The sequence below is a fragment of the Bacillus sanguinis genome (assembly GCF_018332475.1).
Lineage (GTDB): Bacteria > Bacillota > Bacilli > Bacillales > Bacillaceae_G > Bacillus_A > Bacillus_A sanguinis.
The window spans coordinates 1-46,089 of sequence record NZ_BOQB01000054.1 but is presented as its reverse complement, the minus strand read 5'-3'; the positions used below and the strand labels follow the sequence as shown (position 1 = coordinate 46,089).

The window sequence follows — 46,089 nt, the reverse complement described above, 5'->3', positions numbered from 1 at the left end:
AACGAATCAGCTTTTTTACTTAACAGAAAACATATACTTTTTATACGTTTTTCGTACCGATAATATAAGACCCATCATAATCATATTTGAGAACAAGGAACTTCCCCCATACGATAAGAAAGGTAATGCAATCCCTTTTACAGGCATTAATCCAACGATCATACCGATGTTTTGGAATATTTGAACCGTTAATATCCCAATTGCTCCAGCACATAATAATGTACCGAATAAATTATCAGCAGAATAACCGATAATAATTGTTCGATATAGTAGTAATAGGAACAAGAAGACAACTAACGCTGCTACGATAAATCCACCTTCTTCAGCAATTGTAGCGAAAATAAAGTCAGTATGCTTCTCAGGGATATAGACGTTCCCTTCGCCAAATCCTTTCCCTTCCATACCGCCACTACCTACAGCTAAAATCGATTGCTGCGTTTGATAACCTTGATCTGCATTTTCAAATGGATTTAACCAACCTACAATACGTGATTGTTGGTGAGGTTTTAGTAACGTAACTAAATTATTAAAGAAGAAATCCTCATACCTTACGTAAATAAATATTAACGTAGATAATACAGTCACCGGAATAACTGTACATAACGCTATCAATTTCTTCTGAATACCTGACATAAATAAAATACATGCAATTGCAGCGGCATATAAGAACACCATCCCTGTATCCGGTTGGCTATATACAACAGCCGTAGGAGGAATAGCTACTAACATTACCTTCCCTATTAGTATTAGGTCTGTTTTAAATGTTCGAACTATATACTGCGTATTATGTTTTACTGCTAAATTTGCTACTAGCATAACCAGTGCAATTTTGAAAAACTCCGATGGCTGAATAGCTCCAATTGCTGGAAACCTAAACCATCTTTTTGCCCCAAGTATTTCAGGTGTAAAGTTCGAAACTGGTAATATCTTCAATAAAATAATCGAAGCAAATGTAGCAATATACAATGGCCAAGATAGTTTTTGTAGCTGATCCGAATCAACACTTGCAACAAGAAGCAACATTACAATTCCAATTATGTAGTTAAGACCTTGTTTCAAAGCAAAATTCTCAGCCCCATATTGGCCAGTTTGTTGACTGCTATATATAGCAGCTATACTCGTAACACATAATGCAAACAAAATTAATATTAATTTTACATCTAAACTTTTTAGAAACTCGGTACTTCTTTTCATGACATCCTCCTGAAACATTGTTACAGCAAAATAAAAAACCAGGAGTCAACATTCTTCATGTTTTGACGACTGATTACACATTATCTATAAAACACTTATATAGAATAACTCTCTTTTTCATACAATACAATATATTATACTACAGTTTCGTCAGTAAGATTTGCCAAAAAATTATTCTTTTCTTATTTTATATCTATATACCCTATATCAGCAATGTATTTTCGTAAATTTCTAATACATACTCGTTCATTGTAAGATTGCCAGGAAAAGTGTTGTACATATAGTAGGGATGCAAATGAAGAAATAAGACGATAAAAAGCTCGCATAAGCGAGCTTTTTATTAATAGACAGATGTATTATTTTCTGACGTGTTTTCTAGAATTTCTTTTACACGTCCTAAGAACTTACCACAAATTAGGCCATCTAGTACACGGTGATCAAGTGATAAACATAAGTTAACCATGTCGCGAGCACCGAACATGCCATTTTCCATAATTACTGGGCGTTTTACAATTGATTCAACTTGTAAAATAGCCGCTTGTGGGTAATTAATAATACCCATAGATTGAACGGAACCGAATGACCCTGTGTTATTAATTGTAAATGTTCCGCCTTGCATTTCGTCCGCTTTTAACGATTTCGTACGTACTTTTCCTGCAAGTTCTGTAATTTCACGAGCGATACCTTTAATTGTCTTCTCGTCCGCGTGTTTAATTACTGGTACAAATAGTTCATCCTCTGTTGCAACAGCGATAGAAAGGTTAATATCTTTCTTCTGAACGATCTTATCGCCAGCCCACATTGAATTGATTTGAGGATACTCTTTTAACGCTTGTGCTACTGCTTTTACGAAGAAAGCAAAGAATGTTAAGTTAAAGCCTTCGCGTTTTTTGAAATCGCCTTTAATTGAATTACGGTATGACACAAGGTTTGTCACATCTACTTCAATCATCATCCAAGCGTGTGGCGCTTCATGTTTACTACGTAACATGTTCGCTGCAATTGCTTTACGCACACCTGTTACTGGAATTTCGATATCGCCAGGCATTGTTGGTACAGAAACTGGTTTCGCAGCTTCTACTTTTTGTGCTACTGGCGCTGCTTTTGGTGCTTCTGGACGCGCTTCTACTACTGCCGCTACCGCTTCCTCTTTCTTCGCCGCACCTGCTTGCGGAATATTTCCTGATTCCACTAGCTTTAAAATATCTTTACGAGTGATACGGCCGTTTGCTCCCGTACCTTCTACTAGATCTAAATCAACGTTATGTTCGCCCGCAAGTTTTAACACAGCTGGTGAAAAACGAGGTTTTCCATCAGTTGGTTGTTTTGCTTTCGGTGCTTTTTCAGGCGTAGCTACTTCTGCCTTTGGTTCTTCTTTTGTTTTCTCCTCAACAGCTGTCGCTGCTACTTCATCTGCGCCTTCTACTTGAATCACACAAACTACTTCACCTACAGCTAACGTATCACCTTCACCAGCGATTAACTCTTTCACAATACCAGTGAAAGAAGATGGTACTTCAGCATTCACTTTATCAGTCATTACTTCTGCAAGCGGATCATATTTGTTTACGTGATCGCCAACATTAACGAGCCATTTACTAATTGTACCCTCTGTAACGCTCTCCCCGAGCTGAGGCATTGTAATATTTTCTACAGCCATGTATAGTCCCCCCGATTAAAATTCCGCAAGTTCACGCATTGCTTTTTCAACTTTATCTGGATTTACCATAAAGAATTTTTCCATTGTTGGTGCATATGGCATTGCTGGAACATCTGGACCTGCAAGACGTGCGATTGGTGCATCTAAATCAAACAGACAGTTTTCAGCAATAATTGCTGCCACTTCACTCATAATACTTCCTTCTTTATTGTCTTCTGTTACAAGAAGAACTTTACCTGTTTTAGAAGCTGCTTCAATAATTGCTTCTTTATCTAATGGATATACAGTACGTAAATCAAGAACGTGTGCAGAGATGCCATCTTGCGCTAACTTTTCAGCTGCTTGAAGTGCAAAGTGAACACATAATCCGTACGTGATAACAGTAATATCATCACCTTCGCGTTTTACATCTGCTTTTCCGATTGGTAATACGTAATCATCTTCTGGCACTTCACCTTTAATTAAACGATATGCACGTTTATGTTCAAAGAATAATACTGGATCTTCATCACGAATTGCTGCTTTTAATAAGCCTTTTGCATCATATGGTGTAGAAGGGATAACAATTTTTAAACCTGGTTGGTTTGCAAACATCGCTTCCACAGATTGTGAATGATACAATGCACCGTGAACCCCCCCGCCAAATGGCGCACGAATTGTAACTGGACAAGTCCAATCATTATTAGAACGATAACGAATTTTTGCTGCCTCAGAAACAATTTGGTTTACTGCCGGCATGATGAAGTCAGCAAACTGCATTTCAGCGATTGGACGCATACCATACATTGCCGCACCAATTGCTACCCCAGCAATTGCAGATTCTGCAAGCGGTGCATCAAGCGCACGATCTTCACCAAATTGATCATACAAACCGTGTGTCGCTTTAAATACGCCACCTTTTTTACCAACATCTTCACCTAAAACGAATACTTTCTCATCGCGTTCCATTTCTTCGCGCATTGCTAATGTAATAGCATCAATATAAGACATTACAGCCATGAAACGTTCCCCCCTATTCTGCGTATACGTGCTTCAATGCATCTTCAGGTGCTGCATACGGAGCATTTTCTGCATATTCTGTTGCTTCATTTACGATATGCATAATTTCGTCTAACATTTGTTTTTCAGATTCCTCAGTTAACACGCCAGCTTCTTTTAAATAAGCAGCAAATGTTATAATTGAATCTTTTTTCTTTGCTTCTTCTACTTCTTCTTTATCACGATAAACACGATCATCGTCGTCACTAGAATGTGCTGTTAAACGATATGATACTGTTTCAATTAAAGTTGGGCCTTCACCACGACGACCGCGGTCTGCAGCTTCTTTTACAGCTTTATATACTGCAAGCGGATCGTTTCCGTCTATTGTATATCCAGGCATACCGTAACCAATTGCACGATCTGATACATTCTTACATGCTAATTGTTTTTCAACTGGAATTGAGATTGCGTATTTATTATTTTCACACATGAAAATAACAGGTAACTTGTGTACACCAGCAAAGTTTGCACCTTCATGGAAATCACCTTGGTTAGAAGAACCTTCTCCGAATGTAACAAACGTTACTAAATCTTTCTTTTCCATTTTTCCAGCTAATGCAATACCAACCGCGTGTGGTACTTGCGTTGTTACTGGAGATGACCCTGTCACAATACGATTCTTCTTTTGACCGAAGTGACCAGGCATTTGACGACCACCAGAGTTTGGATCTCCAGCTTTTGCGAAAGCAGACAACATAAGTTCTTTAGCTGTCATACCAAACGCTAGTACAACGCCCATATCACGGTAGTACGGTAATGCATAATCTTTCTCTCTATCAAGAGCGAATGCTGCTCCAACTTGTGCCGCCTCTTGTCCTTGACAAGAAATTACGAATGGAATTTTACCAGCGCGGTTTAATAACCACATACGTTCGTCAATTTTACGTGCAAGTAACATCGTACGGAACATTTCTAATACTTGCTCATCACTTAAGCCAAGCTCTTCATGGCGCTTTTCTTTTACTTCTGCCATTTTTCATAACCTCCTAAATCCACATTTTTATGCGTGTAACGCTTTTCCATCTACAGCTAATGCTGCTTCACCAATCGCCTCAGATAATGATGGATGCGGATGAATTGTATGTGCTACTTCCCACGGTGTTGCATCAAGTACTCTTGCAAGACCAGCTTCAGAAATCATATCTGTTACATGTGGTCCAATCATATGAACACCAAGAATGTCATTTGTTTCTTCATCAACTACAAGTTTTACGAAACCATCCGATTCACCGTATACAAGTGCTTTTCCGATTGCACGGAATGAGAACTTACCTACTTTTAACTTATAGCCTTTTTCTTTCGCTTCTTGTTCTGTTAAACCGACAGAAGCAACTTCCGGACTGCTATATACACATTTTGATACCATAGAATAATCAATTGGTGTAACTTCTTTGCCCGCAATATGTTCTACTGCAACAATTCCTTCATGAGAAGCAACGTGAGCAAGTTGTAAGCCACCGATTACATCTCCAATTGCGTAAATATGAGATTCTTTCGTTTGATAAAACTCATTTGTTTGAATGTATCCTTTTTCCACAACGATATCCGTATTCTCTAAACCAATATTTTGCGTATTGGCTTGTCTTCCTACAGATACAAGCATTTTTTCTGCTTTAAATTCTTTATTCTCACCGTTATGTTCAGCTTGAATTGTTACTCCATTATCTTTTACCAATGTTTCTGGTAATACTTTTGCACCAGTTACCACTTTAATACCTTTTTTCTTGAATAGACGTTGCATTTCTTTTGAAACGTCCTGATCTTCTAGTGGTAATATCGTTTTCGCATACTCTAATACTGTAACTTCTACACCGAAGTCAGCAAGCATAGATGCCCACTCAATACCGATTACACCGCCACCAACGATAATAATCGAACTAGGAAGCGTTTCCATTTTTAGGGCATGATCAGAAGACATTACATACTCTCCGTCTAACTCTAAACCTGGTAGTGAATTCGGACGAGAACCTGTTGCAACAAGTACATTTTTTGGAATTAACATTTCATTCTCTTCTCCACTTGCAAGTTCCACTGAAATTGTCCCTGGCATTGGAGAGAAAATAGATGGGCCAAGAATACGGCCAATACCTTCAAACACATCAATTTTACCTTGTTTCATTAAGTGTTGAACGCCTTTATGAAGTTGCGTTACAATCTTCTCTTTACGCTCTTGTACTTTCGCAAAATTTAGTTCTACATTACTCGCAATAACCCCGAATTCTTCGCTTTTTTTAGCAGTTGCGTATACTTCCGCACTACGTAAAAGAGCTTTACTAGGAATACATCCTTTGTGCAAACAAGTACCACCAAGATTTTCTTTTTCAACAAGTGCAGTTTTTAAACCTAGTTGTGATGCTCGAATAGCAGCAACATATCCACCAGTACCGCCGCCAACGATAACTAAATCATATTCTCTTGCCATTATCTCAACCCCTAGCTACTGTTTGTTTTTCTCGTACAACATATTCTTTCGGCGCTTCTTCTTCACGTAATACACGAAGTGCTCCTTCTGCTAATGCTTGTAATTCGTCTTCCCCTGGATGTACGATAACATCAGCAATCCAGTCAACACGTTCTTTTATTTCATCGACAAGAATTTTACTGTACGCAAGTCCACCAGTTAAAACGATTGCATCAATTTTTCCGTGAAGTACAGCGCTAGCTCCACCAATCTCTTTTGCAACTTGATATGCCATTGCTTTATAAATAAGAGTTGCTTCAGGATCACCTTTTTCAACCATTTGTTCTACTTTGATCGCATCATTTGTACCGATTAGACTTACAAGTCCACCTTGTCCAACAAGCTTTTTAACCATTTCGTCACGGTAATACTCACCAGAGAAACACATTTCAACTAGTTGCCCTACCGGTACTGTACCAGCACGCTCTGGACTAAATGGTCCTTCTCCGTTTAAGCCGTTATTCACATCAATAACTTTTCCTTTTTTATGAGCACCAACTGTAATACCGCCGCCCATATGTGTAACTAATAAATTTAAATCCTCGTATTTGTGATTTAATTCTTCAGCCACTTTACGAGCAACCGCTTTTTGGTTTAATGCATGGAAAATGCTTTTACGTTCCATACCAGCAATACCGCTTATACGAGCAATCGGCTCCATTTCATCTACAACGACAGGATCTACTATGAATGCCGGAATATTTAATCCAGAAGCGATTTCATATGCTAAAATGCCTCCAAGATTTGAAGCATGATGGCCGCTAAACCCATTTTTTAAATCTTCTAACATCGAATCGTTTACTGTGTATGTTCCGCCTTCGATTGGACGAAGTAATCCCCCGCGTCCACAAACTGCGTTTAACTTTGAAATGTTAATACCGTGAGAATGTAGAACTTCTAAGATCGTTTCTTTACGAAACTCATATTGGTCGATAATTCGCTTATATTTTCCAATCTGTTCTTCGTCATGACGAATAGTTTCTTCTAAAACGGGTCTTTCATTATCAAAAACACCAATTTTTGTGGATGTACTACCCGGATTAATAACAAGAATTCGATTTAAGGACACTGTTGCTACCTCCACTAATAAATTCAAAAGGAGGTGGAAACCTCATAAGAGGTAACCACACCTTTTGTAAAAGTAATATATGAATGATTAGCGACGGCTAATGATGTCGTGACCGTTGCGTAAGTATGTGCTACGAGAGTTTTTCAAGCTTGCAATGCGCTCTTCAGCTAGACGATCTGCTGCTACATAAGTTGCTATGCCATCGCGTTTTGAAATTTCGATTACTTTTGCAATTGTTTCATAAATTGACTCAACACGTTTTAGTGCACGTTCTCTATTGTATCCATATAACTCATCTGCTACGTTAATTACGCCACCTGCATTAATTACATAGTCTGGTGCGTATACAATACCCATTTCATGAATGATGTCGCCGTGACGATCTTCTTTTAATTGGTTATTTGCAGAACCTGCGATTACTTTTGCTTTAAGTTGTGGAATAGTTTCGTCATTAACTGTTGCGCCTAATGCACATGGTGCGTAAATATCACATTCAACACCGTAAATTTCATTTGGCTCAACTGCTGATGCACCGAATTCTTCTACCGCGCGTTGTACAGCTTCTTTATTAATATCTGTTACGATTAATTTTGCTCCTTCAGCATGTAGATGTTTGCATAGGTGATATGCTACGTTACCAACGCCTTGAACAGCAATTACTTTTCCTTCTAAATTATCAGTACCGAAAGCCTCTTTCGCAGCTGCTTTCATACCACGGTAAACACCGTATGCCGTTACTGGAGATGGGTTACCAGAAGAACCGAATGATGGTGAAATACCTGTTACAAAGTCAGTTTCTTCGTGGATAATATCCATATCATCTACTGTTGTACCAACATCTTCAGCTGTAATGTAACGTCCGTTTAGTCCTTGAATGTAACGTCCTAATGCACGGAACATCGCTTCGCTCTTATCTTTACGTGGATCGCCGATGATTACTGTTTTCGCACCACCTAAGTTTAAGCCAGCTGCTGCGTTTTTGTATGTCATCCCTTTTGCAAGACGCAATGCATCTTCAATCGCCGCTTCTTCAGAATCATATGTCCACATTCTTGTTCCACCAAGAGCTGGTCCAAGTGTTGTATCATGAATTGCAATGATTGCTTTTAAACCAGATTCTTTATCTTGACAAAATACCACTTGCTCATAATCATATTTTTCTAAGTATTCGAAGATTTCTAATGTCATTGTCGTTTCCCCCTAATGTTTTACCCTATTTGGTTTATTTTGAAGCAGTCGCAACTGCCAATGCTAATGAATATACTTTTGTTTCTGCTGAATCAGCACGAGACGTTAAAACAATCGGTGCTTTTGCGCCAGCAATCATTGCTCCTACTTTTGCATTCGCAAAGTATACGAGTGATTTGTATAGCACATTTCCAGCTTCAATCGTTGGGACGAGTAAAATGTCTGCCTTACCTGCTACATCACTTACTATGCCTTTATGTTCTGCTGCAATTTGTGATACTGCATTATCTAAAGCAAGTGGTCCATCAACAACACAATTTTTAATTTGTCCGCGGCGATTCATTTGAGTTAACATCGCTGCATCAATTGTCGCTTGCATCGCAGGATTCACAACCTCTACTGCTGCAATTGGTGCCACCTTTGGCAAATCCATTCCTATTGCCTGGGCAACTTCTACAGTATTCTGTATAATAGCAGCTTTTTGTGTTACATCAGGTGCAATGTTCATCGCTGCATCTGTAACAAAAATAAGACGATCGTAATTTGGAACTTCAAATGCTGCTACGTGTGAAAGTACGCTACCTTTACGAAGTCCCCACTCTTTATTTAATACAGCTTTCAAAATATTTGCTGTTGGGATGTTCCCCTTCATAAGCACATCTGCTTCGCCATTTCTTACAGCTTTAACAGAAAGTTCTGCAGCCTCAGCACTTGACTGTGCTGCAATCACTTCAATATGTTCTGAAGTTTGTAAACCATGTTCTTGTAGCATCCCCATTATTTTTTCTTGATTTCCATATAGACGAAATTGAGCTAGCTGTAATGGAATTGCTTTCGCTACAGCTTCAATTACTTCATGATCCTCAGCTACTGCTACAGCCACAGTTTTTTTCGGCTGTCCTGCTGCTTGATCAATTAAGTGTTCTAACTTCATATTTTGTAATCAACCCTTTCCGTCGTCCCTCGTCTATTTATAAAGCAAATACCGTGCCAACTTTTTAAAGTGGTCTTACCAATAATGAAAACGCATTCAAAATGCAGTAAAATCAATGCTTTGGAAAATAACAAAAGATTCTGTCTTTTTTTGTCGCATTTTGTATACCGTGCAATAATTTGCACGGTACGCAATTTATTGCACGCTATTTTTTGCACACTCATACTTTTCTAGCTTGTAATATAAATTTCGAACTGAAATTCCTAACGCTCTTGCAGTTTGTGTCTTATTTCCACCAAACCTCTCTAAATATTCATGAATGATATTCCCTTCAAACTCCGTCACTAAATGCTCAAGTGGCTTTTCTTCCAACTCAGGTAATAAATGAGTTTGCTTCGATTCCACCTGCTCTTCGTTATGCAATGGCGGTAAATGGTGCACATCAATATAGGTCTCGTTATAATTCATAAAGATAATAGCTCTCCCTAAAATATTTTCAAGTTCCCTCACATTTCCTGGCCATTCATATGATTGTAAATATAAAATAGCCGGATCAGTGAGTCCCTCAATATTTCGACCATAATCTTGATTAATTTTTTGAATTAATCTTTCTGCAATCGATGGTATGTCCTCTTTACGCTGACGAAGAGATGGAATTTGAATTGGAATTTTATTTAATCGATAATATAAATCCTCCCTAAACTCTCCTGCTAGAATAGCTTTTTCTAAATTCACATGTGTCGCTGCAATTACTCGGACATTGATAGGAATCGCTTTCGTCCCACCAACTTTTACAATCTCTTTTTCTTGCAACACACGAAGAAGTTTCGCTTGTGTATTTGCAGACAATTCTCCTATTTCATCTAAAAAGATACTACCGTTATTCGCTTCCTCAAAGAATCCACGTTTTCCGCCTCTTTTCGCTCCAGAAAATGCACCTTCCTCATAACCGAATAACTCACTTTCTAACAACGTCTCCGAAATAGCAGCACAGTTTACACGAACAAATTTATTATATTTTCGGTTACTTCCATTATGGATGGCATGTGCAAATAATTCTTTACCCGTTCCAGATTCCCCGCGTAGTAATACTGTTGCTGGTGTATTCGCGCCAAGTTTCGCCTGTTCAATAGCGGCCGTTGTTTCATCTGAATTTCCGACAATGTCATCAAATGAATATTTCGCTTCTAACGTTCGAATAATTTGCCTTGCTCTATTTAATTCATTTGTTAACTTTTGAATTTCTGATACGTCACGAATTACACCGACGCTTCCTTTCAATATCCCGTCCACAATGACTGGCGCTACATTTACAATTACATCTCGCTTTTTTTGCCCAATCTTCATATGTATCCCTCGTACCGCCCTACGTGTTCGAAGTACCTTCATATGCATACTTTCACCTTCTACAATATCGGTTGTAGCTGGCTTCCCAATAATATCCTCTTCTGTTAAACCTGTTAATTTCGTATACGCAGGGTTAATTACTAATCCTCTTCCTTTTTCATCCACGACCGAAATGGCTTCCTCAGACGAGTTGATAATCGCCTCAAGTAACGTTTGAATCTCTTTTAAATCTGTAACTTCTTCCGCAAGATCTACCACTTCTGTTATATCTTTAAAAATCGCAAATGCCCCTTGTACTTCTCCTCCCTCTTTTAATATCGGAATACGGGTTGTAATAATTTTCTTTTCATTCTCTAATGTCAGTTCATAATTCACTTCTATTTGTTTCGTACGTATAATACGAAGCAACTTACTCGTCGGAATGACTTCTAAAATATATTTCCCTACGGCATCTTCTTTTTTGTACCCGATAATACGCTCTGCACTTTTATTAAATAGACGAACTTGTCCATCTCGATCGATTACAATCATACCGTCATGCGTAGAATTTAAAATTAAATCACCTTGTTGCGTTTGTTCTTCTAACTTTCCAATTAAATCTTCCTTCTCATGTGCTAATCTCGTAACAATTTTCGCAATATCACCTGGTATAAGAAGAGTATCTTTATGCTTTTTCTTTAATAAAACTTTATGTAAATCATCATCACCTGTCATATCAAACATTACATCAATATGCATAGAAAGAAACGGCGTTACACTCTCTCCAATCATAACCCCGTATTCCTTAGCCATTTGTAATCCTTTTGCTATCGGATTTATATCAATAATCCCTATAATTTGAAATAAATTCGAACTTTGCAACAGATTCAGCAGTGTACTGCCACCTTCACCTGCACCAACAATTAAAACTTTTTGTTTCATATATCACACTTCCTCTCGAAGTATCTCTGCAAAATTTTTCACACCCTTATCTTACTCGTTCAGTCTCCTCTTGACAAACCCCCTTTTCATATAACATCATTAGAATAAACGAAATAATCTGAAAAGGGGCATTTATATGCAGCGTTACCTTGCTCTATTATTAGCACTCATCCCTATTTCATTAGCTGTATTTGGCATTAAGTTAATGAGAGATACTGTATTCGGGATTCTATTTCCTCCTCTCTCTATACTATGGTTACAATTTTTGATCGGCGCTCTCTGCTTCGGGCTCGGATTTTATATTTTTGGTGGTTTCGTCTTACACCGAGACCGTAAACGAAATAAAGTACAAGCTCGCTTTAGAAGGTAGAAAAACCCCACTATTTATAAATAAAAAAATGAGACCGTTACAAGCGGTCTCATTTTTTTATTGGCAATAACATTCTTGCCGTTTCAGGGTAATCAGTAATAATCGCCGAAATATTCATATCAAAATATTTACGCATAAGTGTTTCTTCATTAATTGTATAGGGCCGAACCTCTACATCACTTTCCATCGTTAGTTCGGCAATGGCATCTTGCAGATAACGATAATTAGGGTGTACTGCTGTAGCGCCCATTTTTTTTGCATATGCCCACGGACTATGCAAACCTTCGCGATATAAAATCGCTGTTTGAATATCAGGAGCCATCATATGACACCTTTTCATACTATAGTGATTAAATGAAGAAAATATAACACGATCTTCTAGATTAAATTTTCGTACAAGCGTTATAACTTCTTCCTCTAAACCTCTGTATGGAATTTTATTATTTTTAAGTTCAACATTAAGTAGCAACTCTGTTTTTTCAATCCATTGCAATACTTCTTCTAAAAGTGGTATTTTACAAAAACCTACTTTATCACCAAATTTATAGCTCGCATCTAATTTACATAAATCCTCATATACATAATTTCGAACCGCACCTTTTCCATTCGTTGTCCGGTCCACTGTTTCATCATGAATGACGACAACTTTTCCGTCTTTCGTTAATTGAACATCAAGTTCAATTCCATCCGCTTTAAAAGATTCCGCTGCTTCAAATGAAATCATCGTATTTTCTGGATATGTTCCTGCTGCACCACGATGTGCAAATATAAGAGTCATCCTCACTCCCCCAATCTTATGCTATACTATACGAAAAAGGAGGTACTTCTATGAGACCATTACAAATTTCTCCAGACACTGCAGTCCGCCTATCAAAAGCATTAGGTGTTCCGCTCGAACAGCTTATGCATATGCCGCAGCACATTTTAATTCAAAAGTTAGTTGAATTAGAAAAACAAAATAAAGATGAAGAATAATACAGTCCTGTTTTACAGGGCTTTTTATTATTTTCTATTATATCACGGATAACTTCCCTGCTAAAATCCCTTAACGGATATACTATAATTCCATTTAATCTTTTTTTCAAATATTTAATTGACTATAAATGAAACCCCCTCTTTTAATAAAAGAGGGGGTTCTTACTACTCGTTTCAATTACTCAAATTATGCATTTTTCTTTTCTTTGTTAAAAATCATAAACAATTTATATAATCCTAAAGAAGCTGGAATATTCATAAATGCAAATGCCTCATAAGTATAATGAGGAGCTGTTTCCCATAGTAATAAGAAAGTAAACACTCCTAGCGTACTAATCATCGCAATACGTATAACTTCCGATTCATTTTCATCTTTCTTTTTATAAAGTATAACAGCCGCCAGAACAGCTACATAAACAAATAATTTGATAACATACGAATATACAGTAACGATTTTATAATTCGTTGTACTATAGTTCGATACGTAATTAGTTATTGTGTCGTTCTTCTGCTCAAACCATTCTCCAATACGATACATAGAGAACTGGCTCGATACCCATTCTCTAGTTATTTTTTCATTTAAATGCCGTACATAACCCATTACGCCAAGTTCATTAAAACGCTGAACTATAACTTTTTTATTATGTTCATCCAAATCCTTTGTATTTTTTATGTTTTCATCATTAATATAATCTGTATCCGCCTGATTCCAAACACCATACGTATCTTTATTCAAACCCATTTGCACCCAATGGGTATATGGAATTTTTTCAATTTCATTATCGGTGCTGAGATTTAACTTTGTCGTTATACCTTTAAAACTTACAATAAGGATTAAACAAAATAAAACACTACTTAATACTTTTACAGAATACTCCTTACGAAACTTTAAAATATTTTCAATTAAAATCGCTAAAGCTACCGCCAATGCTGTCGGTCTTATAATATAAGTACAAGCTGCAAATACTCCCAATAAAATCCATAAAATAATCTTCATTCTTTTTGTTTTCGCCGTTTTCAAACATAAATATGTATACATCGTTGCTGAAATAAACAATATTACTAACGTATGCGTATAAAAAACTGGTGCCTGCCAATATATAAAAATATTTAACACAGATAACACAATCGATATGTGAGCAACTTTAAAGTTTGTAATTTTCTTTACAATCAATACATTTAAAATGATACTACCTGTTATACATACTATTGGTAATATTTTTATCGCTACATCTACGCTTCCTACCAATTTAGCAAAATATCCTCCTAATAATACAATATGTGTATTATATGGATAAAATAGAAGTTGTCCCATTTCTAAAAAATGATTATCTCCCTTAAATACAGAGACAATCCCTTCTTTAAGGATGGCATAATCTCCTACAATAGGGTTAAATGCTATGGAAGTAATCATTATTTCCATCGTCAAAATGATTACGATACCTAAAGCAATCATAATATTTGTGTACGTTCTTCTCATTTTATTAATAACCCATTTATAATACATAAAGAAGAGCGCAAATAAAAGCAACGTCGCCGCTATAACAGCACCGACCTTTTTGGGAGTATACTCCTCAGTCGGATAAGGAAATTCACCACTCATCAAAATTGTTTTCGGGATAAAAAATTTACTTACTATCATTGAAAATATAGATAAAAACACCGTCATAACAATGATTGGGTAAGCTCGATTCACTATTTTTTTAAAAGTCATTCATCCATTCTCCTATATCTCTTAACTTTTCCCAATCAATGATACGTTATAGAGATTATGATGTCAAACCCACGTATTTTCTGTACATATCCTTATTTTCACTGCATTTTTCAATAAAAATATGTTATTCCTTCAAAATCCTTAAATTAAAGGAAATAAAAAGACCAATGGATTCTAACTCAATTATCTTTTAATTTATAACCAATCAACGTCTTAAATTATTACTAGCGTCTACATCAGGATTACTTCGAATATACGGTTCAACATATGTTCCATCACTTTAAATACTTTGCATCACAATGAAGCAAAAAGTTTTCAACATTCATCTGAAAGTTATTCATACGACAAAAAACCTCCTAGCTATTGGAATTATAATTTCAATCCAATAAAATAGAAGGTTTTTAAATTAACCGCCAATTACCTATGTACTTTATTGTCTACATACGTAATTCGCTGGTTTTTAAATTTTGTTATAAAATACACTTAACATCTTGATACGCCTATTCTCAACTAGCCTTATGTTCAAGTCTCAGCTTATCCGCAACCATTGCGATAAACTCAGAATTCGTAGGTTTTGCTTTTGACATGGATACTGTATAACCGAATAAGGACGAAATAGAATCGATATTCCCACGACTCCACGCTACTTCAATTGCGTGACGGATTGCACGCTCAACGCGGCTTGCTGTTGTATTATATTTCTTTGCAATATCTGGATACAATACTTTCGTAATAGATCCAAGTAATTCAATATCATTATACACCATAGAGATTGCTTCCCTTAAGTACATATATCCTTTAATATGAGCAGGTACACCAATTTCATGAATGATACTCGTAATGCTCGCATCTAAGTTTTTCGGCTTTCCATCTATTGTCGTTGCTGAACGGAAAGATGGAAGTGGACGTTTAATAGTAGCGTTCGCTTTACCGCTTACTTGACGAATATGGCTCGTTAAATTCTCCATATCAAATGGTTTTAATATGAAATATGAAGCACCTAAGTCAACTGCTTTTTTCGTCACATCTTCTTGTCCAAATGCTGTCAACATAATTACGCTAGGCTGTCTTAACCTTTCAATATGTCGCATTTTCTCTAGTACAGCTAAACCATCTAAATGTGGCATAATAATATCTAATACGAGTACATCAGGCTGCTTATCTTTTAATAAATTTAAACACTCTTGACCATTATAAGCAGTACCGATTATTTCCATATCATCTTGAGCAGCTACATAACTCTCTAGCATTGATACTAATTCTTTATTATCATCCACAAGACATACTTTAATTTTCTCCACAGCTTTTCCTCCCTTACCGAATCGATTCTCCGACATGTGTATCCTTCTAGGCTACATGAATTGTTCGACAATTGTGTGAAAATTCCCTTTTAAAGTTTGTTACTTTCCGATAAAATCACAAAAAAATATGTTTATCGTTCATTTATTCCCTTTCGCAACACATTCCATCATAGAAATACAACGAAACGTTCAACCCTTTTCTTTTATTTTACAACAAAAAACATCTCTTGCGGAGCTTTTACACAATTTCAACGAATTTTTCAAAAGAAAAGCGAGCTAATTATTAATTAGCTCGCCTTTCTTTCTTGTTCATAAATGTTAATTCCAGCCTCATGTAACATCCATTCAATATGAACACCATATCCTGAAGTTGGATCATTTACAAATACATGTGTAACAGCACCAATTACTTTCCCATTTTGTACAATTGGACTTCCGCTCATACCTTGTACGATACCACCCGTTTTCGCTAATAAACGTTTGTCTGTTACTTTTATTACCATACCTTTTGTAGCCGGGAATTTTTGCGGTACTGTACTAACAACTTCAATATCAAACGATTCCACTTTATCTTTATCAATAACTGTTAATATTTTTGCCGGCCCCTCTTTAACTTGATGAGATAGTGCAATAGGCATTGCTTTATCCATTACGCCATTTGGTATATTCGTATTCAATTTCCCGAATATACCAAATGGACTATTTATTGTAATATTACCAATCACTTCACGATCTGGTGAGAACCTCGCTAATTTCTCTCCTGGATTCCCATGACTACCTCTTTCAATTGATGTAACTGTCGAACGCATAATTTGTCCATCTTCGACTTGAATGGGCTTTTTCGTATCGTTATCAGAAATAACATGACCAAGTGCCCCATATTTCATAGAATTAGGATGAACAAATGTCATTGTTCCGATTCCAGCTGCCGAATCACGAATATATAAACCAATGCGATAAGACGATTCTCCACTGTCTTTTTGTGGTGTTAACTTCGTGCGGATATGCTTTCCATCTCTTAACAAAACAAGATTAAGCGGTTCACCTGTTTCACCACTATTATGAATAAATGGTGCTACATCACTCATTCTTTCAATTGTTTTACCATTAATTTCAGTAATCATATCTCCAATTTGCACACCCGCTGTTTCACCAGGAGATACTTTCCCTTTTTCAGTTTGAATTAAATGATGGCCTACAACAAGTACCCCTTTTGTGTTTAACTTTACACCAATTGATTGTCCACCTGGAATAACTTTAAAATCTTTCAATACTTTCACATTTACTTTTTTCACTGGAAAACCAGCAAGTTGAAACACCATATCTGCTTCACCATTTTGATGAGAATTTACCATAAGTCCTTGTTTTTGTTCATTTGAACTTACTGTAAACACATGACGATCTGTAGATGAAGCTTTAAAAACTGGTAATGAAGCTATTTCTGATTGTTGCCCTTCAAAGACAACAAGTTGCTTCGGGGATGAAATAAACGTCCGAAGCGGTTTAAAACACCCTATAAAAACTAAAGAAACAAGGAGACAAATACCTATTATTTTGCGAAATCTTTCTAATTTCAATTTGTTCACTCTCCTCGCTCCTACCCCACATTCAGCCTCTTGGCTTCACTTTTTAATCTCTCCTTGCAGTGCTTTATTTATAACCGGAAGAATTAAGAAATCCTCATTTGAGAAAAAAAGCTATCCATTACTGGATAGCCTCTGCTGTCTGTTTAAAATGATGCGCTTGTGTAAGTAATTCTTTCGCATGTTCTGTCGTTAAATCTGTAATTTCTACACCAGAAATCATTCGAGCTATTTCTGTTACTTTATCCTCCATAGTTAAAACGGTAACTGATGTAATCGTTCGATCATTCGCGACTTGTTTTCGAATAAATAAATGCGAATCTGCCATTGAAGCGACTTGAGGTAAGTGCGTAATACAAAGTACTTGTGAGTTTACTGATACTCGATAAATTTTTTCCGCAATAGCCTGTGCAACTCGACCACTTACACCAGTATCCACCTCATCAAAAATAACTGATGCAACACCTTGATGCTTAGAAAAAATGCTTTTTAAAGCTAAAATAATACGAGATAACTCTCCGCCAGAAGCGACCTTTGAAAGTGGTTTTAGCGGCTCACCTGGATTTGTTGAAATATAAAATTCCACATGATCGTATCCATCCGCCGTCAGCCTTACCGGTGCTCCCTCCACAAGAGGCTCTTCAGCATTTCCTTCTCGCTTCATGATTCTCACTTCAAATTTTGTTTTTTCCATATATAATTCTTTTAATTCCTGATGAATGGCATTTGTAAGATGCTCTGCAAGCTCATGACGCATATTACTTAACAACGTTGCTTCTTTCAGAATAACACTTTCTAATTCCTTTAACTGCTTCTTCGTCGTTTCAATATGAACGTCTTTATTTTCAATCGTAAAAATTTCTTGTTCAATTTTATCAGCATACGCTAAAATCTCTTCTACAGTATTTCCATATTTTCTCTTTAGCATACGAATTTCATTTAAACGCGTTTCAATTTCATCTAAACGATTCGGATCATATTCCATCATATCAAGCTTTTCTCTTAGCTGATACGCGACTTCTTCTAATAAGTAATAGCTATTTGCAATTGAATCATGATTTTCTTGATACATTTCATCTAAATGTGTGATACTCTCCATTTGTCCCATTGCGCTTCGTATATTATCTAATCCTTGTCCATCAGCGCTTAACGAGCGATATGCATCGCCTAGTGCTTTGTAAATTTTTTCGAAATTAGAAATTTGCAATCGTTCTTCAGTTAATTCATTTTCTTCATCCATCTTTAAATCCGCCTTACGGATTTCTTCATGCTGGAATTGAATTAAATCTAAGCGATGCGCCATTTGTTGTTCATTTTCACTTAACGATTTTAACTGTTTCTTTAACTTCTCATAGTCAGCGTATACGTTTTGGTATATACCCAATTGTTTAACAATACGCTCTCCATCAAAATGATCAAGCATAAATAAATGACGCTCTTCATTCATTAGATCTTGTGTTTCGTGCTGCCCATGAATATCAACAAGCGTTTTTCCAATTTCCTTTAATATACTAAGGGTAACCAGTTTCCCATTTACACGACATACACTTTTTCCGTTTGCAGCGATATCACGCTTCAAAATAATCATGCCGTCTTCTATTTCTATATCCAACTCTTCTGCCTTTTCAATACATGGATGCTTATCATCTTCTACATAAAATAGCCCTTCTATCTCAGCTTTTTCTGTTCCATATCGAACAAATTCCGCTGAACCACGGCCACCTACAAGTAGACTAATCGCATCAATAATAATCGATTTTCCGGCTCCTGTTTCACCACTTAAAACCGTTAACCCTTTTTGAAAAGAAATATTTAATGCCTCAATAATAGCAAAGTTTCTAATCGATAATTCCGATAACAATGCCCCATTCACCTCGTTATAAACTAATCCCCTATTAAGGGCTTTTCTCAGTTCTTTATTCAAATAGTCATACTATATGTTTGTATGTAAAAATTACTTTTCTAACCGCTCCATTGTACCAAACATTTGTTTTACGGGTCAATCCACCTATTTTCTAATTTTATTCAAAAAAAATATTATATTACAATTAAAAATTCACGTTTTTAACCAATAAAAATATCCTGTTCACTTTCCACTTTACAGAGGAAAGCAAACAAGATTTTTTTGTTACAGCATATTTAAGAAACGATCAGAGACAACACCTGTATCTTCAGGTGTACGGCAAATAATTAAGCAAGTATCATCACCACAAATGGTTCCGATGATCTCATCCCACTCTAAATGATCAATAAGTGCCCCAAGTGAATGAGCGTTACCAGGCAATGTTTTTAGCACAAGCATATGTCCTGCCGTGTCTAATTTTACAAATGAATCCACTAGATTTCGTTTTAATTTTTGTAACGGGTTAAATCGTTGATCTGCTGGCAAGCTATATTTATAGCGCCCATCATGTAATGGCACTTTCACTAAGTGTAGTTCTTTAATATCGCGCGATACTGTTGCTTGCGTTACATTAAATCCCTCATTACGTAAAATATCAACTAATTCATCTTGTGTTTCAATTTCTTTGTTCGCAATAATTTCCCTGATTTTAATATGGCGCTGACCTTTATTCATACATTTGCACCTCACACTATCTCTTACCATAGTTTAAACATTGGTATACTTCACTTATTTATGTTAACTTATAATTCGTTACTTGTACACAATTGTTTTTACAATCATTATACAATTACAACAAAAAGAGGAACAACATATGTTATTCCCCTTTCCCTTTTTGTTTTAGGACATCATGCGCCTCTGTAACTACTTGCTCAACAGAAACTGGAGAATGATTTTCGCCACTCTCACGTTCACCATGCCATTTCAGATGAATTAAAAATTCAATATTACCATCCCCGCCCGTAATTGGTGAGAATGTTAAACCTTCTACGTCGTATCCTTCTTTTACAGCAAAGTCGACAATCATTTCCACGACAGCCTCATGTACTTTTCGATCACGAACGATACCTTTTTTCCCAACTTGTTCTCTTCCAGCTTCAAACTGTGGTTTAATTAACGCTGCTACATCCCCATTAGGCATAAGCATTGTTTTTAAAACCGGCAGTATAAGCTTTAATGATATAAATGAAACATCGATACTAGCAAATTGCGGTAAACCACGTTCTAAGTCTGCTGGTGTTACATAACGGAAGTTTGTTCGTTCCATTACGACAACACGCTCATCTTGACGCAATTTCCACGCAAGTTGATTGTATCCTACATCTAATGCATATGATAATTTCGCACCATTTTGAAGCGCACAATCTGTAAAGCCACCAGTTGATGAACCAATATCTATCATAACTTTATCTTGTAAATCAAGATGAAATGTCTCTAATGCCTTTTCAAGTTTATAACCACCACGGCTTACATACGGCATCACTTGTCCCTTCACCGTAATCTCTGTATCTTGTGGGATTTTCTCTCCTGGCTTATCAAGTCTCATCTCATTCGCATATACAAGTCCGGCCATAATGGCGCGTTTTGCTTTCTCGCGTGTTTCTATAAGTCCTCGTTCTACTAATAGTACATCTACTCTTTCTTTTTTTGCACTCATTTGTTACGCCCTTTTTTGTTTTGATGGAATCATTGTATGAATACGGTCTACAACAGCATCTGTCGTCAAACCAATTTCTTCTAATAATTTTGTTACACTACCGTGCTCTATGAAACGGTCTGGAATACCCATTCGTTCAATTAACGCACTATGGTACCCGTTCTCAGACGCAAATTCAACTACTCCCGTTCCAAAACCACCGATTAAGCAAGCTTCTTCAATCGTTAAAATCGGTATATTTTTCCCTAAGAGATCATGTAAATATGCTTCATCCATCGGTTTAATAAAGCGAGCGTTCACTACTTTCACTGAAACTCCAGCCTTTTCAAGACGCTCAGCCGCTTCCATTGCCATTGGTATTGTCGTACCAAATGTTAAAATAGCCGCTTGTGTACCTTCTTTTAACGTTTCCCAAGTACCGATTGGAATCGCCTTTAATTCTTCATCCATATGAACACCAAGTCCATTACCACGCGCATAACGTAATGCGATTGGTCCATCTTCATATTGCATCGCCGTATATACTAAATGTTGCCCTTCATTTTCATCTTTTGGCATCATAAGTACCATATTCGGCAAATGACGTAAGAATGAGATGTCAAATACACCTTGATGCGTTTCACCATCTGCTCCTACTAAACCAGAGCGATCGATTCCGATGAAGACATTTAAATTTTGGCGGCATATATCATGAACAACTTGGTCATATGCTCTTTGTAAAAATGTTGAATAAATCGCTAAGAATGGCTTCATCCCTTGCGTTGCCATACCCGCTGCCATTGTTGTAGCATGCTGCTCTGCAATACCTACATCAATCATACGATCCGGGAATTCTTTTTGGAATTTCTCAAGTTTCGATCCAACAGGCATTGCAGGTGTAATTGCAACGATACGCTCATCCGTTCTCGCTAGCTTACGTACTGTATCACTAACAACAGCACTCCATGCTGGTGCAACTTCTTTCGGTTTAACGAAGTCACCTGATTCAATTTTATAAGGTCCTGTTCCATGCCAAGTTCCAATAACGTCACTCTCAGCTGGTTTATAACCTTTTCCTTTTTTCGTAATAACATGAACAAGCACTGGGCCTTTTGTTTTCTTTGCATATTGCAACGTTTCGAATAACTTTTCATAATCATGCCCATCAACTGGACCTAAATATGTAAAGCCTAACTCTTCGAAAAAGACACCAGATACTAATAAATATTTAAGACTATCTTTTATTTTCTCTGCTGTCGCAGCAACTTTCCCACCGACTGCTGGGATTTTCTTCAATATATACTCTAGTTCATCTTTTACCCAATGATATTTTCCTGCGGTACGTAGACGCCCAAGCACATTATGAAGTGCACCAACGTTTGGTGCAATTGACATTTCATTATCATTCAAAATAACAATCATGTCTGTTTTTTCATGTCCAATATGGTTCAATGCTTCTAAAGCCATTCCGCCTGTTAAAGCGCCATCTCCAATGATTGGTATAACATATTCTTTCGTTTTCTTTAAATCACGTGCTAGAGCCATTCCCATTGCAGCAGATAATGATGTCGAGCTATGGCCCGTTTCCCATACGTCGTGCTCACTCTCGCAACGTTTCGGGAAACCACATAGACCTTGATATTGCCTTAATGTGCCGAATTCTTTTGCACGTCCTGTTAAAATTTTATGTACATAGGATTGATGTCCTACGTCCCATAAAAATTTATCTTTCGGACTATCAAATAATTTATGCAGAGCAATTGTGAGTTCTACTACACCTAAATTAGGTGCAATATGTCCACCTGTTTGAGAGAGCTCTTCAATTAAAAACTTACGAATATCCTCACTCAATCCCTCTAGTTCACTGATAGACATATCTTTCAAAAAACTAGGGTTTTGAATTTGCGTTAGATCCACATGGATCACTCACTTTCATTTCATAATCTGTCAACATGTCAAATATTATAAAAAACATTTACACAAAACAAGAAATTCTCTTTTTTATTTTTCACCTTGTCCTGCTATTAACCAGTCTATTGTGCCCTAATCTTATTATAAACCATATTTCTTTAGGCGATGAAAAAAATAGCCGCTAACACGAAGTGATAACGGCAATGTAATCTACATATATTTTTGCCAATAACAAGAAAAGAAAAACCTTTTCCTACATTTATATCATAAAATGATGAATGACTCAACAAATGGAAACGCTGTTATATTAGTTATTACGTTTTGCAATCAAATCGCAAATAGATAGTAAATATTCATCTTGTAATTGCAAGGAACCAATAGCATCTTTTGCTTTTGCAATTGTTTCTTCTAAAATATCCTTTGCTCTATCTACAGTAAATAACGTCGTATATGTGCTCTTTTCGTTGGAAACATCACTACCAATCGGTTTTCCAATCTCTTCTTCGGTTCCTTCCACATCTAGAATGTCATCTCGAATTTGGAACGCTAGACCGATATATTTTGCAAAGGCAAGTAACTTTTCTTCTTGTTCTTCTGTCGCATCAGAAAGTATCGATCCTGCAAGTACAGCGAATTCAAGTAATTTCCCAGTCTTATGCTTATGAATATACTCTAGCTCATCAATTGTAAGCTGTTTCCCTTCAGCTTCCATATCTGCCACTTGTCCGCCAACCATTCCTTCTGGTCCTGCCGCTTTTGCAAGCTCAAGTACTAGTCTTACTTTTTTTTCAGCAGAGATTTCCTGTTGTTCATATGCCATAATAACTTGAAAAGCATACGTCAACAAACCATCGCCTGCTAAAACTGCCATCGCTTCACCAAATACTTTATGATTTGTGGGCTTTCCTCTTCTTAAATCATCATCATCCATACAAGGTAAATCATCATGAACTAAAGAGTATGTATGTATCATTTCAAGAGCACAAGCTGCACCTACTCCAAGATTTCTTTCTCTACCAAACGCTTGTAATGTCGCAAATAAAAGTAACGGGCGGAGACGCTTTCCACCCGCTTCCAAAGAATATGCCATCGCTTCACGAAGTACATTTGGACATTGTAATTCATTTGCATAGCTTACAAGCTTCTCTTCTACGAAAGTTTTACTTTCTTTCAAAAAAGTATCAAAAGCAACAGTCACTATGCTTCATCTCCTAAAGCAGTAAACGGTTCAAGCTCTCCATCTTCCCCAAGAATAACTGCCATTTGTTCTTGTACGTTCTTCAACTTCTCATCACAAAGCTTAGATAATTCCATACCCTCTTTAAAATAAGAGATCGCTTCTTCTAAAGGTACGTCACCTTGCTCTAGCTTAGAAACGAGATGCTCAAGTTGCGAAATTGCCTCTTCAAAGCTTAATTTATTTTCCATTATTCAATTCACGCTCCTCTATGCCTGATACGCTACAATCTAGTATTCCATCTTGTAATTGAACTGAAACAGCATCTCCAAGGCTGACATCTTTCACACTTTTTAACACTTGCTTCTCTTCATCATATACAAGCCCGTACCCTCTCATCATTACTTTAAGCGGACTTAACGCTTCAAGTTTTTGAGCAGCTCTTACAAAGGCAAATTCTTTCGTTTGAAGTAATGTTTGCATTTCACGTTGCAATTGCTTTTGCAATGTTTCAACCGCTACCTTCGTTTGAATAATCTTCTGAGATGGGTGGTGCTTCTCTAAATAAAATGAAAGCTGTTTTAACTGATTTACCTTTTTATCAATATAGCGCTCTTTCGCTAAAACAAGCTGCTCTAACGCTCTATCTAATTGCTCTTCTTTTTGCTCATATACTTGTCTTGGATAACGAAACGCATAAGATTTTTGCAATACTTGTAGTTTTTCTTCTTTTTTATGTACTAACTCTCTCATTGCTCTTTGCAATCTCAGAGTTCTTTGTAATACCTTTTCTTGTAACTCTATAATGTTAGGCGCTGCCAGCTCAGCTGCTGCAGTCGGTGTTGGTGCACGTAAATCGGCAACAAAATCCGCAATCGTAAAGTCCGTTTCATGACCTACTGCCGAAATAATAGGGATCTCACTCTTAAAGATTGCCCTTGCAACCATTTCTTCATTGAACGCCCATAATTCCTCAATAGAGCCTCCCCCTCGCCCAACGATTAGGACATCTATCTCTCCCATTTCATTCGCTGTACGAATCGCTTGTACAATTGAGGGAGCTGCTGACTCCCCCTGTACAAGTACCGGAAACACAATAATATTTCCAATTGGATAACGACGTTTAATCGTTGTTATAATATCACGAATCGCTGCCCCTGTTGGCGACGTAATCACACCTATTGTTTTAGCATAAGGAGGAATTATTTTTTTATAAACTTGAGAAAACATACCTTCTTCCTCTAAACGAACCTTTAATTGTTCGTAAGCTAAATGCAGGTTTCCGATTCCGTCCGGCTGCATGTCTTGAATATAAATTTGATAAGAACCGCTCGCCTCGTAAACGGAAATTTTCCCTTTCACAAGTACCTTCATCCCATTTTCAGGTCTGAATTTAATATTACGATTATGACCCGCAAACATAACCGCTGCGATTCTTGCATTTTCATCTTTCAATGTAAAATACATATGACCACGACTATGATTTTTAAAATTGGAAATTTCACCTTTTAACCAAACAGACTGCAAATGCGGATCATATTCTATTTTTGTTTTTATATAGCGTGTTAACGCTGTAACGGTTAAATATTGTTTCTCCATTTCTCTCTCCTCATAGCCGACTCAAATTATTTACAAACGACACCTGCACGTTTAGCAGATTCAACAGTATTATGAAGAAGCATTGTGATCGTCATTGGACCAACACCCTTTGGCACAGGTGTAATGTAACCCGCAACATCTAACACGTTGTCAAAATCAACATCACCACAAAGTTTTCCTGTTTCTAAACGGTTTACACCAACGTCGATTACAACGGCTCCTTCTTTCATATAATCAGCTGTTACCATCTTAGGTCGTCCAACTGCTACGATTAAAATATCAGCTAACTTCGTTAACTCTTTCATATTTTGCGTCTTAGAATGACAGTATGTGACAGTTGCATTTTCATTTAAGAACAATTGTCCCACGGGCTTGCCCACAATATTACTTCTTCCAATTACTACAACATGTTTTCCTGAGATATCAAGATTTGTTTCTTTTACTAATTCTACAATACCGTGCGGTGTACATGGAAGGAATGTATCTTGTCCCGTCATCATACGTCCCACGCTGATTGGGTGAAATCCATCTACATCTTTTTCTGGTGAAATTCTTTCAATGATAGCTTTTTCTTCAATATGTTTTGGTAAAGGTAATTGCACTAATATGCCATTAATACGGTCATCGCCATTTAAGCGATCGATTTCAGCAAGCAAACGCTCCTCAGTAATTGTTTCAGGAAGTTCAATTAGCTCTGAATAGATTCCCACTTGTTCACAGCCCTTTTCTTTTCCTTTTACATAAGAACGAGATGCTGGATCTTCTCCAACTAGAATAACTGCTAATCCTGGTACAATCCCTTGCTCTTTCAACTTCACAACTTCTTCTGTTAATTGTGCTCGTTTTTTCTCCGCAACTTCATTTCCTTTGATGATTACTGCTACCATTTTAAGATTCCCCCTTAAAGAAATTACAGTGTATCTTTTATATTAGATAAAACGCCGTTAATGAAACGACGAGATTCCTCATCCCCAAATGTTTTAGCAATTTCAATTGCCTCGTTAATTGTTACGTTGTGCGGAATTTCTTCCATATATTTCATTTCATACACAGCTACACGTAAAATACTGCGATCAACAATACTAATACGCTCTAGCTTCCATTTTTTTAAGTTTTGACGAATCGCTTCATCAATCACTTCTTTATTCTCTACAAAACCTACTACAAGTGATTCTAGAAACTCATTTGTTTCTTCACCTTCATCTAGCGTGTTTTCCACCGCTAATTTCGGTTCTAATTCACCTGTAATATCCATTTGGTATAATGCTTGCATAGCTCTTTCTCTAGCCGTCCTACGTTTCATTGTAACTCTCCTTTATGCTTCAAGTCTTTCCTTATGCTTTGTTATATTATTATAATTTATAAGCCGTCAATTCACTTACTCTTACAGTTTTCATTGATTTTCCAACCTTATAATACAATGATAATAACACAATTTATCGTTTCACACACGGGTTACAAGGCTGAAAAATAATAAAAAGATTAACTTCAAGTTCCATATCTTATCACAATGTACGTTTTTTGGAAAAACGAAACATTTTCTTTTTAATTTCTTTTTTTTTGAAATAGTATAATAATTAGAGGGTTTTAATTTGTGAAGAAATGAAACGATAAAAAAGATGCCTATGTTACTAGGCACCTTCTTCATTCTTACACTGGTTCGATTTCTGTTTTTTGTGTTTCGAATGTTACGCCAACGATGTGAACATTCACTTCTTTTGGCTCAAGCCCTGTCATTGTAAAGAGTGCCTGGCGAATGTTGTCTTGAATCTTTTGTGCAACAACTGGAATTGCTACGCCAAAATACATCACAACATAAAGGTCAACGATAATATCTTCGTTTGCTAATTCAACCTTTACACCTTTACCATGATTTTTCTTACCTAACTTCTCAACAACATCTGTAGCAAAATTACCACGCATTGCCGCTACACCTTCTACCTCAGCAGCTGCAATACCTGCGATTACTTCAATTACTTCTGGTGCAATTTCTACTTTACCAAGAGTTGTATCTTGACCCATATCTAACATATGTTCAGCCATGAAAAAAACCTCCTTTAATGTATCACTGCGTCACAAGTTCATGCTCTTCCAAAAATTTCGTATTAAACTCACCTTTTACAAAATCAGGATGATCTAGCAATTGCAAATGGAACGGGATTGTTGTATGTACGCCTTCAATGACAAACTCACTGAGTGCACGCTTCATTTTTGCAATTGCCTCTTCACGTGTTTTTCCGTGAACAATTAATTTAGCAACCATCGAATCATAGAAAGGTGGGATTGAATATCCCGGATATACAGCTGAATCGACGCGAATGCCAAATCCGCCTGGTGGCAAGTACATTTCTACTTTACCTGGCGATGGCATAAATTTTTTGGCAGGGTTTTCCGCATTAATTCGGCATTCAATTGCCCAACCATTAAATTGTACTTCTTCTTGCTGTAACGATAACTTTTCTCCAGAAGCAACACGAATTTGTTCTTTAATTAAATCCATCCCTGTTACCATTTCAGTAACTGGATGCTCAACTTGAATTCTCGTATTCATCTCCATGAAATAAAAGCTTTTCGTTCTATATTCATAAATAAACTCAACCGTACCAGCACCTGTATAATCAACCGCTACCGCCGCTTTAACTGCCGCCTCACCCATCTGCTTGCGAACATTTTCATCAAGTGCAGGTGATGGACTTTCTTCTAGTAGTTTTTGCAAGCGGCGCTGAATCGTACAATCACGCTCTCCTAAATGAATGGCATTTCCGTGTGTATCTGCCATTATTTGAATCTCAACATGGCGGAAATCTTCAACGTACTTTTCTAAGTATACACCAGGGTTCCCAAAAGCGGTACTAGCTTCTTGCTGTGTAATTTGAATTCCTTTTACAAGCTCTTCTTCATGGCGTGCAACACGAATACCTTTTCCGCCGCCACCTGCAGTCGCTTTAATAATAACGGGATATCCAATTTGATTAGCAAGCTCGATCGCTTCTTCGGTATTTTTAATAATCCCTTGTGAACCTGGTACAATCGGAACCCCTGCTTCTTTCATTGTATCACGAGCAACGTCTTTTGTGCCCATCTTTGAAATAGCTTCTGGACTTGGACCGATAAAAATCAAGTTACATTCACGACATAACTCTGCAAAATCTGCATTCTCTGCTAAAAATCCGTATCCCGGGTGAATAGCGTCACAGCCTGTTAACTTCGCAACACTAATAATGTTCGTCAAATTTAAATAGCTTTCTTTCGAAATCGTTGGTCCTACACAATACGCCTCATCAGCAATTTGTACGTGAAGTGACTCTTTATCTGCTTCTGAATAAATTGCGACTGTTTCAATATCCATTTCTTTACAAGCACGAATAATTCGTACAGCAATTTCCCCACGATTGGCTATTAATACTTTTTTTATCATCACAAAGACTCCCTTATTACGCTTTTACAAGAAATAGCGGTTGTCCATACTCAACAAGCTGTCCATTATTAACAAGAACCTCAACAATTTCGCCATCTACATCAGCATCGATTTCGTTAAATAATTTCATAGCCTCGACAATACATACGATAGAATCTTTCGATACTCTATCCCCTACACTTACATATGCAGGTGTATCAGGCGAAGAAGAAGAATAGAATGTACCTACCATCGGTGATGTAATTTTATGTAGGTTTTCATTTTGAACAGCTTTTTTCTCTTCTTGTTTTGGTACTTCCACTTGTGCTGCCGCTACTGTTGTTTCAACTTCGACAGGTGCTACTGGTTGCACGGCTTGTTTTGCTACAGGTGCTTGCACCGCAACAACTTCATTACCACGCTTTTTCATTTTGATTGTCGTACCATCTTTTTTGTATTCAAATTCATCAATATTAGAGCTATCAATTAATTTAATTAATTCACGAACTTCTTGAATTTTAAACATGTAAAATCCACTCCCATACTCTTGTTTGTCCCGTTTTTACAGATTCTCATTCCTAAAACTAGATTGACTGTAAAAATACGATGTACTCTATTAGAAAATGTATTTCATTTACTAATAGAAATAGTTACTATTTCCATCTTACGATAAATTTTTTAAACATTCCAATTTATATTTCTTTATAATAAATCGAAATCCCTGTAAAAATATTATTCCAATAAAAATTTATTACCTAGTAATAATACCAAGTTTCACACAAAATTGGCAAGACCACTTCCTAAAAAACATTCTTTACTTTCTCAAAATGCTACACAGTAAACGTGTCATTACCGCTCCACTCTTCACCTCATCTATAGTCAATAACATATTTTTACCAAATATTATTTTTTTGTTTACACGTCGTTCATCATTCCTTCATATAAGAATAGTATGTTCAAAGTGTAGAAAATATATTGTATCGAGGTGTGGACATATGATATGGCTCATTCTCTTCGTACCTGCCGTAATGGTTTGGGCATTCGTTCTCTTCATCCACGTCAAATCAGGAAAAAGTAATCATCGTTACCATGAACCGCTAATCTTTTACTCACAACGTATTTCCCCATTCCGAGTTGAACATAGTAAAAACAACTACAAAGACGAAACAGAAAAAAGCTATCGAAAATGATAGCTTTTTCTATTATTATTTTTATCTAACTAATTTCAAACAATCCGATTCGTAAAAACTAATAATCCGCGGGGGATTTCCCCGTGGATTATTAGTTTTTATTTTGTTGGTGGATCAAATTTCACACCTACATCTTTTGATCCGCCTTCACTTCTTACAAGCTGTATAATTTTATTTGCTTCTTTTTGTGAATGCTTTGCTGCTTTCACAGTTACTCTAATGTCAGTTCCGTCAGCTCTTACAAGGGCATCTTTATATCCTCCTTGAGACTTAATCACTGTCTCAAGTAATTCTTGCTTCGTTTCCATTGTAGTGATTGCATCAAAATTATCTTTCGCTTTACTCTTTTCTGTTGCTGAAGACTTTGCTGAATTCATTACTTCTTGTAATCTTGCTTTTTGTTCACTTCGCTGATCTTCCATTTGCATACGTAACGCTGTGAAATTTTCATCACTTGATTGAACTGTTACGTTAGCATCTTTTTTACTTGTTTCTTTGTTTGCACTCTCTTTTTTCTCTGTTTCTTTGTTTGTTTCTTTATTTGTTGTTTCCTTACTTGTACTTTCTTTTTTAGGCGTTTCTTTAGACGCTTCATTTGTTACTGCTTTATCAGTACCTTGTTTTTCTTGTCCAATCTTTTCACCTGTTGCCGGCGATGCTGTATTCATTTTGTCAGGAGTTGTTACGTAATAAACAGATAGTACAACAACTAAACTTAACATCGTTAATAACCAAACCGTTTGTTTTTTTAACACTGTATTTCCTCCCTATCAATTTTTCGGTGATACTGAAACGCGATGAGCTGGTACATCTAACAGCCGTATGACAGCTTCTTTTACCATCGCTTTAACTTGTATATTATCCACTCCTTTTGCTACAACAAGAACACCTCGTACTTTTGGTTTCTCTGTTCGTAAAACAACGGGAGTTTCTTTATCCCCTTCACGTATAATGACTGTCTTTTCATCAAGAGACTCATCTTCTACTTCCCTTTTACCGCCTGTTTTATCTGTTTCACCTGTTGTTTGTGAGCGTTTCACTGTATTTTTTTCTAATATTTTTTCCTCTGATGAATCTAAGTTCACTTTAATCGTTACATCTTTTACTCCCGCTATTTCTTCTAAGGCTGCTTTTAATTCTTGTTCATACGCTTTTTCATACTTTTCTACATTTGACATACTATCGTTCTTTTTTTGTCCGAAAGTTGGTACATCTTTTTCTTGATTTTGCGTTTTTTGTTCTTTAAATACAGGTATTTCTTCTTTTTTACTTGAAAATAAACTACTAGAAAACATAAGCAAAATTCCAAGTATGAGTAGGACAAGTAAAAACTTAGGTGTCACCTTTTTTCCCTTCTCATTGCTTTCTTTTTCATCCCCATTCAATAAGTTTCGAAAAAATGAGAACTTCGAATTTTTATCTTTATTGTCCATTTACTCTACCTGTCCTCCCTTCCATTTGAACTTGGATTTGTTTATTCTCTAGTTGCCACCTGCTTGAAAAGAAGTCTTTCATTTCTACATTCGTTTCCTCTACCTTTTTCGGCGGTTCCTTCGTGTTAATTTCAACTGGCTTTACTGTTTCAATTGCATCATTTTTACTACGTTCTTTTTCTTTCAACGTCACAACAACAGATTGAATATCTTTCGCTGACTTTACTTCCGCTGTACTTTCCGCTGCGACTATTTGTATTTCAGAGACTGTCATACCATATTTTTTTTCGAACTCTTTTCCTACTTCTTTTTTCATTTTGGTAGCCATCTCTTCTAAACTATATGCACGTGTTAGAGCTTGTATTTCTTTTTTCTTCGAATCTATTGAATTTTTTACAGATCCTTCTGCTACGTACTTCTCTTCATTAAAATTTGCGATTACTTCATTTACATCTGTTTGTAATAACTTAAAAAGAGGCGTTAAAATTAAAACAACTAATAATAGACTTACAACGAATTTAACGTACTTTTGCAAATTAGAATTTGGAAGAATAAGATGAAGCATTGTCGCTAAGAGTAAAAAAACGATAATATTTCTAATCCACTCTGTAACAAATTGCATACCCTTCACCTCCTACCGCATCATAAGTGTAATGTTCCCCGCAGCAATAATAATTGTGATACTTAAAAAGAACATAAACGATACGATAGCTAAGCAAGCAAATACGTAAATGATGCTCCGCCCGATAATATCTAAACATTGAATAATTGCTCCACCGCCAACTGGCTGTAATACTGCTGCTGCGAATTTATAAATAAACGCGATACAAAAAATTTGAATCGCTGGAAAAGCGACAATTAAGCATAGAATGACGAGCCCGATAATTCCGACTGTGTTTTTTAATAATCCCGACGCACTAATAACAGTATCCGCCGCCTCTGTAAACATTCTTCCTACTACAGGAATAAAGTTCCCTGTTACAAATTTAGCAGTTTTCACAGCGATTCCATCAGCAACAGCTGTCGCTGTTCCTTGTACAGATAATACGCCTAAAAAAATCGTTAAAAAGATACCGATAATCCCAACGCTAACGTTTTGCAGAAGCTTGGACAGTTTCGTAACTTTATATTGATCGCTCATCGTACTTACAATACTTAATATCGTTGCAAGTAATAAAAGTGGTAGAACGATATAATTCATCAAAAGCCCACTCGTATTCATTAAGAAGATGATAATCGGATGAAAAAATGATACAGATACAACACCGCCTCCAGTTGCTATGAGCGCAAGCAAGATTGGCAATAGTGCTAATATGAAATCTACCATTGTTTGTATCGTTTCTCTTGCGTATGTCATGACGACATAAAAGCTGTTTAAAGCGAAAATAATAAGTACCATATATACAACTGCGTCGGCAATTTTACTTACGCTACTTTTTGAAAAGGAAGATTGCAACGATTGCAACAATGCACTAAAAATTGTGAGCATAATGAGCGTTCCAAGCAGCTTCCCATTTGCAACAAGCTCGTGAAATAAATACTTTAATAAACCTAGCATCCACTCTTTTATAGAAATTTCTTTTTCTCCCTTTACAAACTCCATAAAGCTACCTTTTTGACTCTCTGGTAAATAACCTCCATATTTTGTAACAAGCCCGTCCCAAAATTGCTTCACATCTTCAATTCCGAGCTTATCCAATTGTTGATCAACGACGTTTGTTTCTACAGGAGAAGCTTGTACAACAACCGGTAAAGAAAAGAAAAGGAAGCAAGCAAATAGCAGCTTAGCTCCAAACCCCCTCAACATTCACTCCCCCTTATCCCGTCGGTAAAAATCCGAGAATAGTTTCAATTACAACCGTCAAAATAGGAATAGCCATTACTAGAATCAATATTTTTCCAGCTAATTCAATTTTTGAAGCAATTGCACCCTGCCCTGCATCTTTTGTAATTTGTGCTCCAAACTCAGCAATATAAGCAATCCCAATAATTTTTAGCAACGTTTCTACATACACGTTGCTAACTTTCGCTTCACTCGCTACTCTCTCAATCATTTGTAAAATAGAGTGAATTTGATCGATTAAAAGAAGGAACATCACACTACCTACAAACACAATAAATAACGACGTAATGCTAGATTTATGTTGGTTCAATACAGCTGCTAAAAACGTAGCAACGAGGCCTAATCCGACAATTTGTATAATTTCGATTCGAACCGCCTCCTTTACTGGAAGAGAAAGACACTTTTAATCTTGTCGAATAGCGTATTAATTAAAAATGCAACATGAAATAAAATAACGACAAAACCGACAAGGATAACCCAATTTGCAATATCCTCACGCTTTAATTCTTTTAGTACGGTATGAATGAAAGCTAAAACAATGCCGATTCCGGCGATTTGAAATATTAATCCAACATCAATGGACATCGCCTTTCTCCCTCCTATAGCAGTAAAATTACGATAAGTAGCCCCGCTAGTACCCCTAAGCTCTTGATCATTTTTTCGTATTGCAGTTGTAAAGCTTTCGCTTCTTCTTCTTCTCTTTCTAAATGTGTAATACATAAGCGAATATGTTTTTGTTGTGATTCACGATCATGTTGTCCGAGTGTTTCACCAAATTGCTGCAAAATCTCGTACTCAGTCTGTTGAAATGCTGTTAGCTTCCAATTTTCTTTCAAACTATCTATCCAAGCTTCTCTTACTGTTTGGTCTCCGCTTTCTAGCCTTCTAGCGAAACTTTGAAATATCCAATTTAACGGCTTCGGCATTTGTTTCACTAATCGTTCAGCGGCTTCAGACAATGGTGTATGTCCATACATAATTTCTGCCTCTAATGATTGAAGTGCCGCTTTTAATAATCTAAGTTGCCTTGGTCTCTCACTGTATCTTTTAGCGTATGAAAACCCGAAAAAGGTGCTGACCGCAACGATTAACACTGCACCAAATATTTTCACCATACACCCTCAGCCTTTCTATGAGGTAATACCGGTTTTCCATATTTATCTTTCACTTGCATAACTGTTCCTGGCCCTCTTGCTTTTGATAGCTCCACAAACCTATCAAATATACCGAGCTCCAGCACTGCCTTTAGTGATGGACGTTTCACAACATCATCATAAGAAAATCCATGTGCACTTATAAAAAGCTGCACCCCTGCATGCACCGCTTCCATAATTGCTTCACTATCTTCTTTACGTCCGATTTCATCTACAATCAAAATATCTGGACTCATAGAACGGATCATCATCATCATTCCTTCAGCTTTTGGACATGCATCTAACACATCTACTCGTGCGCCAAAGTCATATTGCGGGATTCCTTTCACACAGCCAGCAATTTCTGACCGTTCATCAACAATTCCCACTTTACAAGAAGGAATTTCCGAAGCACTTACACCTTGACTCATGCAACGCGCTACATCTCTTAAAAGTGTTGTTTTCCCCGTTTGCGGAGGACCAATTACCATCGTGTTTAACCATCGTGTTTCATACAAATACGGCAAAAGTGGTTCAGCAATTCCTATTTTTTGACGAGCAATACGAATATTAAAGGAAGAGACATCTCGAATCATTTTCACTGCGCTTTTTTCTGTAATGACTTTTCCTGCTAAGCCAATTCTATGCCCACCTCGAAGTGTTACATACCCACGCTTTAACTCTTCTTCCATCGTATAAATTGAGAATTGACTTAACTTATTCAATAAGTAAATAGCATCCTCCGCTGTAACGACATAGTCATAAAAAAACACTTCACCATGAGCAATACACTCTAGCGGTCTGCCAATTCGAACACGGATTTCCTCTAGAGCATCGTACTGCTTACAACTCTCCACTAACTGCTTCATCGTTTTCGGTAAAACTTCTAATACTTCTTTCATCAGCTTCTCCCCACTATACCTGGCTTACTTATTTCAACAACGCGATAAAAATGCAGCCAATTCCAAGCGCTAGAAAAAAGAGTTTCAAGAAAGAAATCTCACTTGCCACACTCGCTATGCCTATTGTCATTGTTAAAATTAATACGGTCGGTCCAACAAACGCCAACATACCATTTATAAATAATGCCTTCTTCGCATCATTCACATAGAGCATAAGCAAAGCGGCGAATATTTCCGCGCTACCTGAAAACAACCGAAGCAACCCCATTACAAGCACAGATGTTTCCATTGCCGCTAGCCACTGTTTCATTCTCCCACCTTCTCCCATAACGGTTACTAGTGCTGCACTCCAAAAAGAATATATTTGTACAACCATATGCAGAGGTTGTCTATTTCAGAATTAAAAACATAATTTTTATCTAACGCTTTTATTAAATCTGAATATTCCTATTATTTATGGTATATTTAATTTAAAAGGGGTATAGACGATGCAACACGTTACTTTAGTACCACTCGACTTACGCTATGCAAATGTGATTTTTAAGCTATCCAGTGATTCACATGTAAAAAACGCTTTAGGAATAAAGGTAGAAAAAATTGAAGATACGAAAGCATTCCTTCTTTTCGCAATAGAAGAAGAGCGCCAAAAGAGGTCTTTATCGAGAATGATTGTAAATGAAGAAAGCGAAATAATCGGTCTCACCACACTTAAACATATTAATTATGAGAAGAAACAATCTCACATTGGTAGTTGGCTCGGCTATCCGTACTGGGGAAAAGGATACAATGAGGCTGCCAAAAAAGAAATTTTTAAAATTGCTTTTTTAGACTTACAACTTACATACGTATTTGCTGGTGCTAAAACGAATAATATCCGCTCGTTAAAAGCACAAGAGAAACTACCTTATATTTCGTTGCATGTGGAAGATAAATTTCCAAGCGAACATGCTGCATTAGAGAAAGAAGTAAAATCAACTTGCGTACTGCATGTCGTATCACGCGAGAAATTTCTAAATTGGCTAGACTTACAAAATGAGGGGGGAAAATATGAAGGTATTAAAAATTAGTTTAACGATTATAGTAGAATTAGCTCTTATTTATCTTTTTTCAGCAATAGTCGGCTGGTCATTTATGGAGGCCTTTTTCCTTGGTAGTTTAGCGATATTTGCAATTACGTGGCTCATTATTATGAGTAATCATAGAAACAATATTACAGATCATGCAATCAGTAAAACACTGACTGGCGTTGAGACTGGCGAGATAAAACCATTTCAAATTGTTTTGACTCCATATATTATGGGTACCCTTTCACTTGTCTTAGTTAGCTTTGTTATAACGGCGATTTATTATCTGCCCTATTTCCTATAAATAAAAAAGCACTCGTGATAATCACGAGTGCTTTTCTACTATGCACGAGAAACGTATTTACCTTCACCAGTGTTGATGATAAGCATTTCGCCTTCGTTAATGAAGATTGGTACTTGTACAACAAGACCAGTTTCTAATGTAGCTGGTTTTGTTACGTTAGAAGCAGTATCACCTTTAATACCTGGCTCTGTTTCTGTAACTTGTAATTCAACTGTGTTTGGAAGTTCAACACCAAGTACTTCGCCTTGGTAAGTCATAATAGATACTTCCATGTTTTCTTTTAGGAATTTAAGCTCGCGCTCGATTTGGTTTTCACCAAGTTCGATTTGCTCATAAGTTCCGTTATCCATAAATACGTGAGCCTCACCGCTTGCGTATAAGTATTGCATACGACGGTTTTCGATGTGTGCTTTTTCTACTTTCTCACCTGCACGGAATGTTTTCTCTTGAACAGAACCTGTGCGAAGGTTACGTAGTTTAGAACGAACGAATGCAGCACCTTTACCTGGCTTTACGTGTTGGAAATCAAGTACTTGCCAAAGGCTATTATCCACTGAAATTGTTAAACCTGTACGAAAATCGTTTACTGAAATCATGTAAAAAAATCCTCCTGTGTATTACAAAATAATAAGTTCTTTTGGTGATTTCGTAATTACTTCATTACCTTCACTTGTTACAATGATATCATCTTCAATACGTACGCCGCCAATACCTGGAATATAAATACCTGGTTCTACTGTTACAGCCATACCTGGTTCAAGTACTGTATCAGAACGGAACGCTAAACCTGGTGCTTCATGGATTTCAAGACCGATTCCATGACCAGTAGAGTGTCCGAAGTATTCACCGTATCCTTTTTCCGTTATGTAATCGCGCGTTAACGCATCCGCTTCACGGCCTGTTAAACCAGCTTTAATACCGTTCACACCACGTAATTGTGCTTCTAAAACGATATTATAAATTTCTTTCAATTTATCAGATGGTTCACCAACTGCGATCGTACGAGTAATATCAGAGCAATACCCTTTGTAATAAGCGCCGAAGTCTAATGTAACGAAATCTCCTGTTTCTATCACTTTTTCAGATGCCACGCCGTGCGGTAATGCCGAACGAAGACCTGAAGCGACGATAATATCAAACGAAGAAGATGTTGCTCCTTGTTTTCTCATGAAAAATTCAAGTTCATTTGACACTTCAATTTCAGATACTCCCGGGCGAATGAATGATAGAATATGTTCAAAGGCAGCATCTGCAATCTGTGCAGCTTCCTTTAATATCTTAATCTCTGAATCAGTCTTTATCAAGCGTAACTTTTCTACAAGCCCAGAAGTTGGGATAAATTCAGCATCAATCGCTTCTTTATGTGCTGAATAAGAACTATATGTAAGAGTATCTTGCTCAAAGCCAAGCTTTTGAATTCCTAGTTCCTTCACTTGCTTTGCAACTTCATCAATGATTAATCCTGCATGCTGTACAATCTCGTATCCAACTGCTTGTTTAGTAGCCTGCTCTACATAACGGAAATCTGTAATAAATTGAGCACGATTTTTCGAAATCAGTACAACACCAGCTGTTCCTGTAAAGTTAGCCATATATCTACGACTATGTTCATTTGTTAACAAAATACCGTCAATACCAGCCTCATCAAATGCACTTCTTAATCTTTCGATTTTCTCCATTACTTTATGCCTCCCTCAATTTCTCCATTAATGCAAATAACGCTAACTTATAGCCATAAAAACCAAATCCAACAATTTGTCCCGCACAAACAGCTGCCGTCACAGATTCGTGACGGAACGACTCACGCTGGTGAATGTTAGAAATATGTACTTCAATAACAGGAATCGAAATGCTCGCAATCGCATCTCGAATCGCATAGCTATAATGCGTAAATGCTCCAGGATTTAAAATGATCCCTTCATATATATCTTCCGCCTCATGAATACGATCAATAATCGCACCTTCATGATTCGATTGGAAACATTCTAACTCCACTCCCATTGTTTCTGCTTCTTGTTTCATATCTGCTTCAAGTGTCGCTAGCGTGCCCTTTCCATATACATTTACCTCTCTGACACCGAGGCGATTTAGGTTAGGACCGTTTACGAGGAGTACCTTTTTCATATGCTTAAAACTCCTTAATATTAAATATCTATACAACATTTTAACATAGGAGTTACTTATTTGAATAGTTCGTCTTCTCTGCCCCTTCTCGCTCAGCTTTATTAGTATTTACTGCGTAGGAAACAGAATATGCTATAAACACACCATACAATATAAAAATACATATCGTCGTCACAATTGTTTCTTTCGGTAAATGGAGTGCACTTTTAATGGCAGGCGCTATTAATCCCATTCCGAAAAATAGTAACGCCCACCAAAATAGACCATAAATCATCCCTGGAAGAATTCCTTCAAACTTTGCTAAAAACGTTTTATATAAAAAGGCAATTAAAATCGAAAGTATTCCCATACAAACAATTCCTGACACATTGCCCCATACCCCTTCTTTCCAGTTTCCAAAGGCAAATGGTAAAAGTAAATAGTTCGGTCCTGCTTCCGTAAATGAAAATATATGAAGGAAATACCATATCCCTCCCCAAAAGACTCCACCAAATAAACCAATTTGTACAAAATTCCTTGTTCCTAATTGTTCTTGACTCACATCGACACCTCCGCTCAATAGTATGCCCGAAACTATTTTGAACCATGTTTAAATACTGCGAAATTTGTCTATAAAAAGAATAAGAAATGTCCGACTCCCGTAACATTTTCCCTTGTCATATACTTGTATTTGTCGATAAAATAAAGGAAACTCGGTGATTGTCTTATTTCAAAATGACAGAACCCAGTATGACAATTGCCTCTTTTTCTACATAAGAGAGAAACAAATACAGGTTGGTGTTAACATGGCAGAAGAGTCAAAACAAATATATGGCGGGCAAGCAGTCATAGAAGGAGTTATGTTTGGCGGTAGAGAATATACTGTTACAGCGGTTCGTCGTAAAGATAAATCGATTGAATTTTATCGATTACCACGCGTTCGTAATAAAGCATTATCTATCCTAAAAAAAATTCCATTTTTACGAGGTATTGCCGCTATTGTGGATGCAAGTGCGAACGGAGCAAAACATTTAAACTTTGCTTCAGAACGATTTGATGTCCACCCAGAAGAAGACGAACAAATCGCAAATAACAAAGAAGAACAATCGAAATTAACGATGGTATTAGGAGTTGCAGCAGTTGGTGTTTTATCTTTCATATTTGGTAAAGTCATTTTCACAGCAGTTCCTGCACTACTAGCTGAATTAACGAGACCGATTTTCCCCTCTCATACAGGGCAAATCATTGTCGAAAGTGTCATTAAGCTCATGCTATTATTGAGCTATATATACTTTATTTCTTTAACCCCACTTATTAAGCGGGTATTTCAGTACCATGGTGCGGAGCATAAAGTAATTAATGCCTATGAGAATAATCTTCCAATGACTGTAGAAAATGTGCAAAAACAAACTCGCCTTCATTATCGTTGTGGCAGTAGCTTTATTATATTTACAGTCATTATTGGCATGTTTGTTTATTTCCTTGTCCCTACAGATCCACTTTGGGCCAGAGTCGTAAACCGAATTTTATTAATTCCAGTCGTTCTCGGTATTTCTTTTGAAGTGTTACAATTTACAAATCGATTACGCGATATTCCAGTATTACGCATACTTGGATATCCCGGATTATGGCTGCAACTGTTAACAACGAAAGAACCAACAGATGATCAAGTGGAAGTAGCCATTGCATCGTTTGAAGAATTATTACGTTTAGAAAACAAACAATAATTATTTAAAAATGGTGTTCAACTCCTTTCCTCATCGTTAATATACTATTTTTAATATATGTTTTTAGGAGGTGTTCCTTATGAACGGTCGTTCGTTTACTTTCGCTATATTTGTGCTTATTATCGGATTAGCAATATTCGGCCTTGTTTCATCTGTTATTACAGACCCAATGGGAGTGTTAAGAAATATTGGTATCATGTTGGCTGTCGTTGGTATCTTTTATTTACTCTACAAAATGTTTACAAACTCTAGTGGTTCTGCAAATTCGCAAAGCTCTTATAAGCGTGCTGCAAAACAATCGAACCGCAAACATGGGAAACAAAATGTAGCACCCCTAAGCAATTCTTTCTTTAAATCAAATGCTTCTAATGACAAAGGGAAAAAAGGTACTCCTTCCACTTTGAAGCGTAAAAGAAAACAATCTCATTTAACTGTCATTGAAGGTAAAAAAAACAAAAAGAAAGACCGTGCTTCCTTTTAGGAAATACGGTCTTTCTTTATATTTTGCAGTACTTCTTTCAGGCTTCTATCTTTCATACTTTCAATTCGAAGGTGATGATTTTCAAATGGTAAATTCCGTGTCACATCATTAGGTACAACGACGCACTTTAATCCTGCTGCAATCGCTGCTTTCAATCCATTTAACGAGTCTTCAAATACAACGGCTTCAGACGGATTAACCCCTAAATCTTCTATCGCAATTTGATAAAGTGCTGGATCTGGTTTTACCTTTTCAACATCTTCTCTCGTTTTAATAACTTCAAAATAATCTCTAATTTGTAGCTCTTCTAAAAAAGGAATAATCCATTCCCTAGATGAACTAGAAGCTAATGCGATTTTTAATCCCATTTCTTTCGCTTCTTCTAAGTATTCTTTTACCCCATCACGAGCTTCTGGTGTTTTCATTTTCTCTTTATGTAAAGTTTTCACTTTTTCTTTTAATGCATGCTTGTTAAACTTCTCTTTTAATTGCTCATTTAAATATGCATACAGTACATCATCTGTCGTCCCAATACATTTTGCAAATTCCTCTAAAGGTAACTCCCCACCGTACTCACGAACGGCTTCTCTGAAAGAGTGAAACCATATCGTTTCTGTGTCCACAATTAATCCATCAAAATCAAAAATAATCGCTTTCATAATTCTCCCATCCTTTTCGATTGAAATAAAAAAGGAAACGACATACGTTCCCCTTAATTACTTTTCTCTTCATTTGCTTTTTGAACACCACGGAGGGTTTCCACTCGAACCCCATCTTGTTCAAAGTATTGCACTAAATCACCAATGCGGTCAATTGCTTCCCAACTTAAATGATGTTCAATTCCTTCTACATCATTGTAAATCTTACTTTCATCCACACCGATAATACGCATAAATTGTTCTAACAATTCATGACGATATACGAGACGTTCTCCAATTTTTTTACCTTTTGATGTTAATACAAGCCCTCTATATTTTTCATAAATTAGATATTCATCTTTGTCTAATTTTTGCACCATTTTCGTTACAGAGGATGGATGTACACTAAGCGCTTCAGCAATATCAGATACGCGGGCATAACCCTTTTCATCAATCAACAAATAAATTTGTTCAATATAATCTTCCATACTAGGGGTAGGCATCGGTTTCCTCCATCCAATTTCATTTTGCTCATTCCGTACGAAGCAATCAATAAAATGATACACCAGAAAGAATAACGTGACAAGTTGAAAACAAGCCTAAATATATAAAACAAAAAAGAATCTGTATTTGTATACAGACTCCTCTTAAGTAAAGTATTGTATTTCTGCATCAGGAAAAAACTCATATATATAACCTCTTATCGTTTCTTCCAATACTTCCGCATCATCTTTTTTATATACGTATTTCCCGATGCCGTATCGTCCCCATTTATATTTACGCTTCTCTTCATCCATTTCAAGCTTCGTATTCGGATAACGCTCTTGAATGACCTTTTTTGCTGGTTTTGTAAAGCGATGTTGAATTAGTTCAAATGTTAAGTTTGGTATCGATAAATCTTTTAATGCATTGTACAGTCGCTCAAATAGTTCACGATATCCTTCTTCCCATCCTTCATGCATATAAAGTGGTGCAACTATAAAGCCAAGTGGATAACCCGCGCCTGCTACTTTACGAGCAGCTTCAATTCTTTCTTCAAACGGTGACGTCCCTGGCTCAAAATTTTTAATCACATACCGTGAATTAATACTAAACCTGAAACGAGTTTTCCCGTTATGTTTTGCATCTAACAAATGATCAACGTGCGAATATTTCGTAACGAAACGTAAACGCCCGTATTCACTTTCTCCAATAAACTCTATCGCCCGCTTTAATGCATGTGTTAAATGATCAATTCCAACGATGTCTGATGTACAAGCCGCTTCAAATCTTGTTATTTCAGGTGCTCTTTCATCCATGTATTGCTTTGCCTTCTCAAATATTTCATCAAGATTCACGTACACGCGAACGTAAGGCTTACTCCCAAGTGTCGTTTGCAAATAACAATAATGACAATGCCCCATACACCCTGTTGCGAGCGGGATTGCATATTCAGCTGACGGTTTTGACGTATCAAACTTTAATGTCTTCCTCACCCCAACGACAAGCGTTGCCTTTGCATTACGATACTTTTGCAAATCATTTTCACCTGGCAAATTTCTAATTTGATTATGAGATGTCGTTTCACGAATTTCTAATCCCATCTTCGTAAACTTCTCATACAACTCTTTTCCAAGCGGATATTCAAGTGCCCTCGGTTCAAAGTACACGATTTTTGGCATAAATGGTTTCATACGCTTCCCTCCTCTCGTTAGTATGGGAAACGTTGAAATTTTAACACGCATTAAAGTTTTCCACTTCAGTAACTTGCGTTGCAAGTTACTGAATGTTACAATTTGGATATCGGCTACCTTGCAACGCAAGTTACCTGAATAATAGGTGGTGAAATCATGCACAGCCAAATGTTAAAAGGTGTGCTCGAAGGTTGCATCCTATACATCATTTCACAAGAAGAAGTGTACGGATATGAACTGAGTACAAAATTAAGTAAATACGGATTTACATTCGTAAGCGAAGGAAGCATATATCCGTTATTGTTACGTATGCAAAAAGAAAAATTGATTGAAGGAACATTAAAAGCATCCTCACTCGGTCCAAAACGTAAATATTATCACGTAACCGATAAAGGATTAGAACAGCTTGAAGAATTTAAACAAAGCTGGGGAATGGTTTCAACAACCGTAAACAACTTATTACAAGGGGAGTGATAGGGATGAATGCACAAGACATGATTGAATTGAATAATAAAAAACGTGAGCTTCTAACTTCCGAAAACGAAACTGCTTATGGTGATATGCTAGTATATCTTCGGTTATCTAATGTACCCGAACATCAAGTAGAAGAACTTTTGTTAGAAATATTAGACCACCTTATCGAAGCACAAGCTGAAAATAAAAATGCTTATGACATTTTCGGAAATGATTTACAATCTTACTGCGATGAACTTATATCCGCTTTACCCGCCCAAACAAAATTAGAAAAAACTTCTTTCATTGGTTTTGTTATTAGTTTACTTCTTGCTATACAGTTTGGAATGGATGCCCTTGCTTCTCTTTTCATTTTCCTGTTTGAAAAGGATACCGATATAATAAGTCCACCTTTTAGCATCCCTGGAACTACTTTGTCTATTTCACTAATTGTACTAGGAATACTACTTATTTTATATTTATTAAAGCGTTATTCTTTTAATAAAAAGATAAATTGGAAAAGAAGAATTCTATTCGGGCTCGCTTTTGCTACTCCATTTTGTTCAGCTATATTCGTAAATATTTATTTTAGAAAACAACCTTATCTCCTTTACCATCTAACCTTTTGGCAAAACGCTTTAATCGCTATCCTATTTTATGCTTTATATAAATTCCTATATAAAAAATCAAATTTTTAACAGCCTTTCAAAAGGCTGTTTTTCTTCTGTCTAATTTTACAAATTGAAAAATTTCATAAAGAAAATAAGAAAAATGCAAAATAATTAAAGTTAATTGTTGACGTGATGCTTTTATTATCGGTATCATAAATCTTCGTGAGCAATTATTTTTCGTTATACGATTTTTTTATTATTACTGAATTTTTGAGAGGAGAAATTAGATGTCAGTTAAGAAGAAAACGCAAGTACGCACCGGCAAAATGGTACGTGAACTAATGTTAGCAGACGAAGATGTAAATGCTTCGCTAATTATGGTATATAGTGAAAACGGTGTAAACGCAGAAATTAAAATCGAGGGCTTAACGCCGAAATGTAACGAAGAATTATTTTTGAGCGGAAACGTGGATTGGAACAAGAGTGTTATTTATAAAATTGTTGATTTCACTGGGAACGCTGAAGTTGGTAAAGTTACATTAACAGCGATGAACAAAAACAATGTTTCTCTAGAAGTTGAACGCGTTATGTGGAGCAAAGAGAATAAAGAAGCTGCTGAGCAAGAAGAAACTGTTGTAGAGGCTACTCCGAAAAAAGAAGTAGTTGTAGAAGCTCCAAAAGCAGTTACACCGGCTCCAAAACCTGTTACGCGAGTAGAAACACCTGTAGCACCTAAACCTACTCCGGTACCAACACCGAAGCCAGTAAGTGTAGAAGCTGCTGTGGAATTATCTACTCCAGCACCTGTGAAAAAAGCAGTACCAACTCCAGTTACAAAGCAAGAGACAGCACCGGTCGCGCCTGCAAAACCGAAGCAACCTGCTTTAACTGAAACAAATTCAAAACTACAAGAAAATTATGTGAAACTCGTGAAAAAGACAATTGAAGTTTGTCAAGATTACGAGCTTGGCATCGACATAGATGATTCTATTGAAGGATTAAAAAAAGAACTACAAAGCCAAGGTATTAGCGTTACATTTGACAAAGAAATTATGGACGTTGTAAATCGCCTTCGTTCTTTACAAGATAAAGGAATCAAAGTAGAAAAAGTACTTAATTTACTATAAAAAATAAGAGGTGGCAATTGCCACCT

General features: G+C 36.6%; 51 protein-coding genes. 10 read left to right on the top strand and 41 right to left on the bottom strand.

The features are described 5' to 3' along the window. Positions 1-15 precede the first annotated feature (15 nt). From KI369_RS07600 to KI369_RS07560, 9 genes are all read right to left on the bottom strand, one after another. Positions 16-1,194: an FtsW/RodA/SpoVE family cell cycle protein gene (locus tag KI369_RS07600; protein WP_212955577.1), complete on the bottom strand. Its 1,179-nt coding sequence runs from the start codon at positions 1,192-1,194 to the stop codon at positions 16-18. A 340-nt stretch (positions 1,195-1,534) separates the two neighbouring features. Further along, complete coding sequence (locus tag KI369_RS07595) at positions 1,535-2,854, bottom strand: dihydrolipoamide acetyltransferase family protein (protein WP_000257652.1); 1,320 nt, start codon at positions 2,852-2,854, stop codon at positions 1,535-1,537. A gap of 15 nt (positions 2,855-2,869) precedes the next feature. After that, entirely contained in the window at positions 2,870-3,853 is a 984-nt protein-coding gene (gene bfmBAB / locus KI369_RS07590) for a 3-methyl-2-oxobutanoate dehydrogenase subunit beta (protein WP_016086356.1), read from the bottom strand. Positions 3,854-3,866: 13 nt separating this feature from the next. Further along, positions 3,867-4,868: a 3-methyl-2-oxobutanoate dehydrogenase subunit alpha gene (gene bfmBAA, locus KI369_RS07585; protein ID WP_000852551.1), complete on the bottom strand. Its 1,002-nt coding sequence runs from the start codon at positions 4,866-4,868 to the stop codon at positions 3,867-3,869. A gap of 27 nt (positions 4,869-4,895) precedes the next feature. Next, complete coding sequence (gene lpdA / locus KI369_RS07580; RefSeq protein WP_000090438.1) at positions 4,896-6,317, bottom strand: dihydrolipoyl dehydrogenase; 1,422 nt, start codon at positions 6,315-6,317, stop codon at positions 4,896-4,898. A gap of 4 nt (positions 6,318-6,321) precedes the next feature. Continuing rightward, positions 6,322-7,425: a butyrate kinase gene (gene buk / locus KI369_RS07575; protein ID WP_000056195.1), complete on the bottom strand. Its 1,104-nt coding sequence runs from the start codon at positions 7,423-7,425 to the stop codon at positions 6,322-6,324. Positions 7,426-7,512: 87 nt separating this feature from the next. Further along, positions 7,513-8,613 (bottom strand): Leu/Phe/Val dehydrogenase, encoded by a 1,101-nt coding sequence (locus KI369_RS07570; protein ID WP_212955576.1) that lies wholly within the window; start codon positions 8,611-8,613, stop codon positions 7,513-7,515. Positions 8,614-8,647: 34 nt separating this feature from the next. After that, positions 8,648-9,547 carry a phosphate butyryltransferase gene (gene yqiS, locus KI369_RS07565; protein WP_212955575.1) on the bottom strand — a complete coding sequence of 300 codons (900 nt, stop codon included), beginning with the start codon at positions 9,545-9,547 and terminating at the stop codon, positions 8,648-8,650. A gap of 195 nt (positions 9,548-9,742) precedes the next feature. Continuing rightward, on the bottom strand, positions 9,743-11,815 hold the full coding sequence (locus KI369_RS07560; RefSeq protein WP_212955574.1) for a sigma-54 interaction domain-containing protein: 2,073 nt from the start codon (positions 11,813-11,815) through the stop codon (positions 9,743-9,745). Between the two features lie 136 nt (positions 11,816-11,951). Here KI369_RS07560 and KI369_RS07555 point away from each other — a divergent pair, with 136 nt between their 5' ends. Continuing rightward, positions 11,952-12,185, top strand: coding sequence for a DUF2627 domain-containing protein (locus KI369_RS07555; protein WP_001190188.1), 234 nt, complete (start codon positions 11,952-11,954; stop codon positions 12,183-12,185). A gap of 49 nt (positions 12,186-12,234) precedes the next feature. Here KI369_RS07555 and KI369_RS07550 read toward each other — a convergent pair whose 3' ends face one another. After that, on the bottom strand, positions 12,235-12,963 hold the full coding sequence (locus KI369_RS07550; protein WP_212955573.1) for a glycerophosphodiester phosphodiesterase: 729 nt from the start codon (positions 12,961-12,963) through the stop codon (positions 12,235-12,237). Between the two features lie 50 nt (positions 12,964-13,013). On the opposite strand from KI369_RS07550, the gene KI369_RS07545 reads away from it, so the two are divergent. Next, on the top strand, positions 13,014-13,160 hold the full coding sequence (locus tag KI369_RS07545; protein WP_001247671.1) for a YycC family protein: 147 nt from the start codon (positions 13,014-13,016) through the stop codon (positions 13,158-13,160). 187 nt (positions 13,161-13,347) lie between these two features. Here KI369_RS07545 and KI369_RS07540 read toward each other — a convergent pair whose 3' ends face one another. The 15 genes from KI369_RS07540 to accB form a co-directional block, all read right to left on the bottom strand. Then, the gene (locus KI369_RS07540; RefSeq protein WP_212955572.1) at positions 13,348-14,874 is read right to left on the bottom strand and encodes a glycosyltransferase-like membrane protein; all 1,527 of its coding nucleotides are present in this window, start codon (positions 14,872-14,874) and stop codon (positions 13,348-13,350) included. A gap of 506 nt (positions 14,875-15,380) precedes the next feature. Beyond that, positions 15,381-16,175, bottom strand: coding sequence for a sporulation transcription factor Spo0A (spo0A, locus tag KI369_RS07535; RefSeq protein WP_144612689.1), 795 nt, complete (start codon positions 16,173-16,175; stop codon positions 15,381-15,383). A 287-nt stretch (positions 16,176-16,462) separates the two neighbouring features. Further along, positions 16,463-17,761, bottom strand: a complete 1,299-nt coding sequence (gene spoIVB / locus KI369_RS07530; protein WP_212955571.1) for a SpoIVB peptidase — start codon at positions 17,759-17,761, stop codon at positions 16,463-16,465. A 118-nt stretch (positions 17,762-17,879) separates the two neighbouring features. Continuing rightward, the gene (recN, locus tag KI369_RS07525) at positions 17,880-19,619 is read right to left on the bottom strand and encodes a DNA repair protein RecN (RefSeq protein WP_212955570.1); all 1,740 of its coding nucleotides are present in this window, start codon (positions 19,617-19,619) and stop codon (positions 17,880-17,882) included. A 267-nt stretch (positions 19,620-19,886) separates the two neighbouring features. Beyond that, positions 19,887-20,336, bottom strand: coding sequence for an arginine repressor ArgR (argR, locus tag KI369_RS07520; RefSeq protein WP_001032581.1), 450 nt, complete (start codon positions 20,334-20,336; stop codon positions 19,887-19,889). Positions 20,337-20,478: 142 nt separating this feature from the next. Next, positions 20,479-21,318: a TlyA family RNA methyltransferase gene (locus KI369_RS07515; protein WP_212955569.1), complete on the bottom strand. Its 840-nt coding sequence runs from the start codon at positions 21,316-21,318 to the stop codon at positions 20,479-20,481. Between the two features lie 3 nt (positions 21,319-21,321). Then, positions 21,322-23,214, bottom strand: a complete 1,893-nt coding sequence (gene dxs, locus KI369_RS07510) for a 1-deoxy-D-xylulose-5-phosphate synthase (RefSeq protein ID WP_212955568.1) — start codon at positions 23,212-23,214, stop codon at positions 21,322-21,324. A 301-nt stretch (positions 23,215-23,515) separates the two neighbouring features. Further along, positions 23,516-24,406: a polyprenyl synthetase family protein gene (ispA, locus tag KI369_RS07505; protein WP_212955567.1), complete on the bottom strand. Its 891-nt coding sequence runs from the start codon at positions 24,404-24,406 to the stop codon at positions 23,516-23,518. Then, on the bottom strand, positions 24,406-24,636 hold the full coding sequence (gene xseB / locus KI369_RS07500) for an exodeoxyribonuclease VII small subunit (protein WP_000428423.1): 231 nt from the start codon (positions 24,634-24,636) through the stop codon (positions 24,406-24,408). Before xseB ends, ispA begins: the two co-directional genes overlap by 1 nt. Next, positions 24,626-25,984, bottom strand: a complete 1,359-nt coding sequence (gene xseA / locus KI369_RS07495; RefSeq protein WP_212955566.1) for an exodeoxyribonuclease VII large subunit — start codon at positions 25,982-25,984, stop codon at positions 24,626-24,628. Before xseA ends, xseB begins: the two co-directional genes overlap by 11 nt. Before the next feature lie 26 nt (positions 25,985-26,010). Next, positions 26,011-26,871: a bifunctional methylenetetrahydrofolate dehydrogenase/methenyltetrahydrofolate cyclohydrolase FolD gene (gene folD / locus KI369_RS07490; RefSeq protein WP_000226737.1), complete on the bottom strand. Its 861-nt coding sequence runs from the start codon at positions 26,869-26,871 to the stop codon at positions 26,011-26,013. A 23-nt stretch (positions 26,872-26,894) separates the two neighbouring features. Next, the gene (gene nusB / locus KI369_RS07485) at positions 26,895-27,287 is read right to left on the bottom strand and encodes a transcription antitermination factor NusB (protein WP_212955565.1); all 393 of its coding nucleotides are present in this window, start codon (positions 27,285-27,287) and stop codon (positions 26,895-26,897) included. A 347-nt stretch (positions 27,288-27,634) separates the two neighbouring features. Then, positions 27,635-28,027 (bottom strand): Asp23/Gls24 family envelope stress response protein, encoded by a 393-nt coding sequence (locus KI369_RS07480; RefSeq protein WP_000807630.1) that lies wholly within the window; start codon positions 28,025-28,027, stop codon positions 27,635-27,637. A 22-nt stretch (positions 28,028-28,049) separates the two neighbouring features. Further along, positions 28,050-29,402: an acetyl-CoA carboxylase biotin carboxylase subunit gene (accC, locus tag KI369_RS07475; protein WP_061677463.1), complete on the bottom strand. Its 1,353-nt coding sequence runs from the start codon at positions 29,400-29,402 to the stop codon at positions 28,050-28,052. A 16-nt stretch (positions 29,403-29,418) separates the two neighbouring features. After that, positions 29,419-29,907 (bottom strand): acetyl-CoA carboxylase biotin carboxyl carrier protein, encoded by a 489-nt coding sequence (accB, locus tag KI369_RS07470; RefSeq protein ID WP_212955564.1) that lies wholly within the window; start codon positions 29,905-29,907, stop codon positions 29,419-29,421. A 469-nt stretch (positions 29,908-30,376) separates the two neighbouring features. Between accB and KI369_RS07465 the strand changes: the two genes are divergently transcribed. Next, on the top strand, positions 30,377-30,571 hold the full coding sequence (locus tag KI369_RS07465) for a DNA recombination protein RecO (RefSeq protein WP_212955563.1): 195 nt from the start codon (positions 30,377-30,379) through the stop codon (positions 30,569-30,571). Between the two features lie 98 nt (positions 30,572-30,669). On the opposite strand, the gene KI369_RS07460 is transcribed toward KI369_RS07465, so the two are convergent. From KI369_RS07460 to KI369_RS07420, 9 genes are read right to left on the bottom strand one after another with little or no spacing between them, the layout of a single operon-like run. After that, positions 30,670-31,326: a SpoIIIAH-like family protein gene (locus KI369_RS07460; protein ID WP_212955562.1), complete on the bottom strand. Its 657-nt coding sequence runs from the start codon at positions 31,324-31,326 to the stop codon at positions 30,670-30,672. Positions 31,327-31,341: 15 nt separating this feature from the next. Next, complete coding sequence (gene spoIIIAG, locus KI369_RS07455) at positions 31,342-32,004, bottom strand: stage III sporulation protein AG (RefSeq protein ID WP_212955561.1); 663 nt, start codon at positions 32,002-32,004, stop codon at positions 31,342-31,344. Next, positions 31,994-32,626, bottom strand: coding sequence for a stage III sporulation protein AF (gene spoIIIAF, locus KI369_RS07450; protein ID WP_098760808.1), 633 nt, complete (start codon positions 32,624-32,626; stop codon positions 31,994-31,996). Before spoIIIAF ends, spoIIIAG begins: the two co-directional genes overlap by 11 nt. 12 nt (positions 32,627-32,638) lie before the next feature. Beyond that, a complete protein-coding gene (gene spoIIIAE / locus KI369_RS07445) occupies positions 32,639-33,811 on the bottom strand; it encodes a stage III sporulation protein AE (protein WP_140970405.1) in 1,173 nt (390 codons plus the stop codon). Positions 33,812-33,821: 10 nt separating this feature from the next. Next, positions 33,822-34,205 (bottom strand): stage III sporulation protein AD, encoded by a 384-nt coding sequence (gene spoIIIAD / locus KI369_RS07440; RefSeq protein WP_079998460.1) that lies wholly within the window; start codon positions 34,203-34,205, stop codon positions 33,822-33,824. A 23-nt stretch (positions 34,206-34,228) separates the two neighbouring features. Beyond that, positions 34,229-34,432, bottom strand: coding sequence for a stage III sporulation protein AC (gene spoIIIAC / locus KI369_RS07435; RefSeq protein WP_000020914.1), 204 nt, complete (start codon positions 34,430-34,432; stop codon positions 34,229-34,231). Positions 34,433-34,446: 14 nt separating this feature from the next. After that, positions 34,447-34,962: a stage III sporulation protein SpoIIIAB gene (gene spoIIIAB, locus KI369_RS07430; RefSeq protein ID WP_000238694.1), complete on the bottom strand. Its 516-nt coding sequence runs from the start codon at positions 34,960-34,962 to the stop codon at positions 34,447-34,449. Further along, the gene (gene spoIIIAA / locus KI369_RS07425) at positions 34,956-35,882 is read right to left on the bottom strand and encodes a stage III sporulation protein AA (RefSeq protein ID WP_212955560.1); all 927 of its coding nucleotides are present in this window, start codon (positions 35,880-35,882) and stop codon (positions 34,956-34,958) included. Before spoIIIAA ends, spoIIIAB begins: the two co-directional genes overlap by 7 nt. A 28-nt stretch (positions 35,883-35,910) precedes the next feature. Beyond that, on the bottom strand, positions 35,911-36,192 hold the full coding sequence (locus KI369_RS07420) for a YqhV family protein (RefSeq protein ID WP_000816054.1): 282 nt from the start codon (positions 36,190-36,192) through the stop codon (positions 35,911-35,913). A gap of 178 nt (positions 36,193-36,370) precedes the next feature. On the opposite strand from KI369_RS07420, the gene KI369_RS07415 reads away from it, so the two are divergent. Both KI369_RS07415 and KI369_RS07410 read left to right on the top strand, forming a co-directional pair. After that, positions 36,371-36,949: a GNAT family N-acetyltransferase gene (locus KI369_RS07415; protein ID WP_212955559.1), complete on the top strand. Its 579-nt coding sequence runs from the start codon at positions 36,371-36,373 to the stop codon at positions 36,947-36,949. Continuing rightward, positions 36,930-37,250, top strand: a complete 321-nt coding sequence (locus KI369_RS07410) for a hypothetical protein (protein ID WP_212955558.1) — start codon at positions 36,930-36,932, stop codon at positions 37,248-37,250. Before KI369_RS07415 ends, KI369_RS07410 begins: the two co-directional genes overlap by 20 nt. A 38-nt stretch (positions 37,251-37,288) precedes the next feature. Here the strand turns inward: KI369_RS07410 and efp are convergent, their stop codons facing one another. From efp to KI369_RS07390, 4 genes are read right to left on the bottom strand one after another with little or no spacing between them, the layout of a single operon-like run. After that, positions 37,289-37,846 carry an elongation factor P gene (efp, locus tag KI369_RS07405; RefSeq protein WP_029439892.1) on the bottom strand — a complete coding sequence of 186 codons (558 nt, stop codon included), beginning with the start codon at positions 37,844-37,846 and terminating at the stop codon, positions 37,289-37,291. Between the two features lie 21 nt (positions 37,847-37,867). Continuing rightward, positions 37,868-38,929: a Xaa-Pro dipeptidase gene (gene pepQ / locus KI369_RS07400; RefSeq protein ID WP_000411051.1), complete on the bottom strand. Its 1,062-nt coding sequence runs from the start codon at positions 38,927-38,929 to the stop codon at positions 37,868-37,870. Between the two features lie 4 nt (positions 38,930-38,933). Then, entirely contained in the window at positions 38,934-39,374 is a 441-nt protein-coding gene (aroQ, locus tag KI369_RS07395; protein WP_000757087.1) for a type II 3-dehydroquinate dehydratase, read from the bottom strand. A gap of 52 nt (positions 39,375-39,426) precedes the next feature. Further along, positions 39,427-39,915 (bottom strand): YqhR family membrane protein, encoded by a 489-nt coding sequence (locus tag KI369_RS07390; RefSeq protein WP_212955557.1) that lies wholly within the window; start codon positions 39,913-39,915, stop codon positions 39,427-39,429. Between the two features lie 244 nt (positions 39,916-40,159). Between KI369_RS07390 and KI369_RS07385 the strand changes: the two genes are divergently transcribed. Both KI369_RS07385 and KI369_RS07380 read left to right on the top strand, forming a co-directional pair. After that, on the top strand, positions 40,160-41,080 hold the full coding sequence (locus KI369_RS07385) for a DUF1385 domain-containing protein (protein ID WP_000807116.1): 921 nt from the start codon (positions 40,160-40,162) through the stop codon (positions 41,078-41,080). Positions 41,081-41,159: 79 nt separating this feature from the next. Then, positions 41,160-41,561, top strand: a complete 402-nt coding sequence (locus tag KI369_RS07380) for an SA1362 family protein (RefSeq protein WP_001978909.1) — start codon at positions 41,160-41,162, stop codon at positions 41,559-41,561. On the opposite strand, the gene KI369_RS07375 is transcribed toward KI369_RS07380, so the two are convergent. The 3 genes from KI369_RS07375 to splB all read right to left on the bottom strand — a co-directional run bounded on the left by KI369_RS07375 (position 41,558) and on the right by splB (position 43,872). Beyond that, positions 41,558-42,220 (bottom strand): HAD family hydrolase, encoded by a 663-nt coding sequence (locus KI369_RS07375; RefSeq protein ID WP_212955556.1) that lies wholly within the window; start codon positions 42,218-42,220, stop codon positions 41,558-41,560. The genes KI369_RS07380 and KI369_RS07375 overlap by 4 nt on opposite strands. A 53-nt stretch (positions 42,221-42,273) precedes the next feature. Beyond that, complete coding sequence (mntR, locus tag KI369_RS07370; protein WP_001143079.1) at positions 42,274-42,702, bottom strand: transcriptional regulator MntR; 429 nt, start codon at positions 42,700-42,702, stop codon at positions 42,274-42,276. A 144-nt stretch (positions 42,703-42,846) separates the two neighbouring features. Further along, complete coding sequence (gene splB, locus KI369_RS07365; RefSeq protein ID WP_368858617.1) at positions 42,847-43,872, bottom strand: spore photoproduct lyase; 1,026 nt, start codon at positions 43,870-43,872, stop codon at positions 42,847-42,849. A gap of 156 nt (positions 43,873-44,028) precedes the next feature. On the opposite strand from splB, the gene KI369_RS07360 reads away from it, so the two are divergent. From KI369_RS07360 to KI369_RS07350, 3 genes are all read left to right on the top strand, one after another. After that, on the top strand, positions 44,029-44,346 hold the full coding sequence (locus KI369_RS07360; RefSeq protein WP_212955554.1) for a PadR family transcriptional regulator: 318 nt from the start codon (positions 44,029-44,031) through the stop codon (positions 44,344-44,346). 5 nt (positions 44,347-44,351) lie between these two features. Then, positions 44,352-45,023, top strand: coding sequence for a DUF1129 domain-containing protein (locus tag KI369_RS07355; RefSeq protein ID WP_212955553.1), 672 nt, complete (start codon positions 44,352-44,354; stop codon positions 45,021-45,023). A gap of 200 nt (positions 45,024-45,223) precedes the next feature. After that, positions 45,224-46,063, top strand: coding sequence for a hypothetical protein (locus tag KI369_RS07350; RefSeq protein ID WP_212955552.1), 840 nt, complete (start codon positions 45,224-45,226; stop codon positions 46,061-46,063). Positions 46,064-46,089: the final 26 nt, after the last annotated feature.

What these genes read in the sequence shown, in the direction of transcription:
- xseA (WP_212955566.1), bottom strand. Translation starts at nt 25,984, where the DNA reads ATGGAGAAACAATATTTAACCGTTACAGCGTTAACACGCTATATAAAA.
- KI369_RS07420 (WP_000816054.1), bottom strand. Translation starts at nt 36,192, where the DNA reads ATGAAACAGTGGCTAGCGGCAATGGAAACATCTGTGCTTGTAATGGGG.
- accB (WP_212955564.1), bottom strand. Translation starts at nt 29,907, where the DNA reads ATGTTTAAAATTCAAGAAGTTCGTGAATTAATTAAATTAATTGATAGC.
- KI369_RS07515 (WP_212955569.1), bottom strand. Translation starts at nt 21,318, where the DNA reads ATGAGTGCAAAAAAAGAAAGAGTAGATGTACTATTAGTAGAACGAGGA.
- pepQ (WP_000411051.1), bottom strand. Translation starts at nt 38,929, where the DNA reads ATGGAGAAAATCGAAAGATTAAGAAGTGCATTTGATGAGGCTGGTATT.
- KI369_RS07550 (WP_212955573.1), bottom strand. Translation starts at nt 12,963, where the DNA reads ATGACTCTTATATTTGCACATCGTGGTGCAGCAGGAACATATCCAGAA.
- efp (WP_029439892.1), bottom strand. Translation starts at nt 37,846, where the DNA reads ATGATTTCAGTAAACGATTTTCGTACAGGTTTAACAATTTCAGTGGAT.
- KI369_RS07600 (WP_212955577.1), bottom strand. Translation starts at nt 1,194, where the DNA reads ATGAAAAGAAGTACCGAGTTTCTAAAAAGTTTAGATGTAAAATTAATA.
- yqiS (WP_212955575.1), bottom strand. Translation starts at nt 9,547, where the DNA reads ATGAAGTTAGAACACTTAATTGATCAAGCAGCAGGACAGCCGAAAAAA.
- KI369_RS07555 (WP_001190188.1), top strand. Translation starts at nt 11,952, where the DNA reads ATGCAGCGTTACCTTGCTCTATTATTAGCACTCATCCCTATTTCATTA.
- splB (WP_368858617.1), bottom strand. Translation starts at nt 43,872, where the DNA reads ATGAAACCATTTATGCCAAAAATCGTGTACTTTGAACCGAGGGCACTT.
- KI369_RS07595 (WP_000257652.1), bottom strand. Translation starts at nt 2,854, where the DNA reads ATGGCTGTAGAAAATATTACAATGCCTCAGCTCGGGGAGAGCGTTACA.
- spoIIIAE (WP_140970405.1), bottom strand. Translation starts at nt 33,811, where the DNA reads ATGTTGAGGGGGTTTGGAGCTAAGCTGCTATTTGCTTGCTTCCTTTTC.
- KI369_RS07415 (WP_212955559.1), top strand. Translation starts at nt 36,371, where the DNA reads ATGCAACACGTTACTTTAGTACCACTCGACTTACGCTATGCAAATGTG.
- KI369_RS07360 (WP_212955554.1), top strand. Translation starts at nt 44,029, where the DNA reads ATGCACAGCCAAATGTTAAAAGGTGTGCTCGAAGGTTGCATCCTATAC.
- spoIIIAG (WP_212955561.1), bottom strand. Translation starts at nt 32,004, where the DNA reads ATGGACAATAAAGATAAAAATTCGAAGTTCTCATTTTTTCGAAACTTA.
- spoIIIAF (WP_098760808.1), bottom strand. Translation starts at nt 32,626, where the DNA reads ATGCAATTTGTTACAGAGTGGATTAGAAATATTATCGTTTTTTTACTC.
- KI369_RS07385 (WP_000807116.1), top strand. Translation starts at nt 40,160, where the DNA reads ATGGCAGAAGAGTCAAAACAAATATATGGCGGGCAAGCAGTCATAGAA.
- spoIIIAA (WP_212955560.1), bottom strand. Translation starts at nt 35,882, where the DNA reads ATGAAAGAAGTATTAGAAGTTTTACCGAAAACGATGAAGCAGTTAGTG.
- lpdA (WP_000090438.1), bottom strand. Translation starts at nt 6,317, where the DNA reads ATGGCAAGAGAATATGATTTAGTTATCGTTGGCGGCGGTACTGGTGGA.
- KI369_RS07545 (WP_001247671.1), top strand. Translation starts at nt 13,014, where the DNA reads ATGAGACCATTACAAATTTCTCCAGACACTGCAGTCCGCCTATCAAAA.
- argR (WP_001032581.1), bottom strand. Translation starts at nt 20,336, where the DNA reads ATGAATAAAGGTCAGCGCCATATTAAAATCAGGGAAATTATTGCGAAC.
- spoIIIAB (WP_000238694.1), bottom strand. Translation starts at nt 34,962, where the DNA reads ATGGTGAAAATATTTGGTGCAGTGTTAATCGTTGCGGTCAGCACCTTT.
- xseB (WP_000428423.1), bottom strand. Translation starts at nt 24,636, where the DNA reads ATGGAAAATAAATTAAGCTTTGAAGAGGCAATTTCGCAACTTGAGCAT.
- nusB (WP_212955565.1), bottom strand. Translation starts at nt 27,287, where the DNA reads ATGAAACGTAGGACGGCTAGAGAAAGAGCTATGCAAGCATTATACCAA.
- bfmBAB (WP_016086356.1), bottom strand. Translation starts at nt 3,853, where the DNA reads ATGGCTGTAATGTCTTATATTGATGCTATTACATTAGCAATGCGCGAA.
- bfmBAA (WP_000852551.1), bottom strand. Translation starts at nt 4,868, where the DNA reads ATGGCAGAAGTAAAAGAAAAGCGCCATGAAGAGCTTGGCTTAAGTGAT.
- aroQ (WP_000757087.1), bottom strand. Translation starts at nt 39,374, where the DNA reads ATGAAAAAGGTACTCCTCGTAAACGGTCCTAACCTAAATCGCCTCGGT.
- KI369_RS07465 (WP_212955563.1), top strand. Translation starts at nt 30,377, where the DNA reads ATGATATGGCTCATTCTCTTCGTACCTGCCGTAATGGTTTGGGCATTC.
- KI369_RS07355 (WP_212955553.1), top strand. Translation starts at nt 44,352, where the DNA reads ATGAATGCACAAGACATGATTGAATTGAATAATAAAAAACGTGAGCTT.
- folD (WP_000226737.1), bottom strand. Translation starts at nt 26,871, where the DNA reads ATGGTAGCAGTAATCATCAAAGGAAATGAAGTTGCGGAGAAAAAACGA.
- KI369_RS07540 (WP_212955572.1), bottom strand. Translation starts at nt 14,874, where the DNA reads ATGACTTTTAAAAAAATAGTGAATCGAGCTTACCCAATCATTGTTATG.
- KI369_RS07480 (WP_000807630.1), bottom strand. Translation starts at nt 28,027, where the DNA reads ATGGCTGAACATATGTTAGATATGGGTCAAGATACAACTCTTGGTAAA.
- accC (WP_061677463.1), bottom strand. Translation starts at nt 29,402, where the DNA reads ATGATAAAAAAAGTATTAATAGCCAATCGTGGGGAAATTGCTGTACGA.
- KI369_RS07410 (WP_212955558.1), top strand. Translation starts at nt 36,930, where the DNA reads ATGAAGGTATTAAAAATTAGTTTAACGATTATAGTAGAATTAGCTCTT.
- KI369_RS07570 (WP_212955576.1), bottom strand. Translation starts at nt 8,613, where the DNA reads ATGACATTAGAAATCTTCGAATACTTAGAAAAATATGATTATGAGCAA.
- spoIIIAC (WP_000020914.1), bottom strand. Translation starts at nt 34,432, where the DNA reads ATGTCCATTGATGTTGGATTAATATTTCAAATCGCCGGAATCGGCATT.
- KI369_RS07375 (WP_212955556.1), bottom strand. Translation starts at nt 42,220, where the DNA reads ATGAAAGCGATTATTTTTGATTTTGATGGATTAATTGTGGACACAGAA.
- KI369_RS07350 (WP_212955552.1), top strand. Translation starts at nt 45,224, where the DNA reads ATGTCAGTTAAGAAGAAAACGCAAGTACGCACCGGCAAAATGGTACGT.
- mntR (WP_001143079.1), bottom strand. Translation starts at nt 42,702, where the DNA reads ATGCCTACCCCTAGTATGGAAGATTATATTGAACAAATTTATTTGTTG.
- KI369_RS07380 (WP_001978909.1), top strand. Translation starts at nt 41,160, where the DNA reads ATGAACGGTCGTTCGTTTACTTTCGCTATATTTGTGCTTATTATCGGA.
- KI369_RS07560 (WP_212955574.1), bottom strand. Translation starts at nt 11,815, where the DNA reads ATGAAACAAAAAGTTTTAATTGTTGGTGCAGGTGAAGGTGGCAGTACA.